A 53719-nucleotide genomic window follows, 5' to 3' on the forward strand; every position below is an offset into this window, starting at 1 on the left:
TCGCGGCGCTCTTCCTCACCACCGAGGCCGTCATCGCCGAGAAGCCCGAGAAGACCCCTGCTGCTCCGGCCGGCATGCCCGGCGGCGGCGACATGGACTTCTAGCCCCTCCAACCACCACACCTAGCCCCCCAACCACCACACCTAGCCCCTCCCACCACCACACCGGAAGGCGCGACATGCACATCTGCGGCCCCGGCCACCCGCCGGACCGTCCCCCCACCACCCCTTCGACCAGGAGGACGGCGACGTGACGCTGCCGACCGCGACACTCGGCCGTACCGGCCTGCGGGTGAGCCGTCTCGGCTACGGAGCCATGGAGCTGCGCGGGCCGGAGGCGTGGGGCCCGCCGGTGAACGACGACGAAGCCCGCACCGTCCTGAACGAGGCCCTCGACGCGGGCATCAACCTCATCGACACCTCACCCGACTACGGCGAGGCCGAGGAGCACATCGGCCGCTGGATCTCCCACCGCCGCGACGAGTTCGTCCTGATGGGCAAGTGCGGCTGCCCGGTCACGGGCGGCGACCCGGCGCACGTCTACACGAGGGCGAACGTCCGCGCGTGCGTCGAGCGCAGCCTGCGCCGGATGCGTACCGACCACCTCGACGTCCTGATGGTCCATCTGAGCCCGAGCGTCGCCGTGATGGAGGCCGAGGACACCGTCGCCGAGATGCGGGCGCTCCAGGACGAGGGCGCGATCCGCTTCACCGGCATGTCGGGGGAGCTGCCCCACCTGCCCGACCACCTCGCGATGGGGGTGTTCGACGTGTTCCTGCTGCCGTACTCGGCGCTCGACCGTTCCCACGAGGAGTTCGCCGGGGCCGCGGCGGCAGCCGGTGCGGGGACGATCGCCCGCGGCTCGGTCGCCCGCTCGCTGGTGCCGCCGCCCGAGGCCGTGCCGGAGCCGATCCGCCGCCCGCTGGCCGACCGCCACGCGCGACTGGCCGCCGCCCGGCTGGACGAGCTGGCGGACGGCGCCCCGGTGACCGAACTTCTGCTGCGGTACATCCTCGGCCGCCCGGAGCTGCACTCCCTGATCGTCGGCTCGGCCCAGGCCGCGCACCTGCGGGCCAACATCACCGCCGCAACCAAGGGCCCGCTCCCGCCCGACGTCCACAACGCCGTACACGACCGCCTGTACCCGGGGTGAGCCGAGGTGCGCAGCCCTCTCATGTCAGGGGGAGGGGCGTTCCGGGACGAGGGAAGGCGATGGGGGAGGGGGTGATCGGGGAGGGGTTTAAGGGGCAAAGGGCCGAAGGGGCGAAGGGGCGAAGGGGCGTGTTGGGGCAAAGGGGGGATGGGGGAGAGGCCGTGCTTGAGGGGGTTTGCGTGGTGGGAGGGTTATTGGCCGTCGAGGAAGGTCAGGACGGCCAGCACTCGGCGGTGGCCGCCGTCCGAGACCGCCAGTCCGAGCTTGGCGAAGATGCTGCCGATGTGCTTGTGCACCGCATTGTCGGTGACGGTCAACCGCTGCCCGATCTCGTTGTTGCTCAGTCCCTGGGCCATCCAGGACAGCACTTCGCGTTCCCGCGCCGTGAGGCTGTCCAGGCCGTCGCCCCGGCCCATCATGAGCTGGGCGATGACCTCGGGGTCCATGACCGTGCCGCCCGCGGCGACCCGGCGGACGTCCTCGACGAACTGGCTCACCCGGCTGACCCGGTCCTTGAGCAGGTAGCCGACGCCGCCGGAGCCGTGGGCGAGCAGCTCGCGGGCGTAGATGCGCTCGACGTACTGGGACAGGACCAGGATGGGCAGGGTGGGGTCGGCGTTCCGGAGGGCGACGGCGGCCCTGATGCCCTCGTCGCGGAAGGACGGCGGCAGCCGCACGTCGGCGATCACCAGGTCGGGCCGGTGCGCGGCGACGGCGTCCATGAGGCCGCCGGCGTCCGGCACGACCGCGGCCACCTCGATGTCCTTGCTGGTCAGCAGCAGCTCCAGCCCGGTCGAGAGCAGAACGTTGTCCTCGGCGATCACGACGCGCATGGCAGCTCCACGACGAGACGGGTGGGCCCTCCGAGAGGGCTGTCGATGGTGACTGCGCCGTCGAGCGCGGCGGCCCTGCTGCGGATTCCGGTGACGCCGGTGCCGCGGCTCTCGTCCACGCCGCCCTTGCCGTCGTCGCAGATCTCGATGCGCAGTGTACGCCCCGACGTCAGCCGTACGGTGACGCGGCCGGCGCCGCTGTGCTTGGCGGCGTTCGTGACGGCCTCGGCCACGATGAAGTAGGCCGCCGTCTCGACCGCGGCGGGTACGGAGCCGAGGCCGCTCACGTCCGTCTCGACGGGCACCCCGGCCTTCGCCGTCACGGCGGCCACGGCCCCGGCCAGACCCCGGTCGGCCAGGACGGGCGGGTACATCGTGCGGATCACCTGCCGCAACTCGGTCATCGCCTCCTCGGCGCCCTCGTGCGCGTCCTTCAACAGCCGGCCGACGGGCCCGCCGTCGTCGTCGAGCGCCTCGCGGGCCATGGCCAGCCGCATCGCGATGGCGACCAGCCGGGCCTGGGTGCCGTCGTGCAGGTCGCGCTCGATGCGGCGCAGCTCGGCGGCGTGCGCGTCGAGGACGTTCGACCTGCTCTCGGTCAGCTCGCCGACCCGCTCGGCCAGCCGGTCGGCCTCCGAGGGGGCGAGCGCGGCCAGGCAGGCGCGGGCGTGCAGCCGGGCCAGCCGCGGCAGCGCCCACCAGGCCAGCGGCGCGGCCAGGACGACCTGCGCGACGCCCATGCCGATCGCCTGCTCCCATCCGGTGACCGGGAGGGCCACCAGCAGCCGCAGCGGGTCGTCCGCGGGGAACAACCACCACAGCGGGGCCTCCAGCACGGGGTTCACCAGCAGCCCGGCCACCCCGAGCGCGGCCAGCGCGGCGGGCAGGCCCATGACGACGTGCAGCGCCGTCCAGCGCAGGTCACGCCTGGCCCGCGTGCCCATGAGGAGCTGCCGCCACTGGTCGCGCACCCCGGTCACGGCGGGCGGCGCCGGACGGGCCGGCACGGCGACCCCCAGCACCGCGCCGGCCTGCACGCGCTGCCACTCGGTCCACCGGTGGAGCACCGCCATCATGCGCGGCACCAGGACCAGCCCCGCCCCGCCCACCGGGACGAGCGCCAGGCCCACAGCGAGCACCGCCAGCGAGACCATCGCCGCCAGGGCCGACGCGAACACGATCAAGTGATACCGAACGAACCGCCACAGAGCTTTCACGTCACGTCATGATCTTCCGGGCGGGTAGCTCCATCGCGAGGGACACAATCGTCATCACTGCCAGGATAGAGGCCGGGACCAGCCACAACGGCCCGGCAGGCAGCGGGCGGGCCAGGAAGCCCACGCTCAGCAGCACCAGCGGCACCGCCGACAGCACCAGCCCCGACAGCGACGCCCCGGCGCCCACGAGCAGCGCCTCCCAGCGCACCACCCGCCTGAGCTGACGCCGGGTCAGGCCGATCGCGCGCAGCCCGGCGAACTCCTCCCGGCGCGCGGTCGTCGTCGCCACCAGCCGGTTGGCGACCGCCACCAGCACGTAGCCCAGCAGCACGGCGAGCACGGCCACGTTCACCAGCGTCTGGGCCGAGGCCATGGCGGCCTGCGGTCCCGCGGCGCGGCTGTCGAAGCGCAGCCCGGGGCGGCTCGCGAGGTCGCCGAAGTCGGCAGGACGGGCCAGCACCGCGCTGTCCAGGCCGGTCGTCGTGTGCGCGGCGGCCAGGTCGCGGGAGACCACGATCGGGCCGAACCCGAGGCCGCGCCGGTAGGTGGCGGCCACCCGCGCCCGCACCCGCGCGCCGTCGCCCATGATCATGTCCATGGTCCGGCCCACCTGGCCCAGGCCCTCTTCCACCGCGACGGCCGCGCCCTTGAGTCCGGACAGGCCGCCGTCGGCGAGGTCCAGGTCGACCAGGCCCTCGGCGTCCGGGCCGAGCGCCATGGCGGGCCTGGCCATCAGGGCGGGGCTGTCGCCGGTCAGCAGCGGCTCGGTGACCACGGTCGTCATCGCCATGCCCGCCGCCTTCGTCCGCGACCGCACGTCGGCCAGCAGGTCGCGCGGGACGCCGCCGAGCTCCGGAGCGGTGATCGTGACGAGGCCGCGCAGGCCCAGGGCGACCTCGTCGGCGCGCGCCCTCTCCATCGTGGTCTGGGAGAGCACCACGCTGAGGCCGAGCGTGAGGACCATGCCGAGGGCGGCCACGGCCCCGGCGGTGCGCAGCGCGTACCCGTGGGAGTTGTGCACCGCCAGCCACAGCGGGCCGGGCAGCCGCGTCATGAGCCGCGACCCGGACACCGCCCTGGCCACCTCCTGCACCAGCCGCGGGCCGGCCAGCGCCAGGCCGATCACCGCGACGATCGACGCGATGCCCGGACCGATCATGCCCGCCTCGCTCCGCACGAACAGCGGCGTCACGGACAGCGCCAGCGCGGCGAGCATGAGCAGCAGCCCCGCCCGGGTCCGCCCCGGCGACGGCGTGCGCGGCTCGGGCAGCCCGGAGACCACCGGCATGCGCGAGACCCGCAGCGACCCCGCCCACGCGGCCACCCGCGTGACGCCGAGCAGCAGCAGCGTCGCGGCCACGGCCGGCAGCGGCCCGTACACCAGCGGCTGGTCCGCGCGAATCAGCCCGATCCCGGCCAGCAGCTCGCCGAAGCGGGCGGCCAGGAAGTAGCCGAGCGCGGCCCCGAACGGCACGGCCGGCAGCGCCGCCGCCGCGGCCTGGACGGCCACCAGCCTGCGCACCTGACGCGGCGTCGCGCCGGCCGCGCGCAGCAGGGCGAGGTCGCGGCGCTGCCGGTTGACCGACAGCGCCAGGCCACCGCCCACCACGAACCCGACCACCAGCAGGCTGATCCCGCCGATCGAGGAGGGCAGGACCAGCAGCAGCCCGCGGCCGGCCGCCGCGCCCGGCGACTCCGCGTCGGCCCGGTCCCGGCCGGTGGCGTACTCGTAGCCGTCGCCCAGGCGGGCCTTCAGCCGGGCGGCCAGCGTCTCGGGGGAGACGCCGGGCTCCGCGCGGACCGCGACGAGGTCCACCGTCCGCGCCCGGCCCGCCGTCCGGGCGGCCAGGGCGGTGGCGACGGCGTCGGTGAAGTACACGCCGGGGGCGTCCACCACGGCGCTCACCCGGTAGGTGCCCGGCGTGCCGGCCGCCGTCAGCCGCAGCCGGTCGCCGACCCGCGCGCCGCTCACCGCGATCTCGTCGGCGGCGCGCGGCGCCCGCCCGGCGGTGATCCGGCCGCTCAGCGCCAGGGACGACCAGCCGTGCCCGGCGGTGGCCGGGTCGGCGGTCCGCCCGGCCGTCCCGGACCCGACGGCGGCGGGAAAGGCGAGGTCACCAGCCACGGCCGCCACGCCGGGCACCCCGGACGCCGAGGCGACCAGCGAGCCGGGGATCCTGGCGCGTTCGGGCAGCGCGATGTCCGGCTCCTCCTTCAGCGGGATCGTCTGCCGGGCCGAGACCAGCACGTCCGCGCCCGAGAGCCGCAGGGGCGGCTGCGCGCGGAAGGCCGAGTCCACCAGCACCCCGGTCCCGGTCACCAGCGCCATCCCGCCCAGCACCGCCGCGAACACCACGACCAGCCCGCCCGCCTTGGCGAGCGCCAGCGCGAGCCTGATCATGCGACCCGCTCCTCGCTCAGCCGCGCCAGCCGGACGGCCAGGTCCTCGGCGGTCGGGGCGGGCAGGACGTCGAGGACCCGCCCGTCGGCCATGACCACGGTGTCGTGCGCGCGGGCCGCGGCGGCCGGGTCGTGGGTGACCATGACGACGGTCTGGCCCAGGTCGTCGACCAGCTCGCGCAGCAGGTCCAGCACGTGGGCGGCGCTGCGCAGGTCGAGGGCGCCGGTGGGCTCGTCGGCGAACACCACGTCGGGGCGCGCGGCCAGGGCCCGGACGATCGCCGCCCGCTGCTGCTGGCCGCCCGACAACTCCGTGGGCAGGTGCCGCATCCGGTCGCGCAGGCCCATCCGGTCGACCAGTTCGCCGAGCCAGGCCCGGTCCGGGCGAACCCCGGCCATCCGCAACGGCAACGTGACGTTGTCCTCGACGGTCACGGTGGGCAGCAGGTTGTAGGACTGGAACACGTAGCCCAGGTGCTTCCTGCGCCACTCCGTGCGCCTGGTCTCCGACATGCGGGTGACCTCGGCGCCGCAGATGGTGATCTCGCCGGACGTCGGCGGCTCCAGGGCCGCGGCGGCCTGCAGGAGGGTGCTCTTCCCCGAGCCCGACGGCCCCATCACGGCCACGAACCGGCCGCGCGGGAAGGCCAGCGTGACGTCGTCGAGGGCGACCACGTCACCGTAGGTCTTGCTCACGCGCTCCAGCGTGACGACCGCCTCCATGACGGGCCTCACGACCGCGCTCACGACCGGCCCCCGGCGAAGCGCAGGATCAGCAGCCCGGCGATGCCCGCCACGCCCACCACGCCCGACGCCAGCCCGAGGGCGGTCAGATCGCCCCGCATGACGATATTGGCCGCCACGTTCACCGACGCGCCGCCCACCGCCATGATCCACAGCAGGGGGCGCGACGCCGATCGCCGCGGCCGGGTCCGCGGGCTGTGCGCCGCCCGCTCATATGTGTCAATTCTGTACGGATCGCTCATGAGGACAACGCTATGGACACCGGTCTCCGCGCTGAATCCCGCCAGCAACCGAAGTAACGGTACAGACTGCTGTAGTACGTACGACCACGGATCGGGAGGAAGACTTGGTGCAGCGGATCGGGGTCATCGGGGTGGGCGAGATCGGCCGGGCCATCGTGACGGGCCTGTGCGAGGCGCCCGGCGAGCGTCCCGAGGTGTTCCTCTCCCCACGCGGAGCGCGCGCCGCCAAGGAGCTGTCGGAGCGGTACGAAGGCGTCCGGGTCTGCGCCGGCAACCAGGAGGTGGTGGACCGTTCGGAGCTGGTCATCGTCGCCGTACGCCCGCCGGACCGGCACGAGGCGCTGGCCGGCCTGCGCGTGGACGACGACCGGATCGTGGTCAACGTGATGGCCGGCGTCGCGAACGACGACCTGCGCGGGCAACTCGCCACCGGCGCCACGCTGGTACGGGCCATCCCCATGCCCGCCGTCCGCGACCGCGAATCGGTCACGGTGACCTGCCCGGCGCACCCGGCGGTGGACGCCCTCTTCGACCGCCTGGGCGGGGTGCTGCCGGTCGAGGACGAGGCCGCCTTCAACGTCTTCTCCGCGCTGTCGGCGACGCTGACCACCCACCTGTCCTACCTCGCCACGCTCACCTCGTGGGCCGCCGGCCACGGCCTCCCCGCCGAGGTCGCCGAACGCTACGTCCGCGGCCTCTTCCAGGACCTCGGGCGCGCCCTGGGCGACGAGAGCCGTTCGCTGCGGCAGCTCGCGGCCGACCACGAGACCCCGAACGGCAGCAACGAGCGTATCCGCACCACCTGGTTCACCCCCGCCACCTCCGCGGCCCTCACCCAGGCCCTCGACGACCTGCTCGACCGCCTCGACTGACCGCCTCGACCGACCGCCTCAACCGACCGCGTCACCCCGGACCGGGTCGCCGTTCACCGGCAGTCCTTCCGCTCGGGCGCGCAGAACCGGACCTCGGGCCCGGCCGGCAGCGGCACGTCGGTGAACGTCTGGAGGTCCGCGCCGGGCAGCAGCAGCCACCGCTTCCAGCCGGACAGCACCTCCAGTCGCGGTCCCACGAGTTGTCGCGCCCGCCGGGCGGGTGGCCCGCCGACCCCAGGAACAGGAACGGCCGCGACAGGCCGCCCTTCGGGATCCGGGCGTACGTGGTGCCGTCTAGGTCGAGGCCGGCAGGCCGCGTCCGGCCCGGTCAGCCGGTCCAGCACGAAGGAGACGCCGGCCACCCGCACCGCCGTCAAGGGCGTGTAGGAAAAGGCTCAGGACTCCCGGCGGGCGACGGTCAGCAGGTGGCCGCTGACGCCCAGCAGCGAGGGCTCCGACTCCATCGAGCGCTGGGCGTCCAGGAGCAGGGTCCGGCGGGCGGGGTCGTCGAGCCAGTCGGCGACGTCGCCGTAGAGCCAGAAAGGGCCTTCCAGACCGTACTGCGCGGCGCCGGGGAGGCCGGCGTCGGCGAACTCGGCGCACACCTCGTCCGGCTGGTGGAAGTAGGCGGTGAATCCGCGCCGGGGTGAGCGCATGACGCCGTGCGCCGCGGCGGCTCGGGCCGCCTCCCGCTGGGGTTCCTCCAGGTACGTCCCCAGGTGGACGGTGTCGAGCACGGCCGCGTGCCGGTTGATGGTGGCCGCCGCCACGAGCCCGCCGGGTCGTACGGCGCGCCGCGCCTCGCGCAGGGCCCGCATCCGGTCGGCCCGTTCGGCCACATGGTAGAGCGGGCCCAGCAGCAGAACGACGTCCGCGCCCTGATCGGGCACCGGCAGCCGGCGCGCGTCCCCAAGCGCGGCGCGCAGCCCCGGCACTCCGGCCGCCCGCTCCACGTGCAACGGGACCGGGTCGAGCAGGGTCACCTCGTAGCCGTCGGCCAGCAGCCATTCGGCGTGCACGCCGGTGCCGCCGCCGACGTCGAGGACTCTGGCCGGGGGTGGGGGCAGTGTGCGGCGGAGCACGTCCTGGGTGCGCCAGAACTCCAGGCGGCCGCGGCCCTCGCGTAGCCGATCATGCTCCAGGTCCTGTGCGTAGTAGGTCAGCACCTCGGGTGTCACGGTCATGATCGATCATGACCGGCCCGCCGCGCCGCGGGCAAAGGAATTAGCCGGACGCCGGATCCCGCGCGCGTTTTCTTATCCAAGCGAATAAATTTATCCGCATGGATAACAACAAGGTCTGGCCGCTCGTCCGCGGTCTCTTCGTCGCCGTCCTCGTCGTCTCGATCGCGACGCTCGGCGTCGCCGCCGTCGTCGGCGGCAACTGGGTGGTGTGGGTACGCGCCGCCGCCGTCGCCGCGGCCTCCGCCTGGCTCGTCGCCCTCGCCGGACAGGCCGCGCGGGGCAGGCGGGCCGCCTACGTGCGCATCCGCTTCGTCTCCCTCGCCGCGCCCGTCGGCATCGTGCTCATCCTCCTCGCGCCGGACAGCGGCTATCCGCTGTGGATGAAGGCCGAGCAGGGCGTGGTCGGCCTCCTGGTCGCCGCCGTCGCGGTCGTCGTCAACCGACGTGCCGTGCGCGAGGCGTTCCCGAGGCGTGGCAAGCTGGGCTGACATGGAGAGCTCCGGAACCCGTCAGGCGGCCACCGAGGCCCGGAAGGCCCAGATCGCCGCGGCGGCGATCGCCGTGCTCGCCGAGCGGGGTTACGCGGAGACCACCTTCGACTCCATCTGCGAGCGCGCCGGGCTCAGCAGCAAGAGGCTCATCTCCTACCACTTCTCCACCAAGGACCAGCTCTTCGAGGCCGTCGTCCGGCAGGTCGTCACCGACGCCGCCGCCTCCATGCGGCCGGCGATCGAGGCCGCCTCCGGGGCCCGCGCCCAGCTTGAGGCGTTCATCAGGGCGAACGTCGCCTTCATCGCCGCCCACCCCGCCCACGTGCGCGCGGTCCAGCAGATCGCGTTCAACCGCACGCCCGTGGGGGGCGGTGAGCGGGACGCCGCGATCGGCCGGCTGGCCGCCCTGTTCGAGGACGGCCGGCGTACGGGGGCGTTCCGGGCGTTCGACAGCGTCCTGATGGCCATGGCCCTGCGCGCCGCCATCGACGCGGTGGCCGACCGGGTCGCCGGTGGCCTCGACCCCGACCACTGCGCCACCGAGCTCGTCGACCTCTTCGACCGGGCCACCGCGAAAACCCCGTCGCCGTCCTGACCGGCCGCCCGGCATCATGGTCGTCATGCCGGGTCTGCCGGGTCTCGTCGATCCCTCCGAGCGGTTGCGGCCCTCGTTCCTGGCGGCGGTGGCCGAGTTCCGGGCCGACCGGGACTTCCCGGTCCCGTGGTTCGTCCAGGACGTCGATCCCGAGGCGCTGACCGGCCGGGCGGGCTTCGCCGCGTACGTGGCGCGGCTGCTCGGCGAGCGCACCGAGGCGGGCGTCCGCGACGGGTTCGTGCCCATGACGACGCTGTGGTGGGTGGACGGCGAACGTTTCCTGGGCAGGCTGGCCGTCCGCCACCGGCTCACCCCGGCGCTGGAGCGGCTGGGCGGCCACATCGGCTACGACGTGCGGCCCGGCGCCCGGCGGCGGGGGCACGCGACGGCGATGCTCGCGGCGGCGCTGCCGATCGCGCGGCGGCTGGGCGTCACCAGCGCGCTGGTCATGTGCGACCGGACGAACACCGCCTCCCGGCGCGTCATCGAGGCCAACGGCGGCCGGCTGCTCGACCTCACCGACCGCAAACGCCGCTACCTGGTGCCCACGGACCCCGCGTAGCCGCCTCCTGGGCGCCCGGTTCCGACGGCGGTCAGCCCGCCGTCCACGGGCGGAGCTTGTCGGGGTTGCGTACGGCCCAGAAGTGCCTGATCCGGTCGTTCACCACCTCGAAGGCCATCACCACCACCGTGACGCCGTCCTGCTGGGCCACCAGGCCGGGCTGGCCGTTGACCGTGCGCTCCAGGATCGTCAGGCCCGGCGCCCGCTCGGCGAGGTCGACCAGGTAGCGCGCGATCCGCTCGCCGCCCTCGACCGGCTCCAGCACGGCGCTGACCAGGCCGCCGCCGTCGGCGACGCCGGTGGCGTCGGGATCGAGCAGGGCGACCAGGGCCTTGATGTCCTTGGCCTCCCACGCCTGCTTGAACCCCCGGACGATGCCCGCCTGCCGGGCCACCGGCGTCACCGGGGCCCGCGCGGCCCGGATACGGCCGCGGGCCGAGGAGGCCAGCTGGCGGCAGGCCGCCGGAGTACGGCCGACGACCTCGGCCACCTCGGCGAAGGGGTAGCGGAAGACGTCGTGCAGGATGAACGCGACCCGCTCGGCCGGGGTCATCGACTCCAGGACGACGAGGAAGGCCATGTTGACCGACTCGTCCAGGGTCACCCGGTCGGCCGGGTCGTCGCCGGGCCATTCCGCGCGGTCCGGGAGCGGTTCGGGGATCCATTCGCCGACGTAGCGCTCGCGGCGGGCACGCGCCGAGCCGAGCAGGTCCAGGCAGATACGCCCGGCGACCCTGGTCAGCCAGGCGCCCGGGACGTCGATCGCCTCCTGCTGCTCCCGCGACATGGCGTACCAGCGGGCGTAGGTCTCCTGGACGACGTCCTCGGCGTCGGCCAGCGAGCCCAGCAGCCGGTAGGCCAGGTTGATGAGCTGCCGCCGCTCGCTCATGATCGCGTCCAGGCCAGGGTCGGATGGGGTGGTCATGGTGTCGCCGGCCTTCCTCGTGTCGTGTTCGTCCTGCGGCAGTACGACGAGACGGCCCCGCCAAACGTCAGGCCGTACGCCGCCTGACATTCGGCGGCGGTGCGTCGTCGTACGACCGAGACGGCACCCTTCCCCTCCAGGAGCGAACAGCGATGACCAGCACGACCAGCCTCAGCACGCTCACCGGCGACTACGTGATCGACCCCACCGGCACCCGGATCGGCTTCGTCGCCCGGCACACGATGGCCTCCAGGGTACGCGGGCGGTTCGACGACTTCGAAGGCGCTCTGCGCCTCGACGGCGACGACCCGTCGAGGTCCGATGTCCGGCTCGCGATCCGGTCGCACAGCATCCGCACCGGCAGCGAGCAGCGCGACGGGCACCTGCGCGGCAGGTTCCTGCGCGTCGGCGACCACCCGTCCATCACCTTCACCTCGACCGGCGCCGAACGGACCGGCGAGGCCGCGTTCCGGCTCACCGGCGACCTGACCATGTGCGGCGTGACCCAGCCGGTCGCCCTGGACCTCACGCTGACCGGCGACGGCGACCGGGTCCGCTTCGGCGGCGGCGCCACGATCGACCGCCTGGACTGGGGCGTCAACTGGAACGCCGCGACCGCGCTCCTGGTCGCCCGAAAGGTGGTGCTGGAACTCGACGTCACCGCGACCCGCCGCCCCTGACCCCGGAAGCCCTGGGTTCCGGAGGACGGCCCGGGTAGGGGTCAGGGGCGCTGCCCGCGTTGCGCGGCCCGCAGGTCCAGCCAGCCGATCATCTTGACGTCCTCGGCGTCCAGGACCTCGCGGACGTCGGGGTCGGTGAACAGGCCCAGCTCCCACCCGCGCTTGGCCGCGCCCGGCATGATCGCGCGCAGCTCGTCGGTGTCCTCGAAGGGATGGATGTAGATCTCCGTCACACCCGGCCGCAGCGCGCGCAGCAGCTCGATCATGTCCTTCTTGAGCGAGTCGTAGTCCTCGCCGTCGGACTGGTGGAAGGGCAGCGACCACAGGTGGTCGAGGATCACCACCCCGGCCTCGTCGGCGGCCGCGGCCAGGGCCCGCGCCACGGGCTCCAGTTCCTCCGGCGCGCCGGTGCCCGCCAGTGAGCGGGGCAGGCGGAAGGGCAGGCCGTACTCGGCGCACACCGGTAGGACGACGTCCAGGAAGTGGCGTCCGGTGGCCAGGCCGTACAGGCTGCCCATGTGGTTGTCGGCGTGGGAGGGGTCCAGGCCGAGCGCGACGGCCTTGCGGATCTGGTTGACGATCTCGATCCGGACCTCGTCCGGGTCGGCGGCCCGTTCGAAGGAGGCGCAGTCGCGGGGGAAGCAGCCGCTCTCGTCCACCAGGGTGGTGACGGGGTGGTCCCGGGTGACCGGGCCCCAGCGGTAGCCCTCCCACTCGCTGGTCAGCGTCAGGTGCACCCCGACGTCGAAGCCCTTGGCCTCGGCGGCGGCCTGCGGCGCCCACGGGCAGGGCGTCATCAGCGTGGCCGAACTGATCGCCCCGGCGCGCAGGAGCGAGGTGATGCCGAGGTTGGCCGACCTGCTCATGCCGTAGTCGTCGGCGTTGACGATGAGCAGCCGGTCGTCGGGGGCGTGGCCGAGCCGGGAGGCGAGCGTCATCAGGAGACCCTTCGTAGGTGAGGCCGGTGGACGGTCGGGGAGCGGTGGCGACCGCGGTGTCGACTGCGGTGGCGGCCTCGCGGGCGGGCCGGATCGCCGGTCACGGCAGGCTCGGGCCCGACGCCCGGCACCATGGACGCGCTCATCCCGGTCACCCACCCCGGCCCCCCGCCGAAGCGCCCGCCGGGCGCCCGCCTGGTACCGCTGGCTCACGAGTCCTCACGGCCGTAGGCAGGTCAGCAAGATTCCTCCCCAGATCGTGCAGTACCCGACAACCCTCGTCAAGGACCCGAAGGCGCCGAGAACGGCCCGCCGGAGCCGAAGGCCAGCTCGGCGAAGCGGTCGCCGATGCGCAGGTGGGCGGCCGCGTCCGGATGGAGGCCGTCCGGGAGCGGCAGCTCGTCGAAGTCCGCCTCGCCGTAGAGGGCGCGGCCGTCGAGGTGGTGCAGGTTCGGGTCCTCGGCCGCCCGCAGGCGTACGACGCCGGCCAGCTCCTCCCGGATCACGCCGAGGGTCAGCTTCCCGGCGGCGCGCTCGGCGGGGTCGCCGGTGGCCAGGAACCGTACGCGCCCGTTCCGCAGCGCGGCCGGGTCGAAGGCGCTGGGCCCCGGGGTGACCTCGTGGACGGGACAGTAGAGGGGCGAGACGACCAGCAGCGGCGTGCGGGGATGCCCCTCGCGGACGGTGTCGAGGAACCCGTGCACCGCCGGGGTGAAGGCACGCAGGCGCATCAGGTCGGCGTTGACCAGGTTGATGCCGATCTTGAGGCTGATCAGGTCGGCGGGCGTGTCCCGGACGGCCCGCGCGGTGAACGGGTCGAGCAGCGCGTTCCCGCCCAGCCCCAGGTTGACCAGCTCGACCGCGCCGAGCCCGGCCGCACGGGCGGGCCAGGTGGCGGTGGGGCTCGCGGCGTCCGACCCCTGGCTGATCGAGCTGCCGTGGTGCAGCCACACCCGCCGCCCCCGGTCCGGCACGGGCTGCACGGCGGCGTCGGTGCGCAGGGCGACGAGCTCGGTGGTCTCGTTGTGCGGGAGCCAGATCTCGACGTCCTTGAGACGGCCGGGCAGGCCGGTGAAACGCAGGGTGCCGGACGGGCCCGCGCTGTGCGTGGCGGCGCCCGTGGCCAGGTCGACGGTCAGGGTGTCGCCCCCGCTCACGCCGGCCTGGGCGGTGAGGCGGCCGTCGACGAGCAGGTCGTACACGCCGTCCGGGCGCGGCGGGACGCCGGTGTAGACGCGCCGGGTGCGCAGCGTGTCCAGCTCGACGGCGGTGGCGGCGGTGCGGAAGGCCAGCCGCACCCCGGAGGGCTGCGACTCCGCCATGGCCAGCCGCGGGTCGGCGCACTGGGCGCGGGCGCGGGCGGGCAGCCGGTGCGGCAGCAGGCCGTGCTCGGTGCGTTCCAGGTCGAGGGCGCCGCGCAGGAGGCTCGCGGTGATGGGCGTGGTGATCCAGTCGGCGGGCATGGTGATCTTCCGGTTCGTACGGCGTGTCCCGGCCGGGCGGCTCCCGGGAGCCTTCCCGGCAACCGTACCGGGTGGGCCCGCGCGGCTCGCCGGGCCGGTGCCCTTGCCCCGGGGGCGCGTCCGCGAGACGGTGGCCTGGTGCGTGACATCCCCGGTCCACCCCCTCAGGCAGACGGCGGGCTGAGCGCGATCTCGGCCGCGGGCGGCCTGCACACCTACCAGCTCGAACTGCACGAACGGTACGGCCCGCTGGTCCGCTTCCAGCTCCCCGGCGCGCCGGCGGCGATCTCGGTGGCCGATCCCGTGCTGCTGGAGGCCACGGCCGCGATCGACAAGCGCCCCGACAAGCTCTTCGAGTTCCTGGAGCCTCTCTGCGAGGCCGGCAACCTGCAGACGCTCCCCGCCGCCGAGCACGGCCCCTTCCGTCGTGTCCTGCTCTCGGTCCTGGCCGGACGCCGCTCGCACGAGGCGCACTTCGCCGGCTTCGTCACCCTGGCCACCGAGCTGGCCGACCGCTGGGAACGCCGCGCCGCCGACGGCCCGGTGGCCCTCCAGCACGACCTGAGCGAGCTGTCCCTGCGCATGATCGCCCAGTACGCCCTGGGCGGCGGCCTCGCCGACCCCGCCCGGGTGGTGAGCGCGTTCGAGACCGTGCTGACCGTGTACCTGGGCCGCCTGTACGAGCGCGGCGACGACGCGGCCCGGGGTGAGCGGGCGCTGGCGTACCTGCGCGAGGTCGTGGACGGGGTGCTGGCGCGCGGCGGCAGCGAACTGGTCACCGCCCTGGCCGAGGCGGACATGTCGCCCGCGCGGATCAGGGACACCGTGCTCATGATCATGCTCGCGGCCCACCACACCACCGGCGTGGCCGTCTCCTGGACGCTCCATCTGCTGGCCGGCAACCCCGGCCCCGCCGCCCGGGTGGCCGCCGAGGTGGACGACGTGCTCGGCGCGCGCCCCGCCCCCGAGTACGCCGACCTGCGCCGCCTGACGTACCTGGAGATGGCGCTCAAGGAGTCGATGCGCCTCTACCCGCCCGGCCCGTACGGCGCCCGCGAGACCACCGAGGACCTCCTCCTCGGCCCCCACCGCGTCCCGGCGGGCACCACGATCTTCTACCCCTTCTGGGCCGTGCACCTCGACCCGCGCCACTGGCCCGACCCGCACGCGTTCAGGCCCGGCAGGTTCACCCCCGAGGAGCAGGCCGCCCGCCCCCGCTACGCCTACCTCCCGTTCGGCCTCGGGCCGCGCGGCTGCGAGGGGGCGAGCCTGGCCATGGTCGAGACCCAGCTGGTGCTGGCGGTGCTGCTCAGGAGGTTCGCCTTCGAGCCGGTCGAGGACCACCCGGTGACGCCGGTCGAACGTTTCGTCCTGTGGGCCGAGCACGACATCCGGCTGCGCCTGACCCGCCGCCCGTAGAGGCCGGACGGGTGTGGCGGGGCTTGCCTCGGCGTGCCCGCTGTCATATGAGTGATGCACGCTCGTTCGGACCCCACCGGCACACTCATGCACGGGAGAGTCGATGAACACTCGCGGGAAGGCGACGGCCGCTGCGGCGGCCGGCGTGCTGGTCACGATCACCACTCTCACCGCGGGCGCGCCGCCCGCGTCGGCCACGGCGCCGGGGGTCACGCACGAGGAGAACCCCCGGGTTCCCGCGGGCGCCGCCTGGACGGAGGCGTACTTCCCCTCCTCCGACGGCAGCGGCGTCGAACTGCACGCCGACGTGCTGCGCCCGGCGCACCTGCCGGCCCGCGCGCGCACGCCGGTGATCGTCTCGGTCGGCCCCTACTTCGCCCACGCCGGGCAGACGGGCCCCGAGGGATGGGACCGCGTCGGCCCGTCCGCGCGCTTCCAGGACTTCGTGGACGGCGCCGGGCTGATGGCCCGCGGCTACACGTTCGTCATGGTCGACCTGCGCGGCTTCGGCGGCAGCACCGGCTGCCTGGACTGGGTCGGCCCCGGGGAGCAGGCCGACGTGCGCGCCGCCGTCGAGTGGTCGGCCGCCCAGCCCTGGTCGACCGGCAGGGTCGGCATGTACGGCAAGTCGTACGACGCGGTCACCGGCCTGGTCGGCAACAACCTCAGGCTGCCGAGCCTGAAGGCGGTCGTCGCCCAGGAACCGGTCTGGAACATGTACAACTACCTGTTCAGCAACAAGGTCCCGCGGCCCAACGTCACGGGCACGCCGCAGGCGTACAACTCGATCGCGACCATGCCGCCCATGGACGGCGACAGCGACCGCTACAAGGCGAACGCCCAGTACGAGACCGCCCACCCGGCCTGCCTGAGCGACAACATCACCAACAACAACAATCCGGACCTGCGCTCGGCGTACTGGAGGGCCCGCGACCTGGCCGCCCGCGCCGCCGGGACCGGCACGCCGCTGTTCGTCACCCAGGGCTTCATCGAGCCCAACACCAAGCCGGAGGACATGGAGTCCTACTTGGACCACCACCGGGGCCGCGAACGCGGCTGGCTCGGCCAGTGGGAGCACGTGCGCGGCAACGACACCGACGCCCAGGGCCGGCTGTTGCAGGGCCGCGCCGGCTGGTTCGACGAGGTGATGCGCTTCTACGACCAGTACCTGCGCGGCACGCGCCCCTCGACGGCCGACCCGGCGTACGCGGTGGAGGACAGTCTCGGCCAGTGGCGCGCGCAGCCGACCTGGCCGGTGGTCACGACGTCGTACGACGTCCGGCTCGCCGCGGGGGCGTACCAGGACGACGGCGGCGGTCCCGCGGCGGCGACGTCGGCCCCCTCGGGCCGGTGGGACATGGAGCACGCCCCGCCGCCCGAGCCGCTGTCCGCCACCGAGCGGAACGCGGCCCGGCAGAGCGTGGCAGGGGCGCGCGGGAGCGCCGCGAACAGCTACTGGACCTGGTCCACGCCCGCCGCCGAGAAGCTCAGGCTCACCGGCACGCCGGCGATCAGGCTCACCGCGAGCACGGCCGGGAACGTGATGGTCCGCCTGTGGGACCTCGCCCCGGACGGCCGCGCCACGATGTTCGACGAGAACGTCGCCCTGCTGGAACGCGCGGGGACGATCGCGTTCGACCTGAAGTCGGCCGACTGGACCTTCGACCGGGGACACCGGCTGGGCGTCCAGATCGGGACCATCGTGTCCGGCGGCTGGCTGGACGTGCCCTCGGGCGACACGATCAGGGTCTCCGGCGCCCGGCTGAGCCTCGACCTGCTGGGCGCCGGGGCCGACGTGCCGACCCAGGGCGACCGGTCGCCGTACCTCGACCGGTATCTCGCGGCGTACACGACGGTGATCGGCGACGTCGTGCCGGGTTCCTTCCCGCTGCGTTTGTCGCGGCGCTGACGGGCCTCACGAGCCGTCGCGCAGACGCAGGGCGAGCCGGGTGCGGTCGCGCAGGCCGTACTTGCGCAGCAGGCTGGTGACGTGGTTCTTCACCGTGCCCTCGGTGATGCGCAACCGGCCGGCGATCTGCCTGTTGGTGGCCCCGGCGGCGATCAGCCGGGCCACCTCGGCCTCCCGTGCCGACAGTCGCCCCGCCTCGCCGCGCGGCGCCGGCGGCACCCCGCGCCGGATCTCGGCCACCAGCCGCGCGGCCACGGCGGAGGCGAGCACGGTCTCACCCCGGGCGGCCCGCCGGACGGCGTCGGTCAGCTCGTCCGGCGTGCAGTCCTTGAGCAGGTAGCCGGCCGCGCCGGCGCGCAGCGCGCCGAAGATGTAGTCGTCCTCGTCGAACGTGCTCAGCACGATCGAGACCACCGACGGATGACCGGCCGACAGGCGGGCGATCAGCTCGACACCGTCCATCTCCGGCATCCTGGCGTCCACCAGCGCCACGTCCGGGCGGCACGACCCGGCCGCGAGCAGGGCCCGCTCGCCGTCGGCGGCCTCGGCGACGATCTCGATGTCGTCCTCGATCTCCAGCATCTTGCGCAGCGCCTGGCGGATGAGCGCCTGGTCGTCGGCCAGCAGCACCCTGATCACGCTCACGAGGCCGCCCGTGTCCAGGCGGGCAGCTCCGCCCGCACCTCGAACCCGCCGCCGGGCCGGTCGCCCGCCGTCAGGGTGCCGCCCACGGCCCCGGCGCGCTCGGCCAGCGACCGCAGGCCGAACCCGCCGCCCGCGCGGCCGTCGCGGCCGTCGCGGCCTCTGCCGTCGTCGGCCACGGTCAGCACGACCCGGTCGCCGTGGAAGGCCAGGCTGCCGCGTACGTGCCGGGCCCCGGCGTGCCGTACGGCGTTGGCCAGCCCCTCCTGGAGCACCCGGTACAGCACGAGTTCAACATCCGGATCCAGCGGCAGCTCACCGCCCACGACCTCGAACGACACCCCGAGCCCGGTGCCGTCGAAGGAGGCCGCGAGCTGCTGGAGCGCCGCGCTGCCGACGTGCCCGTCCAGCGCGAGCGGGCGCAGCGCCCGGACCCAGCGGCGGGCGTCGAGCAGCGCCTGGCGGGTCAGGTCCTTGGCCTGGCGCACCTCGTCCCAGGCCGACTCGGGACGCCGGGTGCGGAACCGTTCGGCGTTCTCCAGGGCCAGTTTGATCACGGTCAGGTGGTGGCCGAGCGAGTCGTGCATCTCCGCGCCCATCCGCGCCCGTTCCTGGGCGATCGTCAGCTCCCTGATCCGGGCCAGCAGCCGCTGCGCCTCCTCCCGCCTGCGCCGCGCCTCCAGCACCGCCGACGTCATGCCGAGGACGAACGCGGCGAACACCGCGACGGGCACCGTCTGCCCGACGGCGTCGAGGACGTCGTGCCCGTACAGGACCATGACCGAGGTGAACACGCCGCAGCACAGGCAGCCGACGATCACCCCGGCCGCCCGCATGCCGTGCACGAACGCCACGTTGGCGACGGCGATGAGCGTGAGCAACTGGTGGATCTCGTTCGAACCGGTGATCCCGAGCGTGAACGTCGCCACCAGGAACACCACGGCCGCCGCCGCGCGCCACCCGCGCGTGCGCCGCCACGGCAACACCGGCCACAACCCGGTCACCACCGCCAGGTTCACGCCGAACGCCACCACCTGCCCCACGGGGGCCGGCGACACGCTGAGGGCGGCGGCGTAGACGAGCGCGGTGGCGGCGAGCACCACCCAGAACACGACACTCAGCAGCAGCGGCGGGCCGGTGTCCGGCAACCGGGCGGCCGGGACGGGGAGACGCGGCACACCTCGACCCTAGTTTCCCGCGCGGCCCGGGGGATCCTCCCTGAGACCCATGACGAAGGTCATGATCGGTTCGTCCCCGGCGCCGATGCGCCCGCCGCGGCGGGCTTCCTAGCATCGGGCTCCATGAAGGCCACGCATCCTGTCCCGGCGGTGCTGATCACCGTCGCCGCCATGTTCGCCCAGGTGATCGTCGGCACCGCGCCCGTGATGTTGCTCGATCCCGGCGACGCCCTGTACCGGCCGCTCGGCATGGCCGGCATCACGCTGGCCTCGCTGGGGCTGGTCTTCCTCATCCGCCGCTTACCCGGCCACCGGCCGTGGCGCGGGGTGGGGCTGACGATGTCCTGGCGGGCCGCGCCCGAGGTGCTGCTGGGCCTGGTGGCGGGCGCGGCCGCGGTGTGCGCCGCGAGCGCGCTGTCGGTGACGCTGGGCGTGGCGACGTGGGCGCCGGAGGAGGCGGGCGGGTTGCCGTACCTGCTCGCCGGGATCGTGTTCGCGCTGTTCAGCCAGGCGTTCCCGGAGGAGCTGCTGTGGCGCGGGCACCTGTTCGACACACTCTCGGCGCGGCTGAGGCCGTGGACGGTGCTGATCGTGGTCTCGGCGGGCTTCGGCGCGCTGCACATCATCTCCAACAGTGCCGCCGACACCCTCGCCGAGCGCCTGCTCTACGTGCTCCAGGCGATCGCGCTCGGCTTCGCCTGCGCGGCGGCGCGGGCCCGTACGGGGACGGTGTGGATGGCGGTCGGCGTGCACACCGGCCTGCACACCGGCAACCTGCTGCTGCCGACCCAGGACATCGCCTACGGCGTCCAGCTTCTCATCCTGACCGGCACGCTGGGCCTCACCGGGCTGATCCTGCTGGCCGGCCGCCGGAAGGGCGGCACGACGGCCGCGCCCCGGCGCCCGGCGGACGGTCAGACGGGGCAGGGGGAGCAGTCGTACGGGGAGATGCGCAGGTGAAGCACGTAGTGCCAGCCTTCGGTCTTCTTCTCGAACGTACGGATCTCGTACGGGCTGACCGGGCTGACGGTGAACGTCTCGTCCATGAGGACGTCGTCACCGGCGAGGTCGTCCTCCATGATCACCGCCCGGACCTTCCGGCCGTCGGCGGGGACGATCATGTCCCTGCTCGGGCCGCCGTAGACCAGGATCGTCTGGTTCCGGGGGCAGATGTACTCGTGCACGGTCCAGGCGCAGCCGAGTCTGCGCAGGGATCCGACGTCGTGGTGGTTGTGGTGGTCGTGGCTGCGGTCGTGGTGGCCGCCTGGGCGGCGGGCGCGGCGGGGAGGAGCGCCGCGCAGGCCGCCAGGGCGATGAGTAACCGGATGCCTCTCATGGGCTCAGCGTGCGAGGGCGCCCTTGTGGATCACTGAGAACCGGGTTGGAGCCCGCCCGGGGGCCTCGCCGGGAGCGAGGCCCTCGGGGGAGCGGCCGTCAGTTCGCCATCCCGGCGAACATGCCGGGCTCGTAGGAGCCGCCCGGGTTGCGCACGATCACGTTGAGCCGGTTGTTGGCGTTGATCATGGCGATCAGGGCGACCAGCGCGACGATCTGGTCGTCGTCGTAGTGCTCGCGGGCCCTGGCCCAGGTCTCGTCGGACACGCCCGGGTGGCTGCCGGCCAGCCGGGTGCCCTCCTCGGTGAGCGCCAGCGCGGCCCGTTCGGCGTCGGTGAACACGGTGGCCTCGCGCCACGCGGCGACCAGGTTGACGCGTACCGCGCTCTCCCCGGCGGCGGCCGCGTCCTTGGTGTGGTAGTCGACGCAGAAGCCGCAGCCGTTGATCTGGCTGGCCCGCAACATCACCAGGTCCTGGGTGGACTGCGGCAACGGCGACTGCTGGATCGCCAGGGCGACGTTGTAGACACGCTTGGCGATCTTGGCGCCGAGCTCGTTGCTCATCAGGTCGAAGCGGGGTTCCATCGGATACTCCTCGAAGTCGGACGTTCAGGGTTGCGGATCGGTGGTACGGGATGCCTGCGGTCAGCCGATGCGGCCGGGCTCGTAGGCGCCGCCGGGCTGCCGGACGATGACGCTCATGCGATTGGTCGCGTTCATCAGGGAGATGAGCAGCACCAGATCGGCGAGCTGGGCCTCGTCGTAGTGCTCGGCGGCCCGCGCCCACGCCTCGTCGGTGACGCCGGGGGAGGCGTCGGCGATGCGGGCGCCCTGCTCGGCCAGCTCCAGGGCGGCCCGTTCGGCGTCGCTGTACACCGTGGCCTCCCGCCAGGCCGCGACCAGGGCGATCCGGACGGGGCTCTCCCCGGCGTGGGCGGCGTTCTTGCTCCACACGTCGGTGGCGTAGGCGTCGCCGTTGATCTGGCTCGTACGCAGCACCGCCAGCTTCAGGACGGCGGGCGGCAGCGTCGTCTCCGCCAACAGCGTCCTGCTCGCCGTTCCGAAGTGCCCGACGGCCTTGGCGGCGGTCGCGGTCGGGGCGCCGAAGAGGTTCAAGCGTGCGGTCATTGTTCGCTCCTTGCTGTCGTAGCCGGTCGAACAAGAGATGCCGGTCACCCGGTTCCTGTGACAGTGACGTACGCCACATGCGGGCGGAGTGTCCGGTTTTGCCTCACGCTGGTGTCAAGGTCGCATACTTGCCGCATGATTTTCACGCAGACAGAACTCGACTACCTGGCCGGACAACACCTCGGCCGCCTGGCCACCGTCTCCCCGGCCGGTGACGTGCAGAACAACCCCGTGGGCTTCTTCGTGGACGCCGCCGCGGGCACGATCGTCATCGGCGGGCACGCGATGGGGGTCTCCAAGAAGTTCCGGAACGTCCAGCGGGGCAGCACCGTGGCCCTCGTCGTGGACGACCTGGCCTCGGTCGACCCGTGGGTGGCGCGCGGCATCGAGATCCGGGGCACGGCGGTGGCCCTGAGCGATCACGAGCCTCCGGTGCCGTACTTCTCGCGGGAGATCATCGTGATCACCCCTGTCAAGATCATCTCCTGGGGGATCGACGGAGGGCGGGCCACCCGTACGGTGTGAGGCCCCCGGAGCCCGTCGCTAGCGCGGCGGGCGCCAGCCGTGCGCGAGGAGGCCGAAGACCTCCTCCACGGCCCCGCGAAGATCCGTCCGGCCCCGCGTGAGCGCCGGTGTCTCCAGGACGAACCGGGCCAGCGCGTGACAGGCGACGTCGTCGTGCTCCACGCCCGCGTCGTCGGCGATGGCCGCGCCGAGGGCGGCGGTGTGCCGGGTCCACATCCGCCCGTGGTACTCCTGAAGCGCCGGCGTGGACTCCACGAGCTCGGTGAACCCGGCCCGCAGCGGATGGGCCGCCAGCGGCAACCACGACGCCAGCACGTGCTCGCGCAGCGCCTCGACGACGCTCTGACCGGCGGGACGCCGGCGCACCGCGGCGACCAGCTCCGCCTCCCGGTCTGCCTCCTCGTCGAAGACCAGCGCCTCCTTGCTCGGGAAGTGCTTGAACAGCGTCGTGGTCGACACGTCGGCCGCCTCGGCGACGTCCCTGACGCTCACCTGGTCGTAGCCCCGTTCGAGGAACAGCCGCAGGGCGGCGTCGGCGATGGCGCGGCGGGTGGCCGCCTTCTTGCGTTCGCGGCGGCCGGTGACGGGTGGCGTGTCCATGCGGCCCACCCTATCAAAAGGTGGCATCAGACAATTAGTTGACTTGTTGCACTTTTGTACTCGTTCTGCTTCTCTGAAAAAGGCGGCGTACGGCGCCGCCACGAACGAGAGGAGCGACCATGCGCTCACCGGCACCCACCGATGCGCGGATCGGCATCGTCGGCGCGGGCCCGGGAGGGCTCACCTGCGCCCGCATCCTGCAACGGCACGGCATCGCCGTGACGGTCTACGACCGCGACCCCCACCCGAGGGCCCGCGACCAGGGCGGCACCCTCGACCTGCACGCCGACGACGGGCAGCACGCCCTGCGCGAGGCCGGCCTGATCGAGCGGTTCTTCGAGCTGGCCCGCCCGGAAGGTCAGGAGATGCGCCTCCTGGACCCGTCGGGACGGCTCCTCGACCACCACGTCCCGGCCGCGGACGAGCTCTTCAAGCCGGAGATCGACCGGGGACGGCTGCGCGACCTGCTGCTCGGCTCGCTGGAGCCGGGGACCGTGCGGTGGGGCCACGCCGTCGAGGAGGTCGCCGGACCGGCGGAAGGCCCGCGACGGCTGCGCTTCGCCGACGGCACGTCCGCCGAGACGGACCTGGTCATCGGGGCCGACGGCGCGTTCTCACGGGTGCGCCCCGCGGTGTCGCCGGCCGTGCCGGGGTACACGGGGATCGGCTTCCTGGAGGCGTGGTTCCAGGACGTCGACAACGCCCACCCCGAACTCGCCGCGCTCGTCGGCCAGGGCGGCGCCACCGCGGCAGACGGCGAACGCGCCCTGTTCGCCCAGCGCAACGGCGGCGACCACATCCGCGTCTACGTCATCCAGCGCCTGCCCGCCGACTGGATCACCGCGAACGGCCTGAGCACCGCCGACACCGCCGGGCTGCGCGCGTGGTTGCTGGACGCGTTCTCCGGCTGGTCACCGGCCATGCTGCGGATGATCACCGGCAACGACGGCCCGTACGTCGACCGTCCGCTGTTCGCGCTGCCCGTCCCGCACGTCTGGGAGCGGTCGCCGTCCGTGACGCTGCTCGGCGACGCCGCCCACCTCATGCCGCCGCTCGGCGTCGGGGCCAACCTGGCCATGCTGGACGCCTGTGAACTCGCCCTCGCCCTGGCCGGCTCCGCCACGGTCGGCGACGCCGTGGAGGCGTACGAGAAGATCATGCTCCCGCGCGCGGCGGAGGCGGCCCGGATGCTGGAACACGGCGCCGAGGCCCTGCTCGAACGGCACGAACGCGGCGAGCTCGCGACCTTCGCCCCGCCCCGGCGCTGACCCGCCCGCCGGGACTCAGGGGCGCGTGGCCGCCGTCACGAACAGGGGAAAGGCGAGGAACAGCCGCCCGCGCCGGCCCCGCTCACGCTGCTCGGCGAGCCAGCCCTCGGCCTGCGCGTCGCTGATCGCCCCGGCCGCGCACGCCTTCCCGGCGAGGTCGGCCAGCAGCGGCAACATCGTCGCGTCGGTGAAGACCACGGTGCGGGCCTCGGCGGTGACGTCGGTGAAGCCCGCGTCGAGGAGCAGGCCGGGGGAGCGGCGGACCACGCGCGGAGCGGTGACCAGGTCGGCGCGCGCGTGCACGATGCGGCGGGTGAGCGCGGCGTCGCCGGAGTCGATGACGAAGGTGTCCCAGTCCTGCCCGACCAGCACGAGGCGACCGCCGGGGGCGAGCACGCGCCGCGCCTCGCCGATCGCGCGGGCGGGGTCGTCCAGGATGTGGAACACCTTCTCGGCCCGGTAGCCGCGCAGCGTGCCGTCGGCGAAGGGCAGGGCGTAGGCGTCCGCCACGCGGAACTCGCCGTCGGGCCGGCGTCCGGCGGCCACAGCGATCATGCGTTCGTCGGGGTCGACTCCGACCGCCCGCGCGCCCCGCGCGGCCATCTCCGCGACCGCCCGGCCGGACCCGCATCCGACGTCCACCACCGCCGTGCCCGGTGCGAGGTCCAGCAGGTCGTAGGAGCGCGCACGCAGCTCGGCCGCGCCGGGCATGCCGTCCCCGACGTCGAGCAGCGCGATGAGCGCGTCTGTCTCCTCGCTGGTACGGCCTGTCGTCTGGTTTCTGTCCATGCCGGGGATCCTGCGGCTTCAAGTGCACTTGAAGTCAAGCCGTCCCCGGCGCTTCCGAGGGAGGGCGTCAGACCCGGACCGCCGATCCTGGGAAGAGCGCTCCGCTTCCGGGCCGGCGCGGGGGCGGGCACGGTGTGACAGTCCGGTGCCTGTCCTTTCGGTGAAGAGCGGTGATCGTGAGATGAAGGCGGTGCGGTTCCACGAGTACGGCGGGATCGACGTCCTGCGCGTGGAGGAGGTCGAACGTCCGGTGCCCGGACCCGGGCAGGTGCTGGTCGAGGTGCGCGCGGCCGGGATCCAGCCCGGCGAGGTGATGATCCGGCGGGGCGCGCGGCACGGGCGCTGGCCCGCGACGTTCCCCTCGGGGCAGGGCAGCGACCTGGCCGGCGTCGTGGTGGCGGCCGGTCCAGAGGTGCGCGGGTTCGCGGTCGGCGCGCGGGTGCTCGGCTTCACCCACGGCCGGGCGAGCCACGCCGAGTACGTCGTGGCCGACGACGTGCACCTGGTCCACCGTCCCGAAGGGCTGTCCTGGGACGTGGCCGGATCCCTGTACGTGGCCGGCACGACCGCGTACGCCACGGTGTTCGCGGTCGATCCGGGACCGGGCGACACGGTCGTGGTGTCCGGGGCGGCGGGCGGCGTGGGATCCCTCGCCGTGCAGCTCGCGCGGCGGCGCGGGGCCACGGTGATCGGACTGGCGGGCGAGCGCAACCACGCCTGGCTGAAGGATCACGGCGTCGTCCCGGTCGCGTACGGGGAGGGGGTGGCCGAGCGGATCCGGCAGGCCGCCGGCGGGCGCGTGGACGCGTTCATCGACACGTACGGGGACGGTTACGTGCGGCTGGCGGTGCGGCTGGGCGTACGGCCCGAGCGGATCGACACGATCTGCGACTGGGACGCGGCGGCCGAGGTCGGCGCGCTGACGTACGGGGAGGGGGCGGCGGCGAGCGCGGTCGTCCTCGGGGAACTGGCCCGGCTCGCCGCGCGGGGGGAGCTTGAGGTGCCGATCGCCGGTACGTACCCGCTGGAGCGGGTGCGGGAGGCGTACCGCGAGCTGGAACGGCGTCACACCCACGGCAAGATCGTGCTCCGGCCCTGACCTCGGGGGCATGCCCCTGCCGCCCGCGAGCGGCGCCCCGGGCCCGCCCCGGCCCCTGCCGCCCGCGAGAACCTCGGGGGCGCTCCACCGGTTGCGCGCCCGGAGAGCGGTGCCGGTGCCGCGTAGGCTAGGGTCGGAACGCTTGTGATCCATGGTGAGGAGACCAGACGTGGCGGGTGACGACGACATCTCCGGGTGATACCGGAGGTTGACCGGCCCCGGCGTGAGCGCGTGAGCGCCGCCGGTGTGGCCCCGTTCGTCGTTCCCGGATTCCCGTCCCCTTCGTACGGGCCGCTTCGGCGTGCCCGTGTTCTCCCTTGAGGTTCACATGGTCTTCATCCCCTGTCCGCCGTACCACGGAGGGCCCGCCGGTGAGTGACGCGCTGCTGGCCCACGACCTCGTACGGACGCTGGGCACGCGGCGCGTGCTCGACGGCCTCTCGTTCACCGCCTCCCCCGGCCGCCGGATCGGGCTGATCGGCGAGAACGGAGCCGGCAAGTCCACCCTGCTGCGCCTGCTGGCCGGTGTCGACCGGCCCGACTCCGGAACCGTCGTGCGGCCCGCCGACCTGGGCTTCCTGCGCCAGGAGCTGCCGTTCGCGGCCTGCGCCACGCTCGCCGACGTGCTCGGCGACGCCCTGCGGGAGGCGCGGGCCGACCTGGCCGAGCTCGACCGGCTGGCCGCCGGGCTGGCCGCCGCGCCGGACGACGCCGCGCTGCTCGACGCGTACGGGACCCGGCTCGACCAGGCGCAGCGGCGCGAGTCGTGGGACGCCGACCGGCGCGCGGAGATCGTCCTGGACCGGCTGGGCCTGGGCGGTGTGCCGCACGGGCGGGAGCTCGGGGGGTTGTCCGGCGGGCAGCGCGGCCGGCTCGCCCTGGCGGGGCTGCTGATCCGGCGGCCCGCCGCGCTCCTGCTGGACGAGCCCACCAACCACCTCGACGACGACGCCGCCGGGTTCGTGGAGGAGCAGGTACGCGGCATGACGGGGGTGGTGGTCGTGGCCAGCCACGACCGGGCCTTCCTCGACGCCGTCTGCACGGACCTGCTCGACCTCGACCCCGCCGCGGACGGCCCCGTCCGGTACGGCGGCGGGTACACCGCGTACCTGGCCGAGCAGCGTGCCGAGCGGGAACGCTGGGAGCGACGGCACGCGGCCGAACAGGCCGAACTCCGTGAGCTGCGCCGCTCCGTCGCGGTGACGGCCCCGCGGGCCACGCCGGACGGGCCGCGCCGCGACAACGAGAAGATGGGCTACGGGCACCGCGCCGGGCGCGTGCAGCGGCAGGTCTCCCGGCGGGTGCGCGAGGCCGCCCGCAGGCTCGCCGAGCTCGAACGCGACCAGGTCCCCGCCCCGCCACCCCCGCTCCACCTGCGCCCCCGCATCACCCCCGCCGCCCCCGCCCCTGTTCCCGCTCCGCCCCTCACCTGCGCACCTTCCGCCGCCGCCGAGGAGCCGTTGTTGTCGGTGCGGGCCGTCCGGGTGCCGGGGCGGCTCCGCCTCGACCGGCTCGACGTGCGGCCAGGGGACCGGCTGCTGGTCACCGGTCCGAACGGGGCCGGCAAGTCCACCCTCCTGGAGGTCCTGGCCGGCATGCCGGCGGTGGCCGGGCAGGTACGGCGGAAGCCCGGACTGACCGTCGGCCTGCTGCCCCAGGACACGGTGTTCGAGCACCCCGGCCGCACGGTTCACGAGACCTACGAACAAGCGCTCGGACAGGAACGGGCGGAGTCCGTGCCGCTGCGCTCGCTCGGCCTGATCCGCCCCCGCGACGCGAACCTGCGCGTTGAGGAGCTGTCGGTCGGCCAGCGCCGCCGCCTCGCCCTCGCGTTGCTGATCGCCGATCCCCCCGACGTCCTGCTGCTTGACGAGCCCACCAACCACCTGTCACCCCGTCTCGCCGACGAGCTGGAGGCCGCCCTGAGCGCGGACGGCCCCGGCGCGGTCGTGCTGGCCTGCCACGACCGCTGGCTGCGCGCCCGCTGGCCGGCCCACCACCTGGTCCTGCCCGAGCCCACACGCATCCCGTAGCGCGGGCATCCGGCCGGGCTTCCGGTTGCGCGCCGATGGCGTACATCCCGTAGTACGTGAGAGCTACGCGGGAAGTGAGCTCCGTGGCGGGAGGCCGGCGGGCGGGGTGATCCGTAGCGTCGGGGGCATCGTCCCCGCACGGAAGGGCCACCCCCATGGGCACTCGCGGCAGCCGCCTCCTGCTCGCCACGCTGGTCACCGCCTCGCCGGCGGGACCGATGGCGTGCGTGGCGGGAGCGGTGCCGGCGCCCGTTCCGGCGGCCCTTCCGCCGCCCTCCGCGCTCGCCGGCCGGGACGGCGGCCGGGCCGTCGAGGTCTTCGGCGAGCGTCGTCCTGTTCGGTAGCCCGGGGGCGGGCGTGGCCGACGTCGCGGCGCTGCGTACCCGGGCCGTCGTGTGGGCCGGGCGTACGGCGGGGGACTGGGTCGGGCGGGTGCCGCACCTGTCCGTCGAGCTGCCGTCCGGCACCGTGGGGCTGGGGGCGGACCCGGTCGCGCCCGGGTTCGGCGCCCGGGTCTTCGCGGCGGGCGGTGGCGGCCACAGCGACTACCTGGCGTCCGGTTCTACGGCGCCGGCGAACATCGCGCGGATTGTGGCGGACCTTCCCTTAAGGTGGACCAAAGGGGCAAGTCTGGACAGAAGGATCGTGGGCGAGGGGCGATGAGCAGGCTGCGGAAAGCCCTCGCCACCCTGCGCGCGGACCTGTGGACGAAGGCCCCCGACCCGCTTCCCCGGATGGGCGGCCCGCGCGCGCTGTCCCGGCTGCCGCATGTCCTCGTCATCCTGTACGCGCTGCTCATGGGCATGTTCCCCGGGGGCGAGGGCGTCGATCCGACGGTCCCGCTGCTGGCCACGGCCCAGGCGGCGGCCATGGTGCTGGCGATGTCGCGCCCGCTGCCCGCCTGGTGGGCGACGCTGGCCCTCATGGTCGCGGGGGCGCGGTCGGGGACGACGTACCTGACCCAGAGCCTCAGCTTCTCCTGGATGGTGCACCCCGAGGTGTACGACCGGCTGCCCTTCCTCCCGTACGCCCAACCGCTCGCCTTCCCGTGGACGGGCTCGGGCATCGCCCTCCAGGCCGGCGTGCTGTTCCTGCTGGCGCTGCGGGTACGCCCCCGCGTCGCCGCCGAGGCGCTGACCGTCACCACGCTGACGGCGGTGCTGCTCGTGGTGCTGCTCCCGGAGGCCAACGATCCCGGTTCCGTGCTGGCGGCCCTGGTGGCCGACGCGGTCGCGGTCACGGTCGGGGCGGGCGTACGCCTGCTCAGGACGACCCGCACCCGGCTGGAGGCCCAGGAGGAGCTGACGGCCGAGGAACGGGCCCGCCGCACACTGCTGGAGGAACGCGGCAGGATCGCCCGCGAACTGCACGACGTGGTCGCCCACCACATGTCGGTGATCTCCATCCAGGCCCAGGTCGCGCCCCACCTGGTGGACAACCCGTCGCCCGAGTTGCGGGAGAACCTGGCGGGCATCCGCGAGAACGCCGTCGAGGCGCTGACCGAGCTGCGCCGGGTCCTCGGCGTGCTGCGCGCGCAGGACGAGCCGGGCGACGCCCCGCAGCCCACGCTCGACCGGCTCGGCGAGCTGTTCGACAACGTGCGCGGCGCGGGCGTCACGCTCACCGCCGAGACCGACGGCGAGCCGCGCCCGCTGTCGCCAGGCGTGGAGCTGTCGGCGTACCGGATCGTGCAGGAGGCGCTCAGCAACGCCATGCGGCACGCGCCCGGCGCGCCGGTGGCCGTCCGGCTGGCCCACCGTCCGGGCGCGCTCGCGATCCGCGTCGTCAACGACCCGCCGCGAGGGCGGGCGCCGTCCGCGCCCGGCGCCGGGCACGGGCTGCTCGGCATGCGCGAACGCGCGACCATGCTGGGCGGCGACCTCGTCGCCGGGCCCACCCCGGACGGCGGCTACGAGGTCAGCGTGTTCCTGCCCGCCGACACGCAGAAAGACATCGATACCATCCCATGACGAGCATCCGTGTCCTCATCGCCGACGACCAGGTCATGGTCCGCCAGGGCTTCACCGTGCTGCTCGACGCCGAGCCCGGCATCGAGGTCGTCGGCCAGGCCGTCAACGGCCTCGACGCCGTCGCCAAGGTCGCCGAGCTGAACCCCGACGTCGTGCTCATGGACGTGCGCATGCCCGAACTCGGCGGCATCGAGGCCACCCGCAGGATCGCCCGGCGGCCGGAGACGACCGTGAAGGTCCTGGTCCTGACCACGTTCGACCTCGACGACTACGTCTACGAGGCCCTGCGTGCCGGAGCGTCCGGCTTCCTGCTCAAGGACGCCTCGGCGGCCGAACTGGCCCACGCGGTGCGGGTGGTGGCCGCCGGTGACGCGCTGCTGGCGCCGAACGTCACCAAGCGGCTGATCGCCGAGTTCTCCCGCGTGACCGCCTCCCCGCGCGTGCCGCTGAAGGAGCGCGTGGGCGACCTGACCGAGCGCGAGACCGAGGTGCTGGCGCTGATCGCACAGGGCCTGTCGAACGCGGAGATCGCCGAGCGCCTGGTGGTCGCCGAGCAGACGGTCAAGACCCACGTGAGCAGGATCCTGGTCAAGCTCGGGTTGCGCGACCGTACCCAGGCGGCGGTCTTCGCGTACGAGACCGGGCTGGTGCGTCCTTCGGGGTACTAGCCGTACCCGGCCGGGACGTCAGGCGGCGACGAGCCGGACGATCTCGCGCGGACGCGCCTCGCGCTCGTCGAAGGCCACGTCGACGTCCGCGTCGCCGAGCGCGGGCAGCGACGCGGCGAACGCCTCGTCGGACTCCCAGCGCACGAACGAGACCACCGTGTCCTGCGTCAGCCAGATCTCGGCCGACAGGCAGCCGGGCATGCCCCGGAACACCTCGGCCACCTTGCGCACCCGTGTGACGAACTCCTCCCGGTGGGCGGGCTGCGGGTAGTGCGTTGCGATCATCGCGACGTTCACGGGGCTCTCCTCTGTGTTGGTCAGCATAGAATCGAATTGTTAGCACAGGGGATGGGATGTGACAACACGACATCGGGAGGTAATGGACCCGTCACGACCGGTGCCGACCGCCCGCCGGCTGGACATGTCATCCGTCGGCGGGAAATCCCGCGGCGGCTGTCACAAGGGTGAGAGGGAGTTCGTCATGAAGGTTGTCGTCATCGGCGGTACCGGCCTGATCGGGTCGAAGCTCGTGGAGAAGCTGGCCGAGCAGGGGCACGAGGCCGTGGCCGCGTCCCCGAGGACCGGCGTCAACACCCTCACCGGAGAGGGGCTGGCCGAGGTTCTGCGGGGCGCGCAGGTCGTCGTGGACGTCTCCAACTCGCCCTCGTTCGAACGGGCCGCGGTGCTGGAGTTCTTCGAGACGTCCACCGGCAACCTGCTGGCGGCCGAGGCGGCGGCGGGCGTGGGCCATCACGTCGCGCTGTCGGTGGTGGGCACCGAACGCATGCCCGACAACGGCTATTTCGCCGCGAAGATCGCCCAGGAACGGCTGATCGAGAAGTCGCCGATCCCGTACTCGCTGGTGCACGCGACGCAGTTCTTCGAGTTCGTACGCGGCATCGCCGACGAGGCGACCACCGGCGGCGAGGTGCACATCGCGCCCGTGTTGTTCCGGCCCGTCGCGGGCGACGACGTGGCGGCGGCGGTCGGCCGGGTCGCGGTCGGGACGCCCCTGAACGGCCGGACCGAGCTCGCCGGGCCCGAGCAGTTCCGGATGGACGAGTTCTTCCGCGAGGCGCTGGCCGCCCTGGACGACCCGCGCGAGGTGGTCACCGACGAGCACGCCCGCTACTTCGGCAGCGAGCTGACCGAGCGCTCGCTGGTGCCCGCCGACGGCGCCACCCTGGGCCGGATCCGCTACAGCGACTGGGCCGCCCGGTAACCGCCGTCCGCGAGGGTTCGTGAAGGAGGACGGGCATGTCCCACGACGTACCGGCGGCCGGCGGGCGCGAGCCGCGCTCGACCGCCTGGCGGACGGCGCTGACCGTGCTGCAGGAGGCCGAGCCGCCGTTCGTCCCGCAGGGGGCGCACGCGATGACCGTGGTCGTCGAGTTCCCGCCCGGCGATCCCGGCACCCCGCCGCACCGGCACTCCGGGCCGGCGTTCGGGCTCGTGCTGGAGGGCGAGATGCTGCTGGAGCTGGAGGGCGAGCCGGAACGGGTCGTACGCGCCGGTGAGGCGTTCTGGGAGCCGGGCGGCGACGTCATCCACTACCAGGACGGCAACAACCGCGACGACGTCCCGCTCCGCTTCACGGTCACCATGTTGTGCGAGCCGGGCACGCCGATGCTCACCCTGGTCGACGATGAGGAACTGGCCCTGCGCCGCGACCGCCGGTACGGCGCGAGACCGGCGTAGGCGCCCGCCGGTCAGAACCAGGTGGCCAGGGCCTCCTCCAGCGCCGCGTCCGGGGTGTCGCCGGCCCAGGCGACGACGCCGTCGGGCCGGATCAGCAGGGCCCTGAAGTCGCGGGCGTCCACCGGCTTGGCCGGCAGCGACGGCACGCGGGGGTCGGCCGCCAGGTCGAGCCCGAGGTCCAGCAGCAGCCCGCGCCCCTGGTGCAGGTGGTCGGCGATCCGGGTGCCGTCGGCGAGCTCCAGGTCCGGGACGCTCCGGCCGACCATCGGGTGGCCGCCGGGCAGGTCGTAGCGCTGCCAGACGCCGGAGATGCGCTTGACGAAGTACGTCGTGCCGGCGGTGGTGCCGATCAGGTCGGACACGACGGCGCGCAGCGCGCGGGAGCGGGCCTCGGGACGCATGAGCAGCACCTGCGCGCGCGTCCAGTCGAGCACCCACGCGCCGATCGGATGGCGTTCGGCGGTGTAGGTGTCGAGCAGCGCCTCGGGGGAGCGGCCCGCGATCACCGCGGCGAGCTTCCAGCCGAGGTTGACCGCGTCGCCGATGCCCAGGTTGAGCCCCTGGCCGCCGAACGGCGAGTGCACGTGCGCCGCGTCGCCGGCCAGCAGGACCCGGCCGAGCCGGTAGGTGGTGGCCTGGCGGGCGTTGTCGGTGAAACGGGTGGCCGACCGCACGCCGGTGACGGTGACGTCCACGCCGGAGACGGCACGCAGGCTGGCCTGCAGCTCCTCGGCGGTGACGGGCGTGGTGCGGTCCTCGGGCGGCCCGTCGAACTCGACGGTGAGGATGCGGCCGGGGACCGGGCCGTTGGCGTAGATGCCGGTGTCGGTGTGCGTCCAGCCGACGCCGAGCCCTTCGGCGCCCTCCATCGACACGATGGCCTGATGGCCGGTGATCATCGGCGGCGTGCCGGGGAAGTCGAACCCGGCGAGGCGGCGTACGGTGCTGCGGCCGCCGTCGCAGCCCACCAGCCACCCGCAGCGGAACTCCCGCTCGCCCGCCCGTACGACGACCCCGTCGGCGGAGCTCTCGAAGCCGGTCAGCTCCACGCCGCGCAGCACGTCCACGCCGAGCTCGGCGGCCCGTTCGCCGAGCACGCGCTCGACGTCCTGCTGGCGGATGGCGGTGAGGCGGGCCGCCGGGCCGCGGTCGGCGAAGTCGGGGTCGTTCTCGTCCACCAGGTCGCCGAGCAGCCACAACGCGGCAAAGTGCCCGGCGAAGGCGGACATCTTCGGCTGCTCGGCCGTCGCCGCGCCGCCCTGCTGCGCCATGAACGCCTGGAACGCCTTCATGGTCTCGGCCTGCGCCTCCTCCAGCGCGGGGAGCAGCCCGCGCCGGTAGAACGCCTCCGCCGTGGGCGTGTTGACCGAGCCGGCCTTGACGGTCTGGTCGATCTCGGTCAGCCGCTCCAGCACCCCCACACGCACACCGTGCAACCCCAGCTCACAGGCGAGCATCAGGCCCACGGGGCCGCCACCGGAAATGATCACGTCGTAGTCCATGGCGAAAACTATACCCGACTAAATTTTAAGTGCGATACAATTTTTTTGTGACAGACACCCGATCGCTCCGCGAGCGCAAGAAGGCCGAGACCCGCAAACGCATCTCCGACCACGGCTCGATGTTGTTCTACGCGCGCGGGTTCGACGAGGTGACCATCGGCGAGATCGCCGAGGCGGCGGACGTCTCCAAGGTGACGGTCTTCAACTACTTCCCCCGCAAGGAGGACATCTTCTTCGACCGCATCCCCGAGCTGGTCGAGCTGGTCACGGTCACCGTCCGGGGCCGGAAGGCGGGCGAGCCGGTGTTGTCCGCCCTGCGGGACATGCTGATCAGGCACGCGCGGGAGGGCCACCCGCTCGGCGGCGTGGACGACCGGTTCGTGCACTTCTTCCGGGTCGTGACCGGCTCGGCGGCACTGCGGGCCCGCGCCAGGGAGATCGCCGACGAGCTGGAGACCGTGCTCGCGGGCCTGATCGACGAGTCCGGCGAGGGCCTGCCCGGCCGGCTGACCGCGGCCATGCTCGTCGGCGCGTACCGCTCGGCCTTCCTCGGGACCGCGGCCCGGATGCTGGCCGGGGAGCGGGCCGCCGACGTGCTGGACGACCACGTCGCCGCCGTCGGAACGGCCTTCGGCGTGCTGGAACGCGGCCTGGCCGGCACGTAGGCGCGCGCATTACCTCGCGCGTCATCGACGGCATGACCCGCGCTGCGCGAGAGTTCTCCCGTAGGCGCGAGGACATCCGGGAGGATCACATGCCGTACATCGACAGCCACGACGGGACCAGCCTGTTCTACACCGACTGGGGCCAGGGCGAACCGGTGGTGTTCGTGGCCGGGGCCTGGCTCAGCAGCACCTCCTGGGAGTTCCAGATGTTGCCGCTGTCGGAGCGCGGCCTGCGCTGCGTCGCCTTCGACAAGCGCGGCCACGGTCGTTCCGACTGGGTCGGCCACGGCTACGACTACGACAGCCTCGCCGACGACCTCGCCGCCCTGCTCGACCACCTCGACCTGCGCGGGGTGACGCTGGTGGCGCACTCGATGGGCAGCGGCGAGGTGATCCGCTACCTGTCCCGCCACGGGGACGACCGGGTCAGCCGGATCGTGCTGATCTCGCCCACTGCGCCGCTGATCGTCCGTACGCCCGACAACCCCGACGGCGTCGAGCGGGGCGTCTTCGACGCCGTCGCGGCCGACCGCGCCAAGGACCGCCCCCGCTGGCTGGCCCACAACGCCCAGGCGTTCTTCGCCACGCAGCGGGGCAACCAGGTCTCCGCCGAGCTCATCGAGTGGACCGTGCGGAAGTGCCTCGACTGCTCGGCCAAGGCCGCCGCCGAGGTCGTCATGACGGGCGTCTGCACCGACCTGCGCGAGGAGAGCGCCGCCATCCGGGTGCCGACCCTGATCATCCACGGCGACGCGGACGCCTCGGCCCCCGTCGCGCTGTGCGGGCGGCGGCTGGCGAAGCTGGTGCCCGGCAACGTGTACCACGAGTACCCCGGCGCGGGGCACGGCATCTTCATCACCCACGCCGACCAGCTCAACCAGGACCTGCTCGACTTCATCGAGGAGACCCGCTCCTGAGCCGGCGTCCGGCGGGCGTACCGGTCAGGAATGGAGAAGCGTGCGCTCCCGGAGCCCCAGTACCCTCGTAGCTGGTCAGACCCGGCCGGGCGACACCGGCGGGGCCACGCGGGAGACGGAGAAACGATGAGCACGCACACGCCGCCCGAGCGGCAGATCGCAGACAGCCACGATCTGATCCGGGTCCACGGCGCGCGCGAGAACAACCTCAAGGACATCAGCGTCGAGCTCCCCAAGCGCCGGCTGACGGTGTTCACCGGCGTGTCCGGCTCGGGCAAGAGCTCCCTGGTGTTCGCCACGATCGCGGCCGAGTCGCAGCGGCTGATCAACGAGACGTACAGCACGTTCGTCCAGGGGTTCATGCCGGCGCTGGCGCGGCCCGAGGTCGACGTGCTCGAAGGGCTGACCACCGCGATCATCGTCGACCAGCAGCGGATGGGCGCCGACCCCCGCTCCACCGTCGGCACCGCCACCGACGCCAACGCGATGTTGCGCATCCTGTTCAGCCGGCTCGGACAGCCGCACATCGGCTCGCCCAACGCCTTCTCCTTCAACGTGCCCTCGGTCCGGGCGACCGGCGCGATCACCGTCGAACGCGGCTCCAGCAAGACCGTCAGGCAGAACTTTACCCGCCTCGGCGGCATGTGCCCCCGCTGCGAGGGCCGGGGCACGGTCTCCGACATCGACCTCACCCAGCTCTACGACGACTCCAAGTCGCTGGCCGAAGGCGCCTTCACCATCCCCGGCTGGAAGTCCGACAGCTTCTGGACCGTACGCGTCTACGCCGAGTCCGGGCTGCTCGACCCGGACAAGCCCATCCGCGACTTCACGAAGAAGGAGATGCAGGACTTCCTGTACCGGGAGCCGACCAAGGTGAAGGTCGAAGGCGTCAACCTCACCTACGAGGGCCTGATCCCGAAGATCCAGAAGTCGTTCCTGTCGAAGGACAAGGAGGGGATGCAGCCGCACATCAGGGCGTTCGTCGAGCGGGCGGTCACGTTCACGACCTGCCCCGAGTGCGACGGCACCCGGCTCGCCGAGGCGGCCAGGTCCTCCAAGATCGCCGGCATCAGCATCGCCGACGCCTGCCGGATGCAGATCAGCGACCTGGCCGCGTGGGTCCGCGGCCTCGACGAGCCGTCGGTGGCGCCGCTGCTCACCACGCTGGGCCGCACCCTCGACTCCTTCGTCGAGATCGGGCTCGGCTACCTGTCGCTCGACCGCCCGGCCGGCACGCTGTCCGGCGGCGAGGCACAGCGCGTCAAGATGATCCGCCATCTCGGCTCCTCCCTCACCGACACCACGTACGTCTTCGACGAGCCCACCATCGGCCTGCACCCCCACGACATCCAGCGCATGAACGGCCTGCTGACGCGGCTGCGCGACAAGGGCAACACCGTGCTCGTCGTCGAGCACAAGCCGGAGGCCATCGCGATCGCCGACCACGTCGTCGACCTCGGCCCCGGCGCCGGCACGAACGGCGGCACCGTCTGCTTCGAGGGCACCGTCGAGGGCCTGCGGGCCAGCGGCACCGTCACCGGCCGCCACCTCGACGACCGGGCCGCCCTGAAGGACGAGGTGCGCAAGCCCACCGGCGCGCTGGAGGTCCGCGGCGCGGACAAGCACAACCTGCGCGACGTCGACGTCGACATCCCGCTCGGGGTGCTGGTCGTCGTCACCGGCGTGGCCGGGTCCGGCAAGAGCTCGCTCGTGCACGGGTCCGTCCCGGCGGGCGCGGGCGTGGTGTCGATCGACCAGAGCCCGATCCGCGGCTCCCGGCGCAGCAACCCGGCGACCTACACCGGCCTGCTCGACCCGATCCGCAAGGCGTTCGCCAAGGCCAACGGCGTCAAGCCGGCGCTGTTCAGCGCCAACTCCGAGGGCGCCTGCCCCAACTGCAACGGCGCCGGCGTCATCTACACCGACCTGGCCATGATGGCCGGCGTCGCCACCGTCTGCGAGGAGTGCGAGGGCAAGCGTTTCCAGGCCTCGGTGCTGGAGTACCACCTCGGCGGCCGGGACATCAGCGAGGTGCTGGCGATGTCGGTGAACGAGGCCGAGGAGTTCTTCGGCACGGGCGAGGCGCGCACCCCGGCCGCTCACGCCATCCTGGGCCGGCTCGCCGACGTCGGGCTCGGCTACCTCAGCCTCGGCCAGCCGCTCACCACGCTGTCCGGCGGCGAACGCCAGCGGCTCAAGCTGGCCACCCAGATGGCCGAGAAGAGCGGCAACGTCTACGTGCTCGACGAGCCCACCACCGGCCTGCACCTCGCCGACGTCGAGCAGCTCCTCGGCCTGCTCGACCGGCTCGTCGACGGCGGCAAGTCGGTGATCGTCATCGAGCACCACCAGGCGGTCATGGCGCACGCCGACTGGATCATCGACCTCGGACCCGGCGCGGGCCACGACGGCGGCCTGGTCGTCTTCGAGGGCACCCCCGCCGACCTCGTCGCCGCCCGTTCCACCCTGACCGGCGAGCACCTGGCCGCCTACGTCGGCTCCGACCAGCGGTGACGGCCCCATGAGGCTGCTCGTCGTCGGCGGCAGCGGTTTCCTCGGCGCCGAGCTGGTCCGGCAGGCCGCGGCGGCCGGTCACGAGGTGGCCGCGACCTGCCACACCCGCCCGGGGCGGGACGAGGGCGTCGCCTGGTCGCCGCTCGACGTGCGCCGCCGCCCGGACGTCGATGCGCTGGTCGCCGCGTACCGGCCGGAGGCGGTGGTCAACGCCGCCTACCGGCAGCACGACTGGGCGACCACGGCCACCGGGGCCGCGAACGTGGCCCTGGCCGCCGCCGCGGCGGGCAGCCGTCTGGTCCACGTCTCCAGCGACGCGGTCTTCTCCGGGGCCGCGATCCGCTACGACGAGACGTGCGACCCGGACCCGATCACCCCGTACGGCGCGGCAAAGGCGGCGGCCGAGACGGTCGTGGCGGCGGTCGCGCCGTCCGCGGTGATCGCCAGGACGTCCCTGATCGTCGGCGACGGCGGTTCGGCGCAGGAGAGGCTGGTGCACGACCTGGCCGCCGGCCGCGCGAAGGGCGTGTTGTTCACCGACGACGTACGCTGCCCGGTGCACGTGGCCGACCTCGCGGCGGCGCTGCTCGAACTGGCCGCGTCCGGCCGTCACGGCGTCCACCACGTCGCCGGGGCCGACGCGCTGAGCCGGTACGAGCTGGGCCTGCTCATCGCCCGGCGCGACGGGCTCGACCCCGACCGGCTGCCGGCGGGCCGGCGGGCCGAGTCCGGCGTGCCCGGCCCGCTCGACGTGCGCCTGGAGTGCGACGCGACCCGGCGGCTGCTGCGGACCACGCTGCGCGGCGCCCGCCGGTTCCTCCAGCCCCACCCCTGACCAGGCCGCCCGCGGCGCTCAGGGGGCCTGGCTGATGCGGATCAGGTTGCCCGCCGGGTCCCGTACGGCGCAGTCGCGCACCCCGTACGGCTGCGCCGCCGGCTCCTGGACGATCTCCGCCCCGTTGTCCACCAGCCGGTCGAAGACGGCGTCGAGGTCGTCGGCGGCCAGGTTGATGCCGGCGTAGGTGCCCTTGGCCATCATCTCGGCGATGGTACGGCGCTCGTCGTCGGTGATGCCGCACCCGTCGGGGACCGGCGGTTGCAACACGATCGACGTGCCGGGCTGCCCGGCGGGGCCGACGGTGATCCAGCGCATGCCGTCGTAGCCGACGTCGCCGCGCACCTCGAAGCCGAGCGCGTCGCGGTAGAAGGCCAGGGAGGCGTCCGGGTCGTCGTGGGGGAGGTAGCTGGAGTGGATGCTGATGTCCATGCCGGTCACGGTAATTCCGCTCCGGCCGCGGCGCTTCTCGAATCCTGACCGCTACGGCCCGGACGTCCCGGAGGCGGCCCCGGAGCTCACAGGCCGACGGCGCCGTCGATCCGCTCGCGGAGCAGGTCGGCGTGACCGTTGTGCCGGGCGTACTCCTCGATCAGGTGGACGAGCACCCAGCGCAGCGAGACCGTGCCGCGCCAGGCGTCGTGGCCCTCGACGTCGAGATCGGGCGCGCGGGCGACGAATCCGTCGGCGAACGCCACCTCCTCGTGCCAGGCCCGCCAGGCGGCCGGCACCAGCGCGGGGTCGGCCGTCGCGCCGTCGAAGTCGCCGTCCGGGTCGGCGGCGCAGGAGAAGCGCGGCGACCCGTCCTGACCGGCCAGCACCCGCCGGAACCAGCGGCGTTCCATGTCGGCCAGATGCCGGACCAGCCCCAGCAGCGACAGGGCCGAGGGCTCGACCGAGCGCCGGGCCAGTTCCGCCTCCACGCCCGAGCACTTCATCCGCAGCGTGGCGCGCTGGGCCGCCAGCATGTCCTGGAGCAGGATCCGCTCGTCGCCGGTGGCCGGGCCGTCGAACCGGCGATCGCCGGCGGCGGGGAAGAGCCCGCCCCTGCGCTGCCCGGCCTCCGCCGGCGGGGCCGCGGACGTGGCCGACGCGTGGAGGGGGAGCCGTTTGGTGAGCGCGGTGACGCGGTTGCGCGGGCCGAACACCGCGACGCCCACGTGACGCAGCTCCCCGCCGGGGGTGGCGGCCAGCGTGGCGACGTAGTCGTCGTACGTCCTCGCCTGCCGGGCCACCTCGGTGAAGCCCACGGTGACCAGGCCCGGCGCGGCGCGGGCGGTGTCGTACAGCTCGGAGAGCCGCTCGGCGGTCGCGCTCAGGACGGGCACCGGGTGCGGGTTGAGCCCGGCGTGCAGCCCGCCGGAGGCGTCCGCGTCCTCGGGCGGCGGCGGGCCGGGCAGCCGCCCGCCCATGCTCAGCCCGAGCACGGCCGCGGCGTTCACCGCCCACGCGGGCGGCAGGTCGGCACGGACGACGACAACCAGTTTCGTGGGCAGGGACATGCCGGACGCACTCCATCACAGGTCGATCGGATCTCGTCGCCGAAGGTAGCCAGTTGCCCGGCGGGACCGCGCCCGATCCGAACGATCGGCCGGAAGAAGGGCCGGCGGACCGGAATCGACCGCTGATCGTTCGGCGACCGGCCGATGTCCCGGCCGATTGCGCGGGCCGTAACCTGCATCTGGCAGAGGTACCTTCAACAGGGCGCTGGCTCGGGTCCGCGCGCCGCCGCAGGCTGGTCCGCATGACAGAAACCTTGCGGAACGCCGCGCGGCTGGGGTCGCGCGGAAGGCTCATCCTGATCACCTTGTGCGGCGCGACGTTCATGACCGGCCTGGACTACTCCATCATCACGGTGGCGCTCCCGGAGATCGGCCGGGACCTGGGCTTCGCCACCACCTCGGGCCTGCAGTGGGTGGCCACCGCCTGCCTGCTCCCGACGGCCGCGTTGATGCCGTTGGCCGGACGGGCCTCCGACCTGCTCGGCCGCCGCCGGTTGTTCATCGCCGGAGTGCTGATGTTCACCGCGTTCTCGCTGCTGGCGGGCCTCGCGCCGACCCCCGGGCTGCTGGTCGCGGCGCGGGCCGGGCAGGGCGTGGCGGCGGCGATGATCGGCCCGACCGCGCTGGCGCTGATGACCGCCGCCTTCCCCGAAGGGCCGCGGCGCACCCGGGCGCTGGGCGTCAACGGCGCACTGCTGTCGCTGGGGTTCGTCGTCGGCACGATCGGCGGCGGCCTCATCACCAGCGGCCTGAACTGGCGCTGGACGATGCTCATCCTGTTCGGCATCGGCATCCTGGTGGTGACGGGCGCGCTCGCCGTGGTGCGCGAGAGCGCCGTCCGGCGGCGGACCCGGCTGGACGTGCCGGGCGCCCTGCTGGCCAGCGCCGGCCTGTTCGCCCTGGTCTACGGCATCTCCACCGGCGGCGAGGCCGGCTGGGGCAGCCCGCGGACCCTGGTGATCCTGTCGGCCGCGGCGATCCTGCTCGGCGCCTTCCTGGCCGTCGAGGCCCGGCACGCCGCCCCGCTGGTCCCGCCGCGCCTGCTGCGCCGTCCGACCGTCAAGTGGGGCATGACGATCGGGCTGGTGACGTTCGGCATGTGCGGTGGGGCGACCCTGCTGCTCAGCATCTACATGCAGGACGTCCTCGGCTGGTCGCCGCTGCGTACGGGCCTGGGCTTCCTGGGCGAGGGCGTCGCGGCCCTGCTCGCCGGTACGGTCGCGGCCCGGCTGATCAACGCCAGGGGCACCGGCACGGCCATCGTGCTCGGCCTGGTCGTCCAGGCGGCGGGCACCGCGGCGATGGTGCTGCTGCCCGCTCAGGACGGGCTGCCGGTGTTGCTGGCGACCTCGGCCGCCATGGGATTCGGGCACGTGCTGACCGTGGTGGCCGCCATCACGACGATCACCTCCGGTCTGGAGGAGGCCGACCAGGGTGTCGCGGGCAGTCTCGCCCAGATGCCCACGTTCGTCGGGGCCGTGGGGGTGGCGGGGCTGACGGCCGTCGTGGCCGCCCGTACCGAGGCGCTCGCGCCGGTGACCACGCCCGCCATGGCCACGCTGGGCGGGCTGCACACCGCCTTCGCCGTGGCCGGGGCGGTCGCCCTGCTCGGCGCGGCCGTCGTCGCGCTGCTGCCGCGCCGGACGCCCGCCGCGCGCACCGCCGAACAGCACCTCGCCGCTTGACCCGCCGCACGGCGGCCCGGACTCGCTATACGGCGGCGGTGGCGGCGAGTTCGGCCAGGCGGGCCAGCCGCTGCGCCGACGGCGATCCGGGTTCGGCCTGGAACACCGTCACGCCCTGGCCCTCGTCGTCGGGCGTACGCAGCAGTTCGGCGGTGAGGGTCAGCACGCCCACCTCCGGATGCCGGTAGTCGCGGGAGATGGAGGCGCAGTTGCTCACCGGATGCTCGGTCCACATCTCCCGGAACTCCGGGCTGAGCACCAGCAGCTCCTCCACCAGGCCGGTCAGCCCCTCGTCACCGGGGAACCTGGCGATCGACCCCTCCAGGTACGCGATGTCGTCCCGGGCCTTCTGCGGCCAGTCCACGTAGAGGCGGCGGGCGAAGTCCAGCTCCAGGAAGTCCATGAGGACGAAGTTGGGCATCTGCGCGCCGTCGAAGGCCCAATGGGGGGCCAGCAGGGCGTGTGCGAGGCGGTTCCAGGCCAGGATGTCGCCCCGGCGGCCCACCGCGATCGCCGGCGCCCCGGCGAAGGAGTCGACCAGGAGCTTGATGCCGGGACGCAGCCGCTCCGGCCGGACGCTTTCCCTGGCCCGCGCGACCCGGGCCAGCCGGTGCAGGTGCCGGACCTCGTCCTCGTCCAGGCGCAGCACCCGGGCGACGGCGTCCAGCACGTCGTCGGAGACGTTCGGGCTCTGCCCCTGCTCCAGGCGGGTGTAGTAGCCGACGCTGACCCCGGCCAGCGGGGCCACCTCCTCCCGGCGCAGCCCCACGACCCGGCGGCGCCGTACGCCGGGTCTCAGCCCCAGCTCCTCCGGCCGCAGCCGGGCACGACGGGAACGCAGAAACTCACCAAGAGCAGACCCCGGATACATATCTCCACAGAATGGCAGAAAGCTCGCGCTCGGGTCAGCTGTGGCCCGGGGCTGGCGAGCCGGCTCCCCGCTCCAGCGGCAGCACGGGGATGCGCAGAGTGGTCGTCCCGGTCGTCAGGCGGAAGGTGACGTCGATCGGCGTGGCTCCGAGCGGCTGGTCGATGTCGAGGATCTCCAGATGCGGCCTGCTCTGCCCCTCCTGGAGCGAGAGGGTCGCGCGGGGCGGCACCGTCACGCTGACCTCCTGCTGCGGCGCGCCGGGGCCCGCGCGGTAGACGACCTTCTTGGCGTGCACGGTGCTGACGCCGGTCAGCTTCTGGGGCTGGTCGCTCTCGTTCACCAAGGTCAGGTAGAGGCCCAGGTCGTCACCGGACTTCTGCTGGTCCATGGGCGGGGCCAGGATGTGGACGTGCAGCAGCCGCATCGCCCCCACCTGACCGTCCACCAGCCCTTCGCGGTTGCCCCCGCTGGCCTGGGGGAGGGGTGACTCCCGTTGCCCCGGGTTGCAGGCCGGCAGCAGCGCCAGCAGGCACAGGGCCAGCAGAAGGGGCAGCGGCGCCCGCGGGCTCCGGGATGATGTCCTCATCTTCGTTCCCTCGTGTGGTGTGAGGCCGGTTACGAGGGCCACAGCGCGGGCCCGCTCCCACGAGCGCCGCCTGCGGGGGGTTGACCGCAAGCACGGCGTACCCACCTTGCGGGACGCCACGCCGGGCGGTCCTCGACGCCGGGCTCGCGCCCACCCGTCTGGACTACTTCCCGCCGAGGACAAACCGGCCGCGTACGCCCGCCTGGCGCGCGAGCTGCCTCCCGGGCTCAGCGAATGGGCGGTGCACCCGAGCCTGGCCACCCTCACCGGCTACCGCACGCTCCAGCGAGCCTGGTCACGCGCTTGACGGGTCAGGCGGGCCGGGTGCGCCGTCGTGCAGGAGCTTGGCGAGCAGGGCGCCGAGCTGGGCGCGCTCGCCGGCGGTGAGGGCGTGGAAGGTGTCGTCGAGGAAGGCGGGGATCGACTCGCGGGCGGCGGCGAGCCGCCGGCGGCCCGAGGCGGTGATGGTGACGGCGTAGGAGCGGCGGTCGCGCGGGTTGCGTTCCCTGCGGATGTGGCCGGCCCGCTCCAGGTCGTCGCAGACGCCCACCATCACGCTGCGGTCGATGCGCAGCTCCTCGCTGAGCGTCTGCTGGGAGCAGGGGCCGGTGTCGTCGAGCATCTGGAGCACGAGCTGCTGCCCGACGCCGAGCCCTTCCCGGCCGGCGTGCGCCTCGGCGGCGCGGGACACCGCGGCAGAGGCGCGGCACAACGCGATGTCCAGCCGCTCGGCGGCCAGGCGCGGGAAGTACGCCCCGCGCGGGTCGGGTGTGGTCGTCGCCATCGCTCTCCTCCTCGGTGGGCCCCCAGCCTAGCGCATCCGTCTCCAGGCAGATTGTTTGACGACAGATGATTTGTGGGCATACGGTTTCGGCCGGAAGGAGACCTCACATGACCCTTGACCTGACCCCCGACGAGCTGCTGAGCACCACCCGCGCCGTGCGCAAGCGCCTCGACCTCACCCGCCCGGTGCCCCGCGAGCTGATCGAGCAGTGCGTCGACCTGGCCGTACAGGCCCCGACCGGGCGCAACCGGCAGCGCTGGCACTTCCTCGTCGTCACCGAGGCCGCGCAGCGCCGGGCCGTGGCCGACCTCTTCCTGCGCTCCCTGGCCGCCGGGGGCGGGCAACCGCTGACCGAACACGACATCCGTCGCATGAACCACCACCCCGGCTCCACCGAGCGCGTCTTCGACGGGCTGCGCCACCTGGCCGCCAACATCCACCGGGTGCCCGCGTTCGTGATCCCCGCCGTCGAGGGGCGGACCGACCGTGCGACGGTGACCGAGCAGGCCGGTACGTGGGGCTCGATCCTGCCCGCAGTGTGGAGCTTCATGCTGGCCGCCCGGGCGCGCGGCCTCGGCACGGTCTGGACCACCGCGCAGGGCCCGTACGAACGCGAGCTGGCCCGGGTGCTCAGCGTGCCCCACGACAAGGTCATGCTGGCCGCGTTCGTCCCGCTGGCCTTCACCCTCGGCACCGACTTCAGGCCCGCGCCCCGCGTCCCCCGCGAGGAGGTCCTGCACTGGGATCGCTGGTGACGCCCGGGTACGTCGAAGGCCGGGGTGTGAGGGCCTGACCTCAGGTGCGCCGGTCCGTGGGCTGCAACCGGCTCCAGGAACTGGGCGAGGAGATGGCCAAGGCCAAGGGTGACGCCCCCCGCGACCCCCTCGGCATCCCCAGCGCGTCCTCCTGACCCGCCGCGCGGATGGAACGGCTTGGAACGCCCCAACAGGTGAAGGCCCAACCATCCCGACTGTGGGGGGAAACCATGACACACCTGAGGACAAGGCTGCTGGCGGTGCTGAGCGCGGCGGCCCTGGCCGGTTCCGGAGCCGCGCTGGCAGTCGCGGCGCCCGCGTCGGCCGCCACCCTCCAGCAGGCCGCCCTGTTCGACGGGTCCGCCCGGAACCTCGTCGAGAACGTCGCCCTCGCCGGCGCCGAGACCGCCGCCCGCCGGAACGCCCTGAGCCACGGCTTCACCGACTGCTCGGTGTTCGAGTCGGTGGTCTCGCAGGACGCGCGCACCCACCTGTTCTTCGCCCTCGTCACGGTCCGTTGCGAGGACGCGGCCAGTTGAGGGGTCGTGCGGCCCGGCCCGCCGGGCAGCCGGACATGTCCGGCGGGTTCAACCGGCGTCGGACGTAGGGCTGATCTGGCACTAAGGTGTGCCGCATGAATATAACTACGGAGAGTAGCATCATGCGTACTCTCAGACATGATGTGCCGGCATCGCTGGTGGTGTTCCTCGTCGCGGTGCCCCTCTCGCTGGGCGTCGCGCTCGCCGCGGGGGCGCCGCTGGCGGCCGGTCTGGTCGCCGCCGCCGTGGGCGGCATCGTCGCCGGTCGCCTGGGCGGCTCGGTGGTGCAGGTCAGCGGTCCGACGGCGAGCCTCACGGTGGTGATCGCCGGTCTGGTGACGACCTACGGCTGGCGTGCCACCTGCCTGATCACGATCATGGCCGGCGGCCTCCAACTGCTGCTCGGCGCGTTCAAGGCGGCCCGGGCCGCCCTCGCGGTCTCGCCCGCGGTCGTCCACGGCATGCTGGCCGGCGTCGGCATCATCATCGCCCTCGCCCAGCTCCACGTCGTCCTCGGCGGCAGCCCGCAGCAGTCGCCCTGGGCCAACCTGGCCCAGCTCCCCAGCCAGATCCTCGACATGCACGGCCACAAGGTCATGGTCGGCATCCTCACCGTCACGGTCCTGCTGGTCTGGGGCCGGATGCCGAAACACGTCCGGGCGGTCCCCGCGCCGCTGGCCGCGCTGCTCACCGCCGCCGTGACCGCGGCGGCGTTCGAGTGGAACGTCACCCGCATCGACCTGTCCGGGGCGATCACCGCGTGGGCGCCGCCCGAACTGCCCAGCGGCGACTGGCAGCACATCGCCATGGGCGTGCTGCTGGTGGCCCTGGTGGCCGGGGCGGAGTCGCTGCTGTGCTGCGTGGCCACCGACGGCATGCACACCGGCGCCCGTTCCGACCTGGACCGGGAGCTGACCGGCCAGGGCGTGGCCAACATGCTGAGCGGCGTGCTCGGCGGGCTCCCGGTCGCCGGGGTGATCGTGCGCAGCACCACGAACATCCAGGCCGGCGCCCGTACTCGCTGGTCGGCGGTCCTGCACGGCGTCTGGGTCCTGCTGTTCGCCCTCTGCCTGGGCTGGACGATCAAGCTGATCCCGATGGAGGCGCTGGCCGCGCTGCTGGTCTTCATCGGCATCAAGACGATCAGCCTCGGCCATCTCAGGAAGGTCCACGGCCACAACGAGGTGCCCGTCTACGTCATCACCATGTCCGGCGTGATCCTGGTCGGGCTGGCCGAGGGCGTCCTGGCCGGGCTGGCGCTGGCCGCCCTGCTCGCGCTGCGGCGGCTCACCCGGGTGACCGTGGACAAGCGCCAGGAAGAACCCGGCGGGGTCATGCACACGACGGTCTCCGGCTCGCTCACCTTCCTGGGCGTGCCCCGGCTGACCCAGGAGCTGCGGGCCATCCCGCCCGGCACCGCCGTCGACCTCGACCTGAACATCGACTTCATGGACAACGCCGCCTTCGACGCGCTCCACTCCTGGCGGCTCGACCACGAACGCCTGGGCGGCACGGTCACCGTCGACGAACTGCACGACGAGTGGTACTCGATGGCGGCCAGCGGCGGCCGCATGTTCCCGGCCAAGAGCCCGCCCAAGGCGCCCGGCCGCTGGTGGCTCCCGTGGACCCACCGCCGCCGTCCCCTGTCGGCCGCGGCGGCGATCGAGTGCCGGCTCGCCCAGGGCACGGACGAGTTCCACAAGCGCACCGCCCCGCTGCTGCGGCCCGTCTTCACCCAGCTCGCCACCCAGCAGCGGCCCTCCCACCTGTTCCTCACCTGCGCCGACTCCCGCGTCGTGCCCAGCCTGATCACCTCCAGCGGCCCCGGCGACCTGTTCACCGTGCGGAACATCGGCAACCTGGTGCCGTGCTCAGGGGCCGAGCCGCGCGACGACTCGGTGGCCGCCGCCATCGAGTACGCCACCGGCGTACTGAAGGTGCACACCATCACCGTCTGCGGACACTCCGGCTGCGGCGCGATGGCGGCGCTGCTCCAGGGCCCGGCCACCACCGAGGGCCTGCCGCAGCTCACCCGCTGGCTCCGGCACGGCCACCCCAGCCTCGACCGGCTCGGCGAGAGCGGCCAGGACACCACCGCCGAGGACGCGGCACTCGACGCGCTGTGCCGGCTCAACATCCAGCAACAACTGGAGAACCTGCGCACCTACCGCAAGGTGGACGAACAGGTCAGAGCCGGGCAGCTGACGCTGGTGGGGCTGTATTTCCACATCGGCTCGGCGCGGGTGCACCACGTGCCACCGCGTGATGCCGACTCCCCGGCCTCGGACGGTTCCCTGCCGACCGAGCCCACCCCGATCTAAGTGCTTCCTCCCGCCGCGCCGCCGCCTGCGGCGCGGCGGCCTCACACGACGTGGTTGCGCAGGCCCAGCTCCTCCGGATAGGGGGAGAAGTACGTCTGATCCTCGACGTACGTGGCCGCCTCGCCCCGGGCGTGGTGGCGCAGCAGCGTGAGCGGCACGCACAACGCGACCCGGTGCGCCGCGTACGAGCCGATGACCTCGACGAGGTCGGCCCGGCGCACCGCGTCGAGCTCGTCGCCGATCATGCCCAGGCAGTGTTGCAGGACGTTGACGTGCCGGCCGATCGACGCCTTGACCGCCATCGCCGCCCGGAACGCCGTCCCGTACGCCTGCGCCAGCTCCTCGCGCGGCCGGATGCCCGCGGCGGCGACCAGGCGGCCGGTCTCCCGGTAGCCGGCGGGGGAGTGGGCGAGCAACTGCATCTTGTGCCGGGCCTGGAAGGCGACGAGGTCGCGCGGACGCCAGTCGCCCTCCAGCAGCTCGCGCAGCCGCGCGTGGGCGAAGATGCGCTCGACGAACGCCTCCCGCAGCACGGCGTCGTTGAGCCGCCCCTCGTCCTCGACGGGCAGCAGCGGGTGGCCCTCGATCACGGCGTCGGCGAACAGGCCCCGGTTGTTGCGGGTCACGGCGTTGTCCCCGGCGTAGAGCGGGATGCCGTGGATGCCGCAGCTCGGGCTCTTGGCCTTGAACACGTAACCGTCGGCCGCGAGGCGCGGGGAACGTTCGGCGGCCAGCTCGTCCATCAGGGCGGTGAGGTCGCGGCGGCTCTGGCGGGTCATCAGGCGGGGACCGGCCGGGGAACGTTCCAGGCGCAGCGTCTCGCGGGGCGCGCCGAGGCCGATCTCCATCTCGGGGCAGATCGGCAGCCAGTCCACGAACGGCGCCAGGTCCTGGGTGAGGAACCGGGCGCGGCTGTGCCCGCCGTTGTGCCGTACCGGCTCGCCGAGCAGACAGCTCGACACCGCGACCCGTGGCCTGCCCCAACCGTGCTCCTCCACCATGTCCTGACAGATGCCCACCTCGCGCGTCCGCACGCCACAGAGATTTGTCGCAACCAGGGCGTAGCGTTCAGCCATGACGAATGCGCACATTCCGCTTGATGGCGAGCAGTGGCAGCCTGGAGACCTCGTCGTCGACGCCGACGGCGGCCTGTTCACGCGCGCGAGTGCGCAGGACCAGGACCGCGGCCTGCCATGGGGGCGGCCCAGGCACGCCGCCCGCCACACCGACGGGAGCACGCACGTGCCGGACGGCGAGGCGGGGGAGGAGGTGCCCGCCCGGCCGCTGACCCTGCTGCTGCGCGACGGCCGTCCCGTGTTGCCCGCCGTACCGGCCGACGCCGCGACGGTGCTCGGCACGCAGGCCCGGCAGACCGCGGCCCTGGCCGGCGTCGGCGGCCTGTTCCTCGCGGCCACCGCCTTCGACCCCGACGGCGCCGGGGATCCGAGGGCCGCCCGGCTCCGCGCCGACCTGCTGGACCACGTGGTCGTGGTGGACGGGGCCGAGGAGCTGGCGGCGATGTTCGGCGGCGCGGCCGACGGGCTGCTGGTCGAACTGGCGGAGTGGCACCGCCGCAGCATGGAGGAGAGCGCCTGACCGTCAAGCACGGGCGGCGCTGTCCCTTCCGCCACCGGTCACCGACCGTACAGAAGCGGCGCGGATGCGACGATCGGCGCGCGAACGCGCACGACGGCCGACGGATGGCGGATGATCCCGGTGGAGGCGACCGACAGGATGAACGGCATGGATCCCGAACTCGAAGCATTCATCCCGCTGTTCCCCCGCGCCGACCTGACCGACCCGGTCGCCGAGCGCGGGAACTTCGCCGCGCTGGCCGCCGCCGTGCCGGGGCCGGACGTCGCCCATCTGGAGATCGAGGACGTCACGGTGCCCGGCGACCCCGGCGTGCCGATCCGGGTCTACCGTCCCGAGCGGGCGCAGGGGGCCATCATCTGGCTGCACGGCGGCGGGTTCGTCATGGGCGACCTGGACACCGAGCATCCGTGGGCCGCCCGGCTCGCCGAGGGCTCCGGCGCGACGGTGATCTCCGTGGGCTACCGGCTGGCCCCCGAGAACCCGTTCCCGGCCGCCCTGGACGACGCCTACGCCGTCCTGACCTGGACCGCCGAGCATGCCCGCGAGCTGGGCGTGGACCCCGAACGGATCGCCGTCGGCGGCCACAGCGCGGGCGGCGGGCTCGCGGCCGCGACGGCGCTGCGCGCGCGGGACGAGCAGGGCCCGCCCATCCGCTTCCAGCTCCTCAATCAGCCGGGACTCGACGACCGGCAGGAGACCTGGTCGCAGCGGAACTTCACCGACACCCCCTGGATGAACCGCGACAAGGTCACCGCCTCCTGGCGCCACTACCTGGGCGCCGCCCCCGCCACCCCGTACGCGGCCCCGGCGCGGGCCGGCGACCTGTCGGGCCTGCCACCGGCGTACGTCGCCACCGCCGAGCTGTGCCCCAACCGCGACGAGGACATCCTGTACGCGCTGCGCCTCCTCCAGTCCGGTGTGCCGGTCGAGCTGCACCAGTGGGCGGGCACGTTCCACGGGTCGCAGGCGATCCTGTCGGCCGAGGTCTCGCAACGGCAGATCACCGAACTCGGCCTCACCCTGCGCCGCGCCCTGGCCCCCTGACCCCGCCGACCGGTCGGGGGCGTTTCACGCGCAGGCGTACCTGGGAGGAGCCGGTGGTCCGGTTGATGGCGAATTCATCGCAGAGGTGGCGCATCACCCACAGGCCGTATCCGCCCGGCCCGGGCAGGGGGCGGACGTCGGGGCAGGCGTCCGGGCGCAGGCGGCCCGCGTGGTCGCCGACGTCGACGGTGAGGAAGTCGTCGTCGGTCCAGATACGCACCCAGCCTGCCCCGCCGGCGTGGTTGAGCACGTTGGTGACCGCCTCGTTGGCGGCCAGCGCGAGGTCGTCGCCCCGGTCGGGAGCGAGCCCGGCCTCGAGCGCGTGCCGGTGGACGAGTCGGCGCAGCCCCGCGAGGTCCCGGCTGATCGGCCAGGTCGCGGCGGCGCCGGAGGCCGGCTCGGACATCGGTCCCTCCTACCCGAGATCACACACCGTGTGCCCATGATGACATCGGCCCGGTCATGCGCGCAGGCCGGGCGGAGCTGGAAGGGGCCGGAAGGGGCCGGTCCGTCCTGCCCGGGCGGCGGGGGTCCGCCGCCGTCCTCGGGGTGGGGATCGGAGCGGGCCGAGGGCGCCCGATATCTCGGGATATGGGACGCGAAAATTGGCATCGTTCCAAAAAAGGGGATTTATTCGAAAACCTGGATCGGTTGTTGGATCTTGCTCCATCGTTGGCGATGCAACGCGGCTCCGCTGCGGCGGAGGCGTACCGAGAGCCGAGGGAGTTCCATGCTCAACCGATATCGGGCCCTGCCGGCCGCGGTGGCGATGCTCGCCGCGCTGGCGGGCACGGCCGTCGCCGTGCCCGCGCAGGCGTCCGCCGTCGCGCCCGTCACCGTGACGTTCGCCGCCGCGGAGGACGTGTTCGTCAGCCAGGCCGAGCCGGCGAAGAGCTTCGCCACCGCCACCTGGCTGAGCGTCTGCGGCACCGAGTGCGGCAGCGCCGCCGCGGGCCAGCGGGTCGGCCTGATCCGCTTCAAGGTCACCGGCATCCCCGAGGACGCCGAGGACGTCAAGGTCACCCTGGACGTCGTCTCCGCCAGGACGACCGACACCACCGTGTCGGCCCGGCCCGTGACCGGTTCGTGGACCGAGGCCGCCACGACCTGGAACACCCGGCCCGGGTTCGCCGCGGCGGCCGTGGCCTCGCACACCGGTTTCACCGCCGGTACGACGGCCAAGCTGGACGTGTCCGACGCCGTGACGGGCGACGGCACGTACGCCTTCGCGCTGACCGGCACGGACGCCACCGCGACCGTGCTGATGTCCTCGCGCGAGACCGGGAACCGCGGACCGAAGCTCACGGTCACCTACACCGAGGGCGGCGGCAAGCAGACGGACGGGCCGCTGCCGTTCGTCCTGCCGGGGACGGCGGCCCTGCGGGGGTCGGCCAAGAAGGTGTTCGTGCACTACTTCACCCCGTATCCGGTCTCGCTGGACAACCAGGCGCCGGCCAGTGACTACTACGCCAGGAACTACCTCAAGCCGGACGGCGAGAGCGGCAAGCACGCCGCCTACGGTGGCCTGCTGCGTGACCGGCCGCTCGGGCGCGACCCGATCGCCGGCGACTACGCGCTGGCCGACTTCAAGACCGAAATCAGGCAGGCCGTCGCGGCCGGTCTGGACGGGTTCACCGTGGACATCCTGTCGATCACCAGCGCGCACTGGACGCGGGTGCAGAACCTGATCAAGGCGGCCGAGGCCGTGGACCCCGGGTTCAAGATCGTGCTCATGCCGGACACGAACGGCCTGGCCTCGGTGGACAGCGCCGCGTTCGCCACGGCGATGGCGAAGCTGGCCGCCTCGAAGTCGGTCTACCGGCTGGCGGACAACCGCCTGGTGGTGGCGCCGTTCAAGGCCGAGGGGCGCAGTGCCGCCTGGTGGGCCGACTGGATGAAGACGATGGAGACGCAGCATGGGATCAAGGTGGCCCTGGTGCCGTGCTTCCTCGACTTCAACAAGTACCGGGACGCGTTCGCCTCGATCAGCTACGGCTTCTCGAACTGGGGCAACCGCAACCCCGCGGCCAACTCCGCCCTGGGCGGCAACATCGACCGCGCGCACGACATGGGCAAGATCTGGATGCAGCCGGTGTCGATCCAGGACGAGCGCCCCAACCAGGGCATCTTCGACGAGGCGGGCAACACCGAGAACCTGCGGGCGACGTGGAAGGGCGCGATCGACGGCAAGGCCGACTGGGTCCAGCTCACCACCTGGAACGACTACTCGGAGAACACGCAGTTCGCGCCGTCCAGGAACGCCGGTTGGACGTACCTGGACATCAACGCCTACTACCTGACCTGCCACAAGCTCGGCTGCCCGAAGATCACGAACGACGCGGCGTACCTCACCCACCGGGTCCAGCCGGTCGCGGCGCAGCCCACCTTCGCGCAGACCAAGCTCATGAAGCTGCGCGGCGGCAGCACGGCGGCGCGTGACACGGTCGAGGTGCTGACCATGCTGACGGCGGCGGCCAAGGTGTCGGTGACGATCGGCGGCACGACGCAGAGCTACGACGCGCCCGCCGGGGTGTCGGCCAGGACGTTCCCGCTGAGGACGGGGACCGCGTCGGCGACGGTCACCAGGGGGACGGCGACGGCGGCCAAGGTGGTCTCGCCGTACCCGGTCACGGCGACGCCGAACGTGCAGGACCTGCACTACCGCGCGGCCTCCAGCGAACGCTGACCGCATCGGCCGCCGGGGCCGCGTCACCATGGCGCGGCCCCGGACCGGTGTCCACGATCGGACACGCACTTTCGGGTTTCGGAGTTGACCGAGGCCGCCCCGCTGTGAAATAGTGAAGCCAGGCACTGAGGTTGACACTTATAGTAAGTGTGGACATTCGTTTGTAAATTGCGTTATGCTGCTGCCTCGCGCCGCCCGCAACGTCCCGGATTCCGTCCGGGCGTTTGGCGTGCGCGCAGTTCGATTCCATCCGCGCCCTCGGAAGGACATCTGTTGGCAGCCTCGCGCAACGCCTCCGCCGTACCCGCTGGTCCCCGTCGCGTTTCTTTCGCGCGTATCCAGGAGCCCCTCGAAGTTC

57 protein-coding genes are annotated in these 53719 nt (G+C 73.3%); 31 read left to right on the forward strand and 26 right to left on the reverse strand.

The window, feature by feature from the left end:
- Window positions 1-249 precede the first annotated feature (249 nt).
- Window positions 250-1152, forward strand: a complete 903-nt coding sequence (locus tag IEZ27_RS49975; protein WP_189653713.1) for an aldo/keto reductase — start codon at window positions 250-252, stop codon at window positions 1150-1152.
- A gap of 191 nt (window positions 1153-1343) precedes the next feature.
- Here IEZ27_RS49975 and IEZ27_RS49980 read toward each other — a convergent pair whose 3' ends face one another.
- The 5 genes from IEZ27_RS49980 to IEZ27_RS50000 are packed head-to-tail and all read right to left on the reverse strand — an operon-like array spanning window position 1344 to window position 6588.
- Complete coding sequence (locus IEZ27_RS49980) at window positions 1344-1985, reverse strand: LuxR C-terminal-related transcriptional regulator (protein WP_189653714.1); 642 nt, start codon at window positions 1983-1985, stop codon at window positions 1344-1346.
- Window positions 1973-3163: a sensor histidine kinase gene (locus tag IEZ27_RS49985; protein WP_229825060.1), complete on the reverse strand. Its 1191-nt coding sequence runs from the start codon at window positions 3161-3163 to the stop codon at window positions 1973-1975. The genes IEZ27_RS49980 and IEZ27_RS49985 overlap by 13 nt, the downstream gene beginning before the upstream one ends.
- 40 nt (window positions 3164-3203) lie before the next feature.
- Window positions 3204-5603: an FtsX-like permease family protein gene (locus IEZ27_RS49990; protein ID WP_189653715.1), complete on the reverse strand. Its 2400-nt coding sequence runs from the start codon at window positions 5601-5603 to the stop codon at window positions 3204-3206.
- On the reverse strand, window positions 5600-6349 hold the full coding sequence (locus IEZ27_RS49995; RefSeq protein WP_446686192.1) for an ABC transporter ATP-binding protein: 750 nt from the start codon (window positions 6347-6349) through the stop codon (window positions 5600-5602). Before IEZ27_RS49995 ends, IEZ27_RS49990 begins: the two co-directional genes overlap by 4 nt.
- The gene (locus tag IEZ27_RS50000) at window positions 6346-6588 is read right to left on the reverse strand and encodes a hypothetical protein (protein WP_189653716.1); all 243 of its coding nucleotides are present in this window, start codon (window positions 6586-6588) and stop codon (window positions 6346-6348) included. Before IEZ27_RS50000 ends, IEZ27_RS49995 begins: the two co-directional genes overlap by 4 nt.
- A gap of 107 nt (window positions 6589-6695) precedes the next feature.
- On the opposite strand from IEZ27_RS50000, the gene IEZ27_RS50005 reads away from it, so the two are divergent.
- Complete coding sequence (locus IEZ27_RS50005; protein WP_189653717.1) at window positions 6696-7460, forward strand: NAD(P)-binding domain-containing protein; 765 nt, start codon at window positions 6696-6698, stop codon at window positions 7458-7460.
- 53 nt (window positions 7461-7513) lie between these two features.
- Here the strand turns inward: IEZ27_RS50005 and IEZ27_RS50010 are convergent, their stop codons facing one another.
- Together IEZ27_RS50010 and IEZ27_RS50015 are read right to left on the reverse strand one after the other, a co-directional pair.
- On the reverse strand, window positions 7514-7657 hold the full coding sequence (locus IEZ27_RS50010; protein ID WP_189653718.1) for a hypothetical protein: 144 nt from the start codon (window positions 7655-7657) through the stop codon (window positions 7514-7516).
- Between the two features lie 198 nt (window positions 7658-7855).
- Window positions 7856-8644: a class I SAM-dependent methyltransferase gene (locus tag IEZ27_RS50015; RefSeq protein ID WP_189653719.1), complete on the reverse strand. Its 789-nt coding sequence runs from the start codon at window positions 8642-8644 to the stop codon at window positions 7856-7858.
- A 98-nt stretch (window positions 8645-8742) separates the two neighbouring features.
- On the opposite strand from IEZ27_RS50015, the gene IEZ27_RS50020 reads away from it, so the two are divergent.
- From IEZ27_RS50020 to IEZ27_RS50030, 3 genes are read left to right on the forward strand one after another with little or no spacing between them, the layout of a single operon-like run.
- The gene (locus IEZ27_RS50020; RefSeq protein WP_189653720.1) at window positions 8743-9132 is read left to right on the forward strand and encodes a hypothetical protein; all 390 of its coding nucleotides are present in this window, start codon (window positions 8743-8745) and stop codon (window positions 9130-9132) included.
- A gap of 1 nt (window position 9133) precedes the next feature.
- Window positions 9134-9730 (forward strand): TetR/AcrR family transcriptional regulator, encoded by a 597-nt coding sequence (locus IEZ27_RS50025; RefSeq protein WP_189653721.1) that lies wholly within the window; start codon window positions 9134-9136, stop codon window positions 9728-9730.
- A 25-nt stretch (window positions 9731-9755) separates the two neighbouring features.
- Window positions 9756-10292 carry a GNAT family N-acetyltransferase gene (locus IEZ27_RS50030; RefSeq protein WP_229825061.1) on the forward strand — a complete coding sequence of 179 codons (537 nt, stop codon included), beginning with the start codon at window positions 9756-9758 and terminating at the stop codon, window positions 10290-10292.
- Between the two features lie 31 nt (window positions 10293-10323).
- On the opposite strand, the gene sigJ is transcribed toward IEZ27_RS50030, so the two are convergent.
- Window positions 10324-11217 (reverse strand): RNA polymerase sigma factor SigJ, encoded by an 894-nt coding sequence (gene sigJ / locus IEZ27_RS50035; protein ID WP_189653722.1) that lies wholly within the window; start codon window positions 11215-11217, stop codon window positions 10324-10326.
- A 152-nt stretch (window positions 11218-11369) separates the two neighbouring features.
- On the opposite strand from sigJ, the gene IEZ27_RS50040 reads away from it, so the two are divergent.
- Window positions 11370-11897 (forward strand): YceI family protein, encoded by a 528-nt coding sequence (locus IEZ27_RS50040; RefSeq protein ID WP_189653723.1) that lies wholly within the window; start codon window positions 11370-11372, stop codon window positions 11895-11897.
- A gap of 41 nt (window positions 11898-11938) precedes the next feature.
- On the opposite strand, the gene IEZ27_RS50045 is transcribed toward IEZ27_RS50040, so the two are convergent.
- Both IEZ27_RS50045 and IEZ27_RS50050 read right to left on the reverse strand, forming a co-directional pair.
- Complete coding sequence (locus IEZ27_RS50045; RefSeq protein WP_189653724.1) at window positions 11939-12835, reverse strand: polysaccharide deacetylase family protein; 897 nt, start codon at window positions 12833-12835, stop codon at window positions 11939-11941.
- 281 nt (window positions 12836-13116) lie between these two features.
- Window positions 13117-14298 (reverse strand): GDSL-type esterase/lipase family protein, encoded by a 1182-nt coding sequence (locus IEZ27_RS50050; RefSeq protein ID WP_189653725.1) that lies wholly within the window; start codon window positions 14296-14298, stop codon window positions 13117-13119.
- A 138-nt stretch (window positions 14299-14436) separates the two neighbouring features.
- Here IEZ27_RS50050 and IEZ27_RS50055 point away from each other — a divergent pair, with 138 nt between their 5' ends.
- Window positions 14437-15717: a cytochrome P450 gene (locus IEZ27_RS50055; RefSeq protein WP_229825062.1), complete on the forward strand. Its 1281-nt coding sequence runs from the start codon at window positions 14437-14439 to the stop codon at window positions 15715-15717.
- A 103-nt stretch (window positions 15718-15820) separates the two neighbouring features.
- Window positions 15821-17626 carry a CocE/NonD family hydrolase gene (locus IEZ27_RS50060; protein ID WP_189653726.1) on the forward strand — a complete coding sequence of 602 codons (1806 nt, stop codon included), beginning with the start codon at window positions 15821-15823 and terminating at the stop codon, window positions 17624-17626.
- Window positions 17627-17632: 6 nt separating this feature from the next.
- On the opposite strand, the gene IEZ27_RS50065 is transcribed toward IEZ27_RS50060, so the two are convergent.
- Window positions 17633-18271, reverse strand: coding sequence for a response regulator (locus IEZ27_RS50065; RefSeq protein ID WP_189653727.1), 639 nt, complete (start codon window positions 18269-18271; stop codon window positions 17633-17635).
- Window positions 18268-19446 carry a sensor histidine kinase gene (locus tag IEZ27_RS50070; protein WP_189653728.1) on the reverse strand — a complete coding sequence of 393 codons (1179 nt, stop codon included), beginning with the start codon at window positions 19444-19446 and terminating at the stop codon, window positions 18268-18270. Before IEZ27_RS50070 ends, IEZ27_RS50065 begins: the two co-directional genes overlap by 4 nt.
- Before the next feature lie 123 nt (window positions 19447-19569).
- On the opposite strand from IEZ27_RS50070, the gene IEZ27_RS50075 reads away from it, so the two are divergent.
- Window positions 19570-20406, forward strand: a complete 837-nt coding sequence (locus tag IEZ27_RS50075) for a CPBP family intramembrane glutamic endopeptidase (protein WP_189653729.1) — start codon at window positions 19570-19572, stop codon at window positions 20404-20406.
- Here IEZ27_RS50075 and IEZ27_RS50080 read toward each other — a convergent pair.
- The 3 genes from IEZ27_RS50080 to IEZ27_RS50090 form a co-directional block, all read right to left on the reverse strand.
- Complete coding sequence (locus IEZ27_RS50080) at window positions 20361-20630, reverse strand: hypothetical protein (RefSeq protein ID WP_189653730.1); 270 nt, start codon at window positions 20628-20630, stop codon at window positions 20361-20363. The genes IEZ27_RS50075 and IEZ27_RS50080 overlap by 46 nt on opposite strands.
- 250 nt (window positions 20631-20880) lie before the next feature.
- A complete protein-coding gene (locus tag IEZ27_RS50085) occupies window positions 20881-21366 on the reverse strand; it encodes a carboxymuconolactone decarboxylase family protein (protein WP_189653731.1) in 486 nt (161 codons plus the stop codon).
- A 60-nt stretch (window positions 21367-21426) separates the two neighbouring features.
- On the reverse strand, window positions 21427-21909 hold the full coding sequence (locus IEZ27_RS50090; protein WP_189653732.1) for a carboxymuconolactone decarboxylase family protein: 483 nt from the start codon (window positions 21907-21909) through the stop codon (window positions 21427-21429).
- 135 nt (window positions 21910-22044) lie between these two features.
- Here IEZ27_RS50090 and IEZ27_RS50095 point away from each other — a divergent pair, with 135 nt between their 5' ends.
- Window positions 22045-22434, forward strand: a complete 390-nt coding sequence (locus tag IEZ27_RS50095; protein ID WP_189653733.1) for a PPOX class F420-dependent oxidoreductase — start codon at window positions 22045-22047, stop codon at window positions 22432-22434.
- Window positions 22435-22452: 18 nt separating this feature from the next.
- Here the strand turns inward: IEZ27_RS50095 and IEZ27_RS50100 are convergent, their stop codons facing one another.
- On the reverse strand, window positions 22453-23034 hold the full coding sequence (locus IEZ27_RS50100) for a TetR/AcrR family transcriptional regulator (RefSeq protein ID WP_189653734.1): 582 nt from the start codon (window positions 23032-23034) through the stop codon (window positions 22453-22455).
- Between the two features lie 119 nt (window positions 23035-23153).
- Here IEZ27_RS50100 and IEZ27_RS50105 point away from each other — a divergent pair, with 119 nt between their 5' ends.
- On the forward strand, window positions 23154-24302 hold the full coding sequence (locus tag IEZ27_RS50105) for an FAD-dependent oxidoreductase (RefSeq protein WP_189653735.1): 1149 nt from the start codon (window positions 23154-23156) through the stop codon (window positions 24300-24302).
- Between the two features lie 15 nt (window positions 24303-24317).
- Here IEZ27_RS50105 and IEZ27_RS50110 read toward each other — a convergent pair whose 3' ends face one another.
- Window positions 24318-25091 carry a methyltransferase domain-containing protein gene (locus tag IEZ27_RS50110; protein ID WP_189653736.1) on the reverse strand — a complete coding sequence of 258 codons (774 nt, stop codon included), beginning with the start codon at window positions 25089-25091 and terminating at the stop codon, window positions 24318-24320.
- 181 nt (window positions 25092-25272) lie between these two features.
- Here IEZ27_RS50110 and IEZ27_RS50115 point away from each other — a divergent pair, with 181 nt between their 5' ends.
- The 6 genes from IEZ27_RS50115 (at window position 25273) to IEZ27_RS50140 (ending at window position 30861) form a co-directional block, all read left to right on the forward strand.
- Window positions 25273-26190, forward strand: coding sequence for an NADP-dependent oxidoreductase (locus IEZ27_RS50115; protein ID WP_189653737.1), 918 nt, complete (start codon window positions 25273-25275; stop codon window positions 26188-26190).
- A 371-nt stretch (window positions 26191-26561) separates the two neighbouring features.
- Entirely contained in the window at window positions 26562-28223 is a 1662-nt protein-coding gene (locus IEZ27_RS50120; protein ID WP_189653738.1) for an ABC-F family ATP-binding cassette domain-containing protein, read from the forward strand.
- Between the two features lie 155 nt (window positions 28224-28378).
- On the forward strand, window positions 28379-28567 hold the full coding sequence (locus tag IEZ27_RS50125; protein WP_189653739.1) for a hypothetical protein: 189 nt from the start codon (window positions 28379-28381) through the stop codon (window positions 28565-28567).
- A 13-nt stretch (window positions 28568-28580) separates the two neighbouring features.
- Entirely contained in the window at window positions 28581-28886 is a 306-nt protein-coding gene (locus IEZ27_RS50130; RefSeq protein ID WP_229825063.1) for a hypothetical protein, read from the forward strand.
- A complete protein-coding gene (locus IEZ27_RS50135) occupies window positions 28883-30193 on the forward strand; it encodes a sensor histidine kinase (protein WP_189653740.1) in 1311 nt (436 codons plus the stop codon). The genes IEZ27_RS50130 and IEZ27_RS50135 overlap by 4 nt, the downstream gene beginning before the upstream one ends.
- Window positions 30190-30861: a response regulator gene (locus IEZ27_RS50140; RefSeq protein ID WP_189653741.1), complete on the forward strand. Its 672-nt coding sequence runs from the start codon at window positions 30190-30192 to the stop codon at window positions 30859-30861. Before IEZ27_RS50135 ends, IEZ27_RS50140 begins: the two co-directional genes overlap by 4 nt.
- Before the next feature lie 18 nt (window positions 30862-30879).
- Here IEZ27_RS50140 and IEZ27_RS50145 read toward each other — a convergent pair whose 3' ends face one another.
- Window positions 30880-31185 carry an antibiotic biosynthesis monooxygenase family protein gene (locus IEZ27_RS50145; protein ID WP_229825064.1) on the reverse strand — a complete coding sequence of 102 codons (306 nt, stop codon included), beginning with the start codon at window positions 31183-31185 and terminating at the stop codon, window positions 30880-30882.
- Between the two features lie 157 nt (window positions 31186-31342).
- On the opposite strand from IEZ27_RS50145, the gene IEZ27_RS50150 reads away from it, so the two are divergent.
- Together IEZ27_RS50150 and IEZ27_RS50155 are read left to right on the forward strand one after the other, a co-directional pair.
- Window positions 31343-32083: an SDR family oxidoreductase gene (locus tag IEZ27_RS50150; protein ID WP_189653742.1), complete on the forward strand. Its 741-nt coding sequence runs from the start codon at window positions 31343-31345 to the stop codon at window positions 32081-32083.
- A 35-nt stretch (window positions 32084-32118) separates the two neighbouring features.
- Window positions 32119-32559, forward strand: a complete 441-nt coding sequence (locus tag IEZ27_RS50155; RefSeq protein WP_189653743.1) for a cupin domain-containing protein — start codon at window positions 32119-32121, stop codon at window positions 32557-32559.
- Window positions 32560-32570: 11 nt separating this feature from the next.
- Here IEZ27_RS50155 and IEZ27_RS50160 read toward each other — a convergent pair whose 3' ends face one another.
- A complete protein-coding gene (locus IEZ27_RS50160) occupies window positions 32571-34061 on the reverse strand; it encodes an FAD-dependent monooxygenase (protein WP_189653744.1) in 1491 nt (496 codons plus the stop codon).
- A 47-nt stretch (window positions 34062-34108) separates the two neighbouring features.
- Between IEZ27_RS50160 and IEZ27_RS50165 the strand changes: the two genes are divergently transcribed.
- The 4 genes from IEZ27_RS50165 to IEZ27_RS50180 all read left to right on the forward strand — a co-directional run bounded on the left by IEZ27_RS50165 (window position 34109) and on the right by IEZ27_RS50180 (window position 38992).
- On the forward strand, window positions 34109-34726 hold the full coding sequence (locus tag IEZ27_RS50165; protein ID WP_229825065.1) for a TetR/AcrR family transcriptional regulator: 618 nt from the start codon (window positions 34109-34111) through the stop codon (window positions 34724-34726).
- A gap of 89 nt (window positions 34727-34815) precedes the next feature.
- Window positions 34816-35643 (forward strand): alpha/beta fold hydrolase, encoded by an 828-nt coding sequence (locus IEZ27_RS50170; protein WP_189653745.1) that lies wholly within the window; start codon window positions 34816-34818, stop codon window positions 35641-35643.
- A gap of 126 nt (window positions 35644-35769) precedes the next feature.
- Window positions 35770-38157 carry an ATP-binding cassette domain-containing protein gene (locus IEZ27_RS50175; RefSeq protein WP_189653746.1) on the forward strand — a complete coding sequence of 796 codons (2388 nt, stop codon included), beginning with the start codon at window positions 35770-35772 and terminating at the stop codon, window positions 38155-38157.
- 7 nt (window positions 38158-38164) lie between these two features.
- Window positions 38165-38992 (forward strand): sugar nucleotide-binding protein, encoded by an 828-nt coding sequence (locus IEZ27_RS50180; RefSeq protein WP_189653747.1) that lies wholly within the window; start codon window positions 38165-38167, stop codon window positions 38990-38992.
- Between the two features lie 18 nt (window positions 38993-39010).
- On the opposite strand, the gene IEZ27_RS50185 is transcribed toward IEZ27_RS50180, so the two are convergent.
- Together IEZ27_RS50185 and IEZ27_RS55400 are read right to left on the reverse strand one after the other, a co-directional pair.
- Window positions 39011-39424 carry a VOC family protein gene (locus tag IEZ27_RS50185; RefSeq protein ID WP_189653748.1) on the reverse strand — a complete coding sequence of 138 codons (414 nt, stop codon included), beginning with the start codon at window positions 39422-39424 and terminating at the stop codon, window positions 39011-39013.
- 86 nt (window positions 39425-39510) lie between these two features.
- Window positions 39511-40494, reverse strand: coding sequence for a mycothiol transferase (locus tag IEZ27_RS55400; RefSeq protein WP_308427371.1), 984 nt, complete (start codon window positions 40492-40494; stop codon window positions 39511-39513).
- A 242-nt stretch (window positions 40495-40736) separates the two neighbouring features.
- On the opposite strand from IEZ27_RS55400, the gene IEZ27_RS50200 reads away from it, so the two are divergent.
- Window positions 40737-42179 carry an MFS transporter gene (locus tag IEZ27_RS50200; RefSeq protein WP_189653749.1) on the forward strand — a complete coding sequence of 481 codons (1443 nt, stop codon included), beginning with the start codon at window positions 40737-40739 and terminating at the stop codon, window positions 42177-42179.
- A gap of 25 nt (window positions 42180-42204) precedes the next feature.
- Here the strand turns inward: IEZ27_RS50200 and IEZ27_RS50205 are convergent, their stop codons facing one another.
- Both IEZ27_RS50205 and IEZ27_RS50210 read right to left on the reverse strand, forming a co-directional pair.
- A complete protein-coding gene (locus IEZ27_RS50205; protein ID WP_189653750.1) occupies window positions 42205-43050 on the reverse strand; it encodes a helix-turn-helix transcriptional regulator in 846 nt (281 codons plus the stop codon).
- Window positions 43051-43084: 34 nt separating this feature from the next.
- A complete protein-coding gene (locus IEZ27_RS50210; protein WP_189653751.1) occupies window positions 43085-43636 on the reverse strand; it encodes a copper chaperone PCu(A)C in 552 nt (183 codons plus the stop codon).
- A 19-nt stretch (window positions 43637-43655) separates the two neighbouring features.
- On the opposite strand from IEZ27_RS50210, the gene IEZ27_RS50215 reads away from it, so the two are divergent.
- The gene (locus tag IEZ27_RS50215; RefSeq protein WP_189653752.1) at window positions 43656-43943 is read left to right on the forward strand and encodes a hypothetical protein; all 288 of its coding nucleotides are present in this window, start codon (window positions 43656-43658) and stop codon (window positions 43941-43943) included.
- Here the strand turns inward: IEZ27_RS50215 and IEZ27_RS50220 are convergent.
- Entirely contained in the window at window positions 43932-44420 is a 489-nt protein-coding gene (locus IEZ27_RS50220) for a MarR family winged helix-turn-helix transcriptional regulator (protein ID WP_189653753.1), read from the reverse strand. The genes IEZ27_RS50215 and IEZ27_RS50220 overlap by 12 nt on opposite strands.
- Window positions 44421-44527: 107 nt before the next feature.
- On the opposite strand from IEZ27_RS50220, the gene IEZ27_RS50225 reads away from it, so the two are divergent.
- The 3 genes from IEZ27_RS50225 to IEZ27_RS50235 all read left to right on the forward strand — a co-directional run bounded on the left by IEZ27_RS50225 (window position 44528) and on the right by IEZ27_RS50235 (window position 48035).
- Entirely contained in the window at window positions 44528-45175 is a 648-nt protein-coding gene (locus IEZ27_RS50225; protein ID WP_189653754.1) for a nitroreductase family protein, read from the forward strand.
- 230 nt (window positions 45176-45405) lie between these two features.
- Complete coding sequence (locus tag IEZ27_RS50230) at window positions 45406-45714, forward strand: hypothetical protein (RefSeq protein ID WP_189653755.1); 309 nt, start codon at window positions 45406-45408, stop codon at window positions 45712-45714.
- A 122-nt stretch (window positions 45715-45836) separates the two neighbouring features.
- Window positions 45837-48035: a SulP family inorganic anion transporter gene (locus IEZ27_RS50235; RefSeq protein WP_229825066.1), complete on the forward strand. Its 2199-nt coding sequence runs from the start codon at window positions 45837-45839 to the stop codon at window positions 48033-48035.
- Window positions 48036-48076: 41 nt separating this feature from the next.
- On the opposite strand, the gene IEZ27_RS50240 is transcribed toward IEZ27_RS50235, so the two are convergent.
- A complete protein-coding gene (locus IEZ27_RS50240) occupies window positions 48077-49036 on the reverse strand; it encodes a YbgA family protein (RefSeq protein ID WP_189653769.1) in 960 nt (319 codons plus the stop codon).
- A 73-nt stretch (window positions 49037-49109) separates the two neighbouring features.
- Here IEZ27_RS50240 and IEZ27_RS50245 point away from each other — a divergent pair, with 73 nt between their 5' ends.
- Together IEZ27_RS50245 and IEZ27_RS50250 are read left to right on the forward strand one after the other, a co-directional pair.
- Window positions 49110-49631 carry a hypothetical protein gene (locus tag IEZ27_RS50245; RefSeq protein WP_189653757.1) on the forward strand — a complete coding sequence of 174 codons (522 nt, stop codon included), beginning with the start codon at window positions 49110-49112 and terminating at the stop codon, window positions 49629-49631.
- 147 nt (window positions 49632-49778) lie between these two features.
- Window positions 49779-50675 (forward strand): alpha/beta hydrolase, encoded by an 897-nt coding sequence (locus tag IEZ27_RS50250; protein WP_189653758.1) that lies wholly within the window; start codon window positions 49779-49781, stop codon window positions 50673-50675.
- Here IEZ27_RS50250 and IEZ27_RS50255 read toward each other — a convergent pair.
- Window positions 50647-51081, reverse strand: a complete 435-nt coding sequence (locus IEZ27_RS50255) for an ATP-binding protein (protein WP_189653759.1) — start codon at window positions 51079-51081, stop codon at window positions 50647-50649. The genes IEZ27_RS50250 and IEZ27_RS50255 overlap by 29 nt on opposite strands.
- A 324-nt stretch (window positions 51082-51405) precedes the next feature.
- Here IEZ27_RS50255 and IEZ27_RS50260 point away from each other — a divergent pair, with 324 nt between their 5' ends.
- Window positions 51406-53361, forward strand: coding sequence for an endo-1,3-alpha-glucanase family glycosylhydrolase (locus tag IEZ27_RS50260; protein WP_189653760.1), 1956 nt, complete (start codon window positions 51406-51408; stop codon window positions 53359-53361).
- Window positions 53362-53719 lie beyond the last annotated feature (358 nt).

Origin of the sequence: Nonomuraea spiralis (genome assembly GCF_014648435.1) — a bacterium.
GTDB lineage: Bacteria > Actinomycetota > Actinomycetes > Streptosporangiales > Streptosporangiaceae > Nonomuraea > Nonomuraea spiralis.

Bases quoted from the DNA above. Each gene is read 5' to 3' on its own strand.
- IEZ27_RS49980 (WP_189653714.1), bottom strand. From the start codon at position 1,985: ATGCGCGTCGTGATCGCCGAGGACAACGTTCTGCTCTCGACCGGGCTG.
- IEZ27_RS49990 (WP_189653715.1), bottom strand. From the start codon at position 5,603: ATGATCAGGCTCGCGCTGGCGCTCGCCAAGGCGGGCGGGCTGGTCGTG.
- IEZ27_RS50000 (WP_189653716.1), bottom strand. From the start codon at position 6,588: ATGAGCGATCCGTACAGAATTGACACATATGAGCGGGCGGCGCACAGC.
- IEZ27_RS50015 (WP_189653719.1), bottom strand. From the start codon at position 8,644: ATGACCGTGACACCCGAGGTGCTGACCTACTACGCACAGGACCTGGAG.
- IEZ27_RS50020 (WP_189653720.1), top strand. From the start codon at position 8,743: ATGGATAACAACAAGGTCTGGCCGCTCGTCCGCGGTCTCTTCGTCGCC.
- IEZ27_RS50025 (WP_189653721.1), top strand. From the start codon at position 9,134: ATGGAGAGCTCCGGAACCCGTCAGGCGGCCACCGAGGCCCGGAAGGCC.
- IEZ27_RS50030 (WP_229825061.1), top strand. From the start codon at position 9,756: ATGCCGGGTCTGCCGGGTCTCGTCGATCCCTCCGAGCGGTTGCGGCCC.
- sigJ (WP_189653722.1), bottom strand. From the start codon at position 11,217: ATGACCACCCCATCCGACCCTGGCCTGGACGCGATCATGAGCGAGCGG.
- IEZ27_RS50040 (WP_189653723.1), top strand. From the start codon at position 11,370: ATGACCAGCACGACCAGCCTCAGCACGCTCACCGGCGACTACGTGATC.
- IEZ27_RS50045 (WP_189653724.1), bottom strand. From the start codon at position 12,835: ATGACGCTCGCCTCCCGGCTCGGCCACGCCCCCGACGACCGGCTGCTC.
- IEZ27_RS50050 (WP_189653725.1), bottom strand. From the start codon at position 14,298: ATGCCCGCCGACTGGATCACCACGCCCATCACCGCGAGCCTCCTGCGC.
- IEZ27_RS50060 (WP_189653726.1), top strand. From the start codon at position 15,821: ATGAACACTCGCGGGAAGGCGACGGCCGCTGCGGCGGCCGGCGTGCTG.
- IEZ27_RS50075 (WP_189653729.1), top strand. From the start codon at position 19,570: ATGAAGGCCACGCATCCTGTCCCGGCGGTGCTGATCACCGTCGCCGCC.
- IEZ27_RS50085 (WP_189653731.1), bottom strand. From the start codon at position 21,366: ATGGAACCCCGCTTCGACCTGATGAGCAACGAGCTCGGCGCCAAGATC.
- IEZ27_RS50090 (WP_189653732.1), bottom strand. From the start codon at position 21,909: ATGACCGCACGCTTGAACCTCTTCGGCGCCCCGACCGCGACCGCCGCC.
- IEZ27_RS50095 (WP_189653733.1), top strand. From the start codon at position 22,045: ATGATTTTCACGCAGACAGAACTCGACTACCTGGCCGGACAACACCTC.
- IEZ27_RS50100 (WP_189653734.1), bottom strand. From the start codon at position 23,034: ATGGACACGCCACCCGTCACCGGCCGCCGCGAACGCAAGAAGGCGGCC.
- IEZ27_RS50105 (WP_189653735.1), top strand. From the start codon at position 23,154: ATGCGCTCACCGGCACCCACCGATGCGCGGATCGGCATCGTCGGCGCG.
- IEZ27_RS50110 (WP_189653736.1), bottom strand. From the start codon at position 25,091: ATGGACAGAAACCAGACGACAGGCCGTACCAGCGAGGAGACAGACGCG.
- IEZ27_RS50115 (WP_189653737.1), top strand. From the start codon at position 25,273: ATGAAGGCGGTGCGGTTCCACGAGTACGGCGGGATCGACGTCCTGCGC.
- IEZ27_RS50125 (WP_189653739.1), top strand. From the start codon at position 28,379: ATGGGCACTCGCGGCAGCCGCCTCCTGCTCGCCACGCTGGTCACCGCC.
- IEZ27_RS50135 (WP_189653740.1), top strand. From the start codon at position 28,883: ATGAGCAGGCTGCGGAAAGCCCTCGCCACCCTGCGCGCGGACCTGTGG.
- IEZ27_RS50140 (WP_189653741.1), top strand. From the start codon at position 30,190: ATGACGAGCATCCGTGTCCTCATCGCCGACGACCAGGTCATGGTCCGC.
- IEZ27_RS50145 (WP_229825064.1), bottom strand. From the start codon at position 31,185: ATGCTGACCAACACAGAGGAGAGCCCCGTGAACGTCGCGATGATCGCA.
- IEZ27_RS50150 (WP_189653742.1), top strand. From the start codon at position 31,343: ATGAAGGTTGTCGTCATCGGCGGTACCGGCCTGATCGGGTCGAAGCTC.
- IEZ27_RS50155 (WP_189653743.1), top strand. From the start codon at position 32,119: ATGTCCCACGACGTACCGGCGGCCGGCGGGCGCGAGCCGCGCTCGACC.
- IEZ27_RS50160 (WP_189653744.1), bottom strand. From the start codon at position 34,061: ATGGACTACGACGTGATCATTTCCGGTGGCGGCCCCGTGGGCCTGATG.
- IEZ27_RS50170 (WP_189653745.1), top strand. From the start codon at position 34,816: ATGCCGTACATCGACAGCCACGACGGGACCAGCCTGTTCTACACCGAC.
- IEZ27_RS50175 (WP_189653746.1), top strand. From the start codon at position 35,770: ATGAGCACGCACACGCCGCCCGAGCGGCAGATCGCAGACAGCCACGAT.
- IEZ27_RS50180 (WP_189653747.1), top strand. From the start codon at position 38,165: ATGAGGCTGCTCGTCGTCGGCGGCAGCGGTTTCCTCGGCGCCGAGCTG.
- IEZ27_RS50185 (WP_189653748.1), bottom strand. From the start codon at position 39,424: ATGGACATCAGCATCCACTCCAGCTACCTCCCCCACGACGACCCGGAC.
- IEZ27_RS55400 (WP_308427371.1), bottom strand. From the start codon at position 40,494: ATGTCCCTGCCCACGAAACTGGTTGTCGTCGTCCGTGCCGACCTGCCG.
- IEZ27_RS50200 (WP_189653749.1), top strand. From the start codon at position 40,737: ATGACAGAAACCTTGCGGAACGCCGCGCGGCTGGGGTCGCGCGGAAGG.
- IEZ27_RS50205 (WP_189653750.1), bottom strand. From the start codon at position 43,050: ATGTATCCGGGGTCTGCTCTTGGTGAGTTTCTGCGTTCCCGTCGTGCC.
- IEZ27_RS50210 (WP_189653751.1), bottom strand. From the start codon at position 43,636: ATGAGGACATCATCCCGGAGCCCGCGGGCGCCGCTGCCCCTTCTGCTG.
- IEZ27_RS50220 (WP_189653753.1), bottom strand. From the start codon at position 44,420: ATGGCGACGACCACACCCGACCCGCGCGGGGCGTACTTCCCGCGCCTG.
- IEZ27_RS50225 (WP_189653754.1), top strand. From the start codon at position 44,528: ATGACCCTTGACCTGACCCCCGACGAGCTGCTGAGCACCACCCGCGCC.
- IEZ27_RS50230 (WP_189653755.1), top strand. From the start codon at position 45,406: ATGACACACCTGAGGACAAGGCTGCTGGCGGTGCTGAGCGCGGCGGCC.
- IEZ27_RS50235 (WP_229825066.1), top strand. From the start codon at position 45,837: ATGCGTACTCTCAGACATGATGTGCCGGCATCGCTGGTGGTGTTCCTC.
- IEZ27_RS50240 (WP_189653769.1), bottom strand. From the start codon at position 49,036: ATGGTGGAGGAGCACGGTTGGGGCAGGCCACGGGTCGCGGTGTCGAGC.
- IEZ27_RS50245 (WP_189653757.1), top strand. From the start codon at position 49,110: ATGACGAATGCGCACATTCCGCTTGATGGCGAGCAGTGGCAGCCTGGA.
- IEZ27_RS50250 (WP_189653758.1), top strand. From the start codon at position 49,779: ATGGATCCCGAACTCGAAGCATTCATCCCGCTGTTCCCCCGCGCCGAC.
- IEZ27_RS50255 (WP_189653759.1), bottom strand. From the start codon at position 51,081: ATGTCCGAGCCGGCCTCCGGCGCCGCCGCGACCTGGCCGATCAGCCGG.
- IEZ27_RS50260 (WP_189653760.1), top strand. From the start codon at position 51,406: ATGCTCAACCGATATCGGGCCCTGCCGGCCGCGGTGGCGATGCTCGCC.